The sequence below is a fragment of the Vallitalea okinawensis genome, assembly GCF_002964605.1.
In the GTDB taxonomy this organism is placed as follows: domain Bacteria; phylum Bacillota; class Clostridia; order Lachnospirales; family PQDH01; genus Vallitalea_A; species Vallitalea_A okinawensis.
Window position 1 is genome coordinate 57,672 of the sequence record NZ_PQDH01000009.1, and the last position, 57,671, is coordinate 115,342.

The 57,671-nt window shown below is 34.9% G+C and carries 48 protein-coding genes (2 of these 48 cut by a window edge); 5 read left to right on the plus strand and 43 right to left on the minus strand.

Translation table 11 applies throughout. The features are described from left to right. The 20 genes from C1Y58_RS20405 to C1Y58_RS20500 all read right to left on the minus strand — a co-directional run. Positions 1-1,705: the 5' portion of a homocysteine S-methyltransferase family protein gene (locus tag C1Y58_RS20405; RefSeq protein WP_105618269.1), read on the minus strand. It extends 668 nt beyond the left edge of the window; the window shows 1,705 of its 2,373 coding nt (coding positions 1-1,705); the start codon lies at positions 1,703-1,705; the stop codon falls past the left edge of the window. Then, positions 1,699-3,492, minus strand: a complete 1,794-nt coding sequence (locus C1Y58_RS20410) for a bifunctional homocysteine S-methyltransferase/methylenetetrahydrofolate reductase (RefSeq protein WP_105618271.1) — start codon at positions 3,490-3,492, stop codon at positions 1,699-1,701. The genes C1Y58_RS20405 and C1Y58_RS20410 overlap by 7 nt, the downstream gene beginning before the upstream one ends. A gap of 153 nt (positions 3,493-3,645) precedes the next feature. Continuing rightward, on the minus strand, positions 3,646-4,092 hold the full coding sequence (locus C1Y58_RS20415; RefSeq protein WP_105618273.1) for a DUF134 domain-containing protein: 447 nt from the start codon (positions 4,090-4,092) through the stop codon (positions 3,646-3,648). Positions 4,093-4,097: 5 nt separating this feature from the next. Beyond that, positions 4,098-4,478 carry a NifB/NifX family molybdenum-iron cluster-binding protein gene (locus C1Y58_RS20420; RefSeq protein ID WP_105618275.1) on the minus strand — a complete coding sequence of 127 codons (381 nt, stop codon included), beginning with the start codon at positions 4,476-4,478 and terminating at the stop codon, positions 4,098-4,100. 699 nt (positions 4,479-5,177) lie between these two features. Continuing rightward, on the minus strand, positions 5,178-6,584 hold the full coding sequence (gene amrA, locus C1Y58_RS20425) for an AmmeMemoRadiSam system protein A (RefSeq protein ID WP_105618277.1): 1,407 nt from the start codon (positions 6,582-6,584) through the stop codon (positions 5,178-5,180). A 15-nt stretch (positions 6,585-6,599) separates the two neighbouring features. Beyond that, positions 6,600-7,445, minus strand: a complete 846-nt coding sequence (amrS, locus tag C1Y58_RS20430; RefSeq protein ID WP_105618279.1) for an AmmeMemoRadiSam system radical SAM enzyme — start codon at positions 7,443-7,445, stop codon at positions 6,600-6,602. A gap of 22 nt (positions 7,446-7,467) precedes the next feature. Next, the gene (locus C1Y58_RS20435) at positions 7,468-8,046 is read right to left on the minus strand and encodes a chromate transporter (protein WP_105618280.1); all 579 of its coding nucleotides are present in this window, start codon (positions 8,044-8,046) and stop codon (positions 7,468-7,470) included. Next, positions 8,030-8,596: a chromate transporter gene (locus tag C1Y58_RS20440; protein WP_105618282.1), complete on the minus strand. Its 567-nt coding sequence runs from the start codon at positions 8,594-8,596 to the stop codon at positions 8,030-8,032. Before C1Y58_RS20440 ends, C1Y58_RS20435 begins: the two co-directional genes overlap by 17 nt. 194 nt (positions 8,597-8,790) lie before the next feature. Further along, the gene (rpsR, locus tag C1Y58_RS20445) at positions 8,791-9,024 is read right to left on the minus strand and encodes a 30S ribosomal protein S18 (protein WP_105618284.1); all 234 of its coding nucleotides are present in this window, start codon (positions 9,022-9,024) and stop codon (positions 8,791-8,793) included. 40 nt (positions 9,025-9,064) lie between these two features. Beyond that, on the minus strand, positions 9,065-9,562 hold the full coding sequence (locus C1Y58_RS20450) for a single-stranded DNA-binding protein (protein WP_105618285.1): 498 nt from the start codon (positions 9,560-9,562) through the stop codon (positions 9,065-9,067). Between the two features lie 27 nt (positions 9,563-9,589). Beyond that, positions 9,590-9,877, minus strand: coding sequence for a 30S ribosomal protein S6 (gene rpsF, locus C1Y58_RS20455; RefSeq protein ID WP_105618287.1), 288 nt, complete (start codon positions 9,875-9,877; stop codon positions 9,590-9,592). 155 nt (positions 9,878-10,032) lie between these two features. Further along, positions 10,033-12,258 carry a helix-turn-helix transcriptional regulator gene (locus tag C1Y58_RS20460; protein ID WP_105618289.1) on the minus strand — a complete coding sequence of 742 codons (2,226 nt, stop codon included), beginning with the start codon at positions 12,256-12,258 and terminating at the stop codon, positions 10,033-10,035. Between the two features lie 184 nt (positions 12,259-12,442). Further along, positions 12,443-14,062 carry an extracellular solute-binding protein gene (locus tag C1Y58_RS20465; RefSeq protein ID WP_157950218.1) on the minus strand — a complete coding sequence of 540 codons (1,620 nt, stop codon included), beginning with the start codon at positions 14,060-14,062 and terminating at the stop codon, positions 12,443-12,445. An 89-nt stretch (positions 14,063-14,151) separates the two neighbouring features. Then, a complete protein-coding gene (locus C1Y58_RS20470; protein ID WP_105618292.1) occupies positions 14,152-15,027 on the minus strand; it encodes a carbohydrate ABC transporter permease in 876 nt (291 codons plus the stop codon). Positions 15,028-15,040: 13 nt separating this feature from the next. Then, positions 15,041-15,994, minus strand: coding sequence for an ABC transporter permease (locus tag C1Y58_RS20475; RefSeq protein WP_242985447.1), 954 nt, complete (start codon positions 15,992-15,994; stop codon positions 15,041-15,043). Between the two features lie 287 nt (positions 15,995-16,281). Beyond that, positions 16,282-18,159, minus strand: a complete 1,878-nt coding sequence (locus C1Y58_RS20480) for a heparinase II/III domain-containing protein (protein WP_170311651.1) — start codon at positions 18,157-18,159, stop codon at positions 16,282-16,284. A 291-nt stretch (positions 18,160-18,450) separates the two neighbouring features. Continuing rightward, positions 18,451-19,245, minus strand: a complete 795-nt coding sequence (gene larE, locus C1Y58_RS20485) for an ATP-dependent sacrificial sulfur transferase LarE (protein WP_105618297.1) — start codon at positions 19,243-19,245, stop codon at positions 18,451-18,453. Next, entirely contained in the window at positions 19,238-20,440 is a 1,203-nt protein-coding gene (gene larC / locus C1Y58_RS20490) for a nickel pincer cofactor biosynthesis protein LarC (protein ID WP_105618299.1), read from the minus strand. Before larC ends, larE begins: the two co-directional genes overlap by 8 nt. A 163-nt stretch (positions 20,441-20,603) precedes the next feature. Further along, on the minus strand, positions 20,604-20,876 hold the full coding sequence (locus C1Y58_RS20495; protein ID WP_105618301.1) for a LiaF transmembrane domain-containing protein: 273 nt from the start codon (positions 20,874-20,876) through the stop codon (positions 20,604-20,606). Continuing rightward, positions 20,869-21,288, minus strand: a complete 420-nt coding sequence (locus C1Y58_RS20500; RefSeq protein ID WP_157950219.1) for a PspC domain-containing protein — start codon at positions 21,286-21,288, stop codon at positions 20,869-20,871. The genes C1Y58_RS20495 and C1Y58_RS20500 overlap by 8 nt, the downstream gene beginning before the upstream one ends. Before the next feature lie 372 nt (positions 21,289-21,660). Between C1Y58_RS20500 and C1Y58_RS20505 the strand changes: the two genes are divergently transcribed. From C1Y58_RS20505 to feoB, 3 genes are all read left to right on the plus strand, one after another. Next, entirely contained in the window at positions 21,661-22,848 is a 1,188-nt protein-coding gene (locus C1Y58_RS20505; RefSeq protein WP_105618305.1) for an FprA family A-type flavoprotein, read from the plus strand. A 340-nt stretch (positions 22,849-23,188) separates the two neighbouring features. Beyond that, entirely contained in the window at positions 23,189-23,467 is a 279-nt protein-coding gene (locus C1Y58_RS20510; protein ID WP_105618307.1) for a FeoA family protein, read from the plus strand. A gap of 9 nt (positions 23,468-23,476) precedes the next feature. Then, positions 23,477-25,294 (plus strand): ferrous iron transport protein B, encoded by a 1,818-nt coding sequence (gene feoB / locus C1Y58_RS20515; RefSeq protein ID WP_105618310.1) that lies wholly within the window; start codon positions 23,477-23,479, stop codon positions 25,292-25,294. Between the two features lie 81 nt (positions 25,295-25,375). Here feoB and larB read toward each other — a convergent pair whose 3' ends face one another. The 14 genes from larB to C1Y58_RS20585 all read right to left on the minus strand — a co-directional run bounded on the left by larB (position 25,376) and on the right by C1Y58_RS20585 (position 43,234). After that, positions 25,376-26,146, minus strand: coding sequence for a nickel pincer cofactor biosynthesis protein LarB (larB, locus tag C1Y58_RS20520; protein WP_105618312.1), 771 nt, complete (start codon positions 26,144-26,146; stop codon positions 25,376-25,378). A gap of 162 nt (positions 26,147-26,308) precedes the next feature. Next, on the minus strand, positions 26,309-28,204 hold the full coding sequence (locus C1Y58_RS20525; RefSeq protein WP_105618314.1) for a DUF3604 domain-containing protein: 1,896 nt from the start codon (positions 28,202-28,204) through the stop codon (positions 26,309-26,311). A gap of 238 nt (positions 28,205-28,442) precedes the next feature. Next, a complete protein-coding gene (locus tag C1Y58_RS20530; RefSeq protein ID WP_105618316.1) occupies positions 28,443-29,615 on the minus strand; it encodes an ROK family transcriptional regulator in 1,173 nt (390 codons plus the stop codon). Positions 29,616-29,767: 152 nt separating this feature from the next. After that, the gene (locus C1Y58_RS20535; protein WP_105618318.1) at positions 29,768-29,929 is read right to left on the minus strand and encodes a rubredoxin; all 162 of its coding nucleotides are present in this window, start codon (positions 29,927-29,929) and stop codon (positions 29,768-29,770) included. Between the two features lie 210 nt (positions 29,930-30,139). After that, positions 30,140-31,120 carry a 6-phosphofructokinase gene (gene pfkA, locus C1Y58_RS20540; protein WP_105618320.1) on the minus strand — a complete coding sequence of 327 codons (981 nt, stop codon included), beginning with the start codon at positions 31,118-31,120 and terminating at the stop codon, positions 30,140-30,142. 97 nt (positions 31,121-31,217) lie between these two features. Beyond that, a complete protein-coding gene (locus C1Y58_RS20545) occupies positions 31,218-34,682 on the minus strand; it encodes a DNA polymerase III subunit alpha (RefSeq protein WP_105618321.1) in 3,465 nt (1,154 codons plus the stop codon). A gap of 284 nt (positions 34,683-34,966) precedes the next feature. After that, on the minus strand, positions 34,967-35,437 hold the full coding sequence (locus C1Y58_RS20550) for a hypothetical protein (RefSeq protein WP_105618323.1): 471 nt from the start codon (positions 35,435-35,437) through the stop codon (positions 34,967-34,969). Positions 35,438-35,596: 159 nt separating this feature from the next. Continuing rightward, positions 35,597-36,886 carry an MFS transporter gene (locus C1Y58_RS20555; RefSeq protein ID WP_105618325.1) on the minus strand — a complete coding sequence of 430 codons (1,290 nt, stop codon included), beginning with the start codon at positions 36,884-36,886 and terminating at the stop codon, positions 35,597-35,599. Positions 36,887-36,974: 88 nt separating this feature from the next. Next, complete coding sequence (locus C1Y58_RS20560) at positions 36,975-38,048, minus strand: ABC transporter ATP-binding protein (RefSeq protein ID WP_105618327.1); 1,074 nt, start codon at positions 38,046-38,048, stop codon at positions 36,975-36,977. A gap of 20 nt (positions 38,049-38,068) precedes the next feature. Then, entirely contained in the window at positions 38,069-38,875 is an 807-nt protein-coding gene (locus C1Y58_RS20565; RefSeq protein WP_105618329.1) for an ABC transporter permease, read from the minus strand. Beyond that, positions 38,872-39,699, minus strand: coding sequence for an ABC transporter permease (locus C1Y58_RS20570; protein WP_105618331.1), 828 nt, complete (start codon positions 39,697-39,699; stop codon positions 38,872-38,874). The genes C1Y58_RS20565 and C1Y58_RS20570 overlap by 4 nt, the downstream gene beginning before the upstream one ends. Next, positions 39,689-40,825: an extracellular solute-binding protein gene (locus C1Y58_RS20575; protein ID WP_105618333.1), complete on the minus strand. Its 1,137-nt coding sequence runs from the start codon at positions 40,823-40,825 to the stop codon at positions 39,689-39,691. Before C1Y58_RS20575 ends, C1Y58_RS20570 begins: the two co-directional genes overlap by 11 nt. A gap of 12 nt (positions 40,826-40,837) precedes the next feature. Further along, a complete protein-coding gene (locus tag C1Y58_RS20580; protein ID WP_157950220.1) occupies positions 40,838-41,782 on the minus strand; it encodes a sugar phosphate isomerase/epimerase family protein in 945 nt (314 codons plus the stop codon). A 114-nt stretch (positions 41,783-41,896) separates the two neighbouring features. Then, entirely contained in the window at positions 41,897-43,234 is a 1,338-nt protein-coding gene (locus C1Y58_RS20585) for a sugar ABC transporter substrate-binding protein (protein ID WP_157950221.1), read from the minus strand. A gap of 358 nt (positions 43,235-43,592) precedes the next feature. On the opposite strand from C1Y58_RS20585, the gene C1Y58_RS20590 reads away from it, so the two are divergent. Both C1Y58_RS20590 and C1Y58_RS20595 read left to right on the plus strand, forming a co-directional pair. After that, a complete protein-coding gene (locus C1Y58_RS20590) occupies positions 43,593-45,242 on the plus strand; it encodes a sensor histidine kinase (protein WP_105618340.1) in 1,650 nt (549 codons plus the stop codon). An 11-nt stretch (positions 45,243-45,253) separates the two neighbouring features. Next, positions 45,254-46,813: a response regulator transcription factor gene (locus tag C1Y58_RS20595; protein WP_105618341.1), complete on the plus strand. Its 1,560-nt coding sequence runs from the start codon at positions 45,254-45,256 to the stop codon at positions 46,811-46,813. A 9-nt stretch (positions 46,814-46,822) separates the two neighbouring features. Here C1Y58_RS20595 and C1Y58_RS20600 read toward each other — a convergent pair whose 3' ends face one another. The 9 genes from C1Y58_RS20600 to C1Y58_RS20640 form a co-directional block, all read right to left on the minus strand. Continuing rightward, a complete protein-coding gene (locus C1Y58_RS20600) occupies positions 46,823-47,710 on the minus strand; it encodes a glycine betaine ABC transporter substrate-binding protein (RefSeq protein WP_170311653.1) in 888 nt (295 codons plus the stop codon). 70 nt (positions 47,711-47,780) lie between these two features. Further along, positions 47,781-48,038, minus strand: coding sequence for an HPr family phosphocarrier protein (locus tag C1Y58_RS20605; RefSeq protein ID WP_105618345.1), 258 nt, complete (start codon positions 48,036-48,038; stop codon positions 47,781-47,783). Further along, positions 48,035-48,994, minus strand: coding sequence for a DNA-binding protein WhiA (whiA, locus tag C1Y58_RS20610; RefSeq protein ID WP_105618347.1), 960 nt, complete (start codon positions 48,992-48,994; stop codon positions 48,035-48,037). Before whiA ends, C1Y58_RS20605 begins: the two co-directional genes overlap by 4 nt. Before the next feature lie 44 nt (positions 48,995-49,038). Further along, on the minus strand, positions 49,039-50,025 hold the full coding sequence (locus C1Y58_RS20615) for a gluconeogenesis factor YvcK family protein (RefSeq protein WP_105618349.1): 987 nt from the start codon (positions 50,023-50,025) through the stop codon (positions 49,039-49,041). Between the two features lie 23 nt (positions 50,026-50,048). Further along, on the minus strand, positions 50,049-50,921 hold the full coding sequence (gene rapZ, locus C1Y58_RS20620) for an RNase adapter RapZ (RefSeq protein WP_105618351.1): 873 nt from the start codon (positions 50,919-50,921) through the stop codon (positions 50,049-50,051). 44 nt (positions 50,922-50,965) lie between these two features. Then, complete coding sequence (gene murB, locus C1Y58_RS20625) at positions 50,966-51,910, minus strand: UDP-N-acetylmuramate dehydrogenase (RefSeq protein ID WP_105618353.1); 945 nt, start codon at positions 51,908-51,910, stop codon at positions 50,966-50,968. A 204-nt stretch (positions 51,911-52,114) separates the two neighbouring features. Next, positions 52,115-54,226, minus strand: coding sequence for a methyl-accepting chemotaxis protein (locus C1Y58_RS20630; RefSeq protein WP_170311654.1), 2,112 nt, complete (start codon positions 54,224-54,226; stop codon positions 52,115-52,117). 284 nt (positions 54,227-54,510) lie between these two features. After that, the gene (locus C1Y58_RS20635) at positions 54,511-56,598 is read right to left on the minus strand and encodes a methyl-accepting chemotaxis protein (protein ID WP_105618357.1); all 2,088 of its coding nucleotides are present in this window, start codon (positions 56,596-56,598) and stop codon (positions 54,511-54,513) included. 249 nt (positions 56,599-56,847) lie between these two features. Then, positions 56,848-57,671 carry the 3' portion of an ROK family protein gene (locus C1Y58_RS20640; protein ID WP_105618359.1) on the minus strand. Its footprint extends 130 nt past the window's final position, so 824 of the gene's 954 nt are visible here — the last part of the coding sequence; its start codon lies beyond the right edge, outside the window; the stop codon is at positions 56,848-56,850.

Below are 57,671 nucleotides of genomic sequence, written 5' to 3' on the forward strand. Positions count from 1 at the left end.
GACTATATCTTTCAACATACTTTTTACAATTGATATCCTTAGCAGTTAGTACATCCGATGCCATTTTTACAGACATTAATAATTCGCTGGATGGATTGGCTATCGCCATACTTAACCCCTTTACAGCTGCCATAGCTAAGAAACTAGCATTTACCCACTTACGCTCTGGTAACCCAAAGGAAACATTAGACAAGCCAACAATGGTATTGACACCAAATTCTTTGCTACACCACTCAATAGTAGTGAGAGTACTTGCTACTGCTTGCTGTGCAGATGAAACCGTCATAACTAAACCATCAACAACCACGTCTTCCTTAGTAAAACCGTATGCTGTTGCTGCTTGATATACTTCATTTATGATTTGATGTTTTTCGTCTAAGTTTTTTGGAAGTCCATTATCACTTATAGGTAATATTAAAATCATGGCTCCATATTTAGCTGCAACCTTTAATAGGCGATCTCTTTTTTTACTTTCATTAGAAATCGAATTAACAAGTGCTCGGCCCGGATAAACTCTTAAAGCAGCCTCAATAACTTCAGGATTTGACGAATCAATACAAAGGGGTAAATCCACTCCTACACTAAGGGCATCAACAGCTTTTACCATTGTCTCCTTCTCATCAATACCATTCATACCAACGTTAACATCTAAGACATGAGCTCCTTTTTCCTTCTGCTCTAGAGCAAACTTCTTAACGATAGTCATTTCCCCATCTCGTAAACTCTTCTGAAGCTCCTTTTTCCCTGTAGGGTTAATTCTCTCTCCAACAATGGTAATCGGTTGATCCAATCCTATCTCTATGGTCTTACGACTGGAACATAGATAACTTCCAGTTTTTCTAGTTTCATCAATCTGTTCCACTTGCTCAAGTTTTCTTTTTAGCATTTTTATATAGGAAGGATTTGTACCACAACACCCTCCAACATAAGTGGCTCCCGCTTCTACCAAACCTCGGGTATAGTCTGCAAATTCTTCTTCTTTCATGCTAAAGACAGTATTTCCATCAATAAGCTGAGGTAGACCAGCATTAGGTTTTACTAAAAGAGGTACTTTAGCATAGGGTTTCATTTCATTGATAATAGCAAGCATAGCATCTGGTCCTGTGGAACAATTACAACCAACAACATCAACACCCATACTCTGAAGTGTTATAACTGCAGATACTGGATCAGTTCCTGTTAAAGTTCTACCATTCTCTTCAAAGGTCATGGACACCATAATTGGAAGGTCACAACTTTCTTTAACAGCAAGAACTGCTGCTCTGGCTTCCTGTAAATCCATCATGGTTTCTATAACAAAGAGATCAACACCACCGTCTAATAATCCACGAACTTGTGCTTTATAAGCATCAACAACCTCTTCAAAGCTTAGCTTCCCTACTGGACGTATATATTGACCTGTTGGTGCTAAATCACCAGCTACAAGAGCTTCGCTTCCTGCTGCCTTTTTAGCTAAGATAGCTAGTTCTTTATTTATTTCATAGACTTCACTTTCAAGATTATAGTCCGCCAACTTTATGGAATTCCCTCCAAAAGTAAAGGTATATATGATTTGGCTTCCTGCATTAATGTAAGCTCGCTGCATATCTATTAATACCTCTGGATTTTCTACAGCCCATTTTTCAGGACAAACACCCTTAGGCAACCCGCGCATTTGCATCTGGGTTCCAGATGCTCCATCTAGTAAAACTAATTGTTCTAACATAACCCGCCCTCCTTTAATTCCTTGATAATATCACTAATCATGGTAGCACGATTAAACGGTGCAATAAAGTATAAACCATCTGCATAAGGTATAACTTCTTTCGCTAAATCTATGGCTATTTGCCGACCTGTAGCAATTGCCTCCTCTTTCGTTATATCCCGGTTAAATAAATCTATATACCTTTCTGGTATGTCAATTCCAGGCACCTCATTACTTAAGTATAGAGCATTTCTTAAACTAACAAGAGGCATGATCCCAGCTAATATCTTAAAATCAGTCTTCTCTTTCAAATATTTCAAATTAGCTATTGCTTCTTCACTATAGATAGGTTGTGTTAAGTAATAGGATGCACCTGCGTCCTCTTTTTTATGAAGTCGATTCATTTGTTTTTGTATATTCTCTGTATTTAAATTAAGTGCACCACCGTAATAAAGGGGATCTGCATTAAAGATCTCTTCGTTTAATTCAGTAATAAGTTGCATCAACTTTACTGCATTAATGTTAAATACTCCTTTAATTTCACCACGATCAACACTAGGTACAGGATCGCCTGTTACAGCTAATATTTGACGTACTCCTTCTATATGGCACCCTAGCAACTTAGATTTAAGCCCGATGATATTAGTATCCCGACAACAGACATGAGGCATAACGTCAATACCTATCTGCCTGTTGATGATGGATGCCACTGTTATAGAATCTACTCTAGCACGACCTAAAGGAGAATCTGCAATGGTAATCAAATGAACTCCCGCATCTTTCAATACCTTTGCCCCTTTAAGAACTTTTGACAAATCACAACTATAAGGCGGATCCAATTCCACTAATAACGTTTTTTTTCCCTGCTTGAGACGATTCATAAACATATTTTCATTTGGAGCAAACTGCTGTGAAGTTATATGCGTTTCAATATCATGAACAACTTTTTCATGCTTAATAGACATTAATTCCTTAGTTATAATACGTATATGCTCAGGAGTAGTACCGCAGCAACCACCTAAAAAAACTGGTCCTAAGGTGCTTATTTCTTTCATCATGCCTGCAAAATATAAGGGGTTACCAGGATAAACCATACGACCATTCTCTAAGCGTGGATACCCAGCATTGGGTAATACTGTTGATATAGAGAACCCTTTTTTTACAAGACCTTTTACAAGCTTATGCATGTGCGTAGGACCAACACCACAATTAAGACCGTAATAGTCAATAGTATCTATTTTAACTACCTCTCTAAAGAGCTTTTCAGCTGCAATCCCTTGTTGGGTATGACCTGTTGAATCTATTGCAAATTGGGTAATGATCACCGCATCATTAACTTTATTTTTTATATATTCAGTAATCTCTTTCAAGTATTTTGCTGAACTAAAGGTTTCAAAGAGGAAGAGCTTTGCACCTGTGTTGATAAAAGTATCTACGATAAATTGATATTGATCATAAAGTTCCTGAAAGCTTTCTTCTTCCTCTAATATGGGTCCAATATCTGCTGCAATCAATACTTCTTCGTTCATAGCAGCTTTTTCTGCTATGCGGTACCCTTCTTTAATGATTGATTCTAGTTGAGCATCATCAACCTTTAAAGCTTTTCTATTAGCAGAGAAGGTATTTGTACGAATAAGTTTCGCACCAGCTTTAATATATTGATTATGAATCTTCTCAATAACATCAGCTTGATATATGTTAGCCCATTCAGCCATTGTATCTTTACCATTTGTTAACTCATAAAAATAGGTTCCCATGGCGCCATCTGTTACCACTAAACCTTTCTGTTCTATGTAATCCTTAATCATTCCCTCACCCTTTTAGGCCTACTTCGTTTAATTCGCCATTAATTTTACCTATTATACTACTATAAAGACATAAAAAATTCAATAAGATAACTCTTAAACAACAAAAAAAGTACAGATTTTTCTGCACTTTCGAATCTTTGCTCGTTTTTTACTTTATTTTGAATCTTCATTTTCATCCTTACATACTTTATCACAAAATGTATCTTCTTCTAAGCACTTTGTGTGTTTAGAGCCGCAATGAGAACAAGTTTTATTAACTTTTTCATAGGCTTGTTTATAACGTTTCCCACAACCATTGCATTTAAACTCACAAATGTTAAGCGTATAGTTTCCACCTTCTACCCTAATAGCTTTACCATTCACTAATGCCTCAGTAACTTTCTTTCGCGCTTCATCTAAAATGAGTTGTAACGTCTGTCTAGAAACATTCATTTTTTCCGCACATTCTTCTTGGTTTAGATTCTCCATATCTTTTAAACGCAAAGCTTCCAATTCTTCTAATTTTAAAATCATCTCTTCTTGACCTTGCCAATTCTCAGGTATGAATAATCGATGATGAGGCATCTGCTGTATTCTTCTTAGCTTTCTTGGTCTAGGCACCTAAATCACTCCTCTTTGCTACTGTCACACATACATGTATGGCTTTTATCGTAGAGATGCATTTTGCATACCTCTCCTGTGGATCTTAGTTTACCATTTAAGTAATCTTGCATCACTTGGTCCACATGTCCTTCAGCTCCTACAATGAACTCCATCTCAAGAGCTGTAAGCTTCTTTTGAGCACATTCTCCCATTCCACCTGCAATAATGAGATTAACACCTCTATCTGCTAAGTATTGAATGAGCTGCCCTGGCTCATGTTTTTTACGAATAACTTCTTTTCCTTGCACTTTATTATCATGGGTATACATAATTTGAAAACGCTCACTACGTCCAAAATGTCCCGCAATACCATTTCCATCTAAAGCTATAGCTATCTTTCTCATTCAACAAACCTCCTGCATCTGTTCCGAATTCAGCATAGCCAACCTTATAAAATTCAACAAAACCCTATATGGCATATGCTACTTAATCCTATTTTAATATAATCAATAACATTTGTCAATTGAGAAAGATTCTAAATTTCAAATAAAATTATTTCCAACCAAGGTAATAGAACTCTACACTCTTATTATCACGTAGTATAAACTAAAATAATCTATAACCATCTGTCTATCAATACAGAAAGCGTGTAATGGGTTCTATGGAGTAGCAAACCATGGACAGCTAGCCCAGCTGTCTAAGACACGGACGTCTTTCCAGCTGGCGTAACAGAACTCCCTGCACATTTCCCACACGAATGTATAAAATAAACAGCTATAACCGCCAGCCAAGCAACATCGAAAGCATATAAGGCGTTCTATGGAGCAGTGAGCCACGGAGGGTGAACCTGGCTGTCTAAGACATGGACGTCTTTCCAGCCAGCGCAATAGAACTCCTTACACTCTTCTTCTCACGTAGTATAAACTAAAATAATCTATAACCATCTGTCTATCAATACAGAAAGCGTGTAATGGGTTCTATGGAGTAGCGAACCATGGACGGTGAGCCCAGCTGTCTAAGACACGGACGTCTTTCCAGCTGGCGTAATAGAATCCATTATACGCTTGACTCTACATTGATACCCACTATAATAAATTTTAGTTTTATACTTCGTGCCTCTCCACTTCAAAACGGTACATCTTATAAAACTCATCTGGCTCTATTCCTGCCTTTTGCAGCGCAATACTTACCTGCTTTTCCACAGTATCCACACCCTCTAACCTAGGCAGTAGCAAACCTCTTCTTAATCCACTTTGAACAACCACACCATACTTATCTACATCTAATTCATCAATATCCTTAATAAGTTCTAATTCATGAAGAACATCGACTTTAATATCTAAATCTTCTAATTCTTTATCCGATACCGGCATGAACCTAGGGTCAGAAGTCGCTGCTTGAATGGCGTTATTAATAATTTCCTTCCCGACATTACTTTCAGAAGCTTGAACTGTACCTATACAACCTCTTAATTCCCCATCTTTATGAAGAGATACAAAAGTTCCTGCTCGCTTATTACCTAAAAGATTTATCTCTTCTTCAGTAAGAGTAACTTTTTTACTGTTTTTGACCCATTCACAAATAGCTCTTCTGGCTAATTTAATAAAATCATCTTCCTTAAATCGATTCTTTTCACGTATCATATATTGCTGTTTTACCAACCCTTCATATAGACTGTATTCATCTGTTGATTCTGGTCTAATAAATGCAGTCATATAACCTACGCCAAAAGGTCCTTCATAACTGTATACCTTTGAAGAGAGTTCATAATGGTCTAAACTACCCAAGCCCATTATAAAGGATCGTAACCCACACTCTTTTGCTTCACCAATAAACTTTTCATCCATCTTAAACAGGTCTTTAAAGTGGCATTCCTTAACACTCTTTAATAATAGCTCATCAAACAATTGCCCGCTGGGGTGATATTCATAAGGTCCTTTATCCATTAAACAGTGTGATAAATCACCACTGGCTAATACCAATACCTTCTTCTCTATGGATTCAGCTGCTTTTTGGAGGGCCATTCCTACTTCATAAAGGGTGATATAATCCATAAGACCATAAGTCATATGCAATATTTCATAATCCTTGTATTCCTGATCAATATAATATAAGGGTACAATACAACCGTGGTCTAACTCACCTTTAATATCAAAAGCTTCTTCTACATCATTACTTAAATTGATATAGGGTAATTCCTTATCATCAAGCTCTTCAACTAATTTATGATAAAGTTCTAAATGTGTTGCTTTCTCCATTTTCACCTGAGGTTTACCAAAACTAGAAAGATCACCTTTTATTTTTTCATGACCGATAATACTAATGCCATCTCTGAATACATTCCCATGGGGTGTTATACAAACAATCGTATCAGGTTTTATATCGTTCACTTGTTTGGCTATCTTTTTCATACCTTCAATTGTTGATGAAGCACCTCTTTCACGTCCTTCTCCCACTTCCGGTAAAATGACAGGTGGGTGGGGGCAGACCATTAACCCTTTAATGCTCATAAAATTCCTCCTTACTCACTTTACATTGCCTAAATACACATGATTCAAGTATGCCTTAGCTTCATAATAGATTTTACGCATAAATTCCAAATCCGTAGCAGTTTCATGATAGTTATATCTAGGAAAGTATCGGCTCAAATGAAGAGGAATATCTGGATTTACAGAGGCTAACCAACTAAATTCCTCTATCAACTCTTCCTCTTGATCATTCATATTAGTGACAAGAAGTGTGGTCACTTCAACATGACAACATTTCGATGCTTGCAAAATAGTACGCTTTACAGGCTCTAATGAGCCCTGACAGATCTTTTTATAGTGGAAATCATTATAGCTCTTTAGATCAATATTCATAGCATCTATATAGGGTAACAAACTGTTTAAGGGTTCTTCTTCAATATACCCGTTGGTTACCATAATATTTTTTAACCCTTTACTCTTAGCTAGGACAGCTATATCGTACATGTACTCATAGTAAATAGTAGGCTCATTATACGTGTAGCTGATGGAAGGATATTGGTATTCTAATGCTAAATTAACTATTTCTTCAGGTTTCATTGCTATCACTTTAGGTATTTCCTTGGCAATAGTGTAGTTCTGACAAAACTCACAAGATAAATTACAACCAAAACTTCCTATCGACAATGTAGTAGAACCCTCCATGAAATGATAGAGAGGCTTCTTTTCTATAGGATCACCATTAATGGAACTAACCTGACCATAGTTGATGCTATAAAGCTTTTCATTCATACTTTTTCTCACACCACATAATCCCTTTTGTCCATTAGAAATCTTACAATGGTGAGGGCATAAATAACAATGTACTTTTTCACCTTCAATCTTATAGAACTTAGCTTCTTTCATACCTACAACTCCTATATCCGCTCTAATTCATAAACAATGCTCCAAATATACCTGCCACTAGAATACATTTTATGGGATGAATTCTCCATTTATACATGGCAATAAAACTAGCAATAGTAATAAAAACGCCTAAATAATTAATACTCTGAACTACTGAGGATGTCTGGTTGTAAATTTCTTTATTATATAATGCAATAGTGGCTACATTCAAAACCGCTACTGCAATTAACCCAACAACTGCAGGACGTAAGCCTATAAAAACAGCTTTGACATAGAAGCTATTATTAAATTTCTCCAAGATAAATCGCATGATGATAAGAATCAAGATAAAAGCTGGACAGCTAACTGCTAATGTTGCAACAACTGAACCAATTGGTCCAGCAACGTTAAATCCCACATACGTAGCCATGTTAATAGCTATAGGGCCAGGAGTAATTTGAGATATGGCAATCATATCAGCAAATTGACCGCTAGTCATCCAACCATTGGATCTAACCACATCCTCTATAAAAGGAATCATGGCATTCCCGCCTCCAAAACTAAAGGCTCCTATATAAAAGAAATTAGTAAATAAAATAACGAGATCAATTATTGTGCTCATGCTCTCTTCTCCTTTCTATAGCAGCATAGATAATTCCCATTATTCCTGCTCCTATTACAATATAAAAAGGAGAGATTCTTAAAAAGAAAAAGCAAATGAAAGAAGCAGTAGCTAATAGAATGCCAAACATATTCACAATGGATTTCTTAGCCATATTAATAACTGCCATAGCAATCGTGGCAACAACCGCCGCTCTTATACCTTTAAAAGCTCTCTGAATGACTGGATTTTCTTGTATATGGGTGAAAAATGCGGCTATAAACATGATAATGACCAAGGATGGCATAATCATTCCTGCAGTAGCGGCTATAGCACCAGGTAAACCTTTCATTTGGTATCCAATAAGTGTTGCAGTATTAACCGATATCATTCCAGGTAAAGATTGACCTAGAGTATAGAAATCGTACACTTCATCCTCTGAACACCATTTTTTAATTTCTACAACTTCTCTCTGTATCATGGGTAACATGACATAGCCACCACCAATTGCCATGCTTCCAATTTTAAAAAAAGAAGTGAATAACTCTAAATAGATGGAATCTTTCTTCATTATATCTCCTCTTGTTATGTATTTTGTCAACAATGCAGACCGTAGTAATTCATACAAAATATCTTATATTGGTTATTATAATGCATACCTCTTCATTTAATTCAAGTATACTCTTATATACGTATTTGTCAATCTTCACACAAAGAGATAATTAGGTGTTAAAAAAGGACCCCATAATGGAGTCCCGTTTAACCTTAGTCTAGTGTATAAGGCATTAAAGCGATATGTCTAGCTCTCTTAACAGCAATTGTGATCGCACGTTGATGCTTAGAACAATTACCATTAATTCTTCGAGGTAAAATTTTACCTCTTTCAGAAACATATCTTCTTAATTTATTCATATCTTTATAATCGATTACTTTTACATTATCTGCGCAGAAGCTGCATACGCGTTTTCTTCTACCGCGACGTTTTCTTTGATATGCCATTTTGTTGACCTCCTCTTACAAATATCTTTTTTGACATTCATTAGAATGGTAAATCATCATCAAGGTCTTCATTAATTGGATAAAAACCTTCTGCTGGTGCTGGAGTAGCTGGTTGGTTTTGAGCTGGTGCTGCTGGTTGTGGTGCAGGTGCTCCCATTGCTGGACTACCTTGTGGCATCATGCCACCACCCATGTTACCAGTACGAGATTCGAAAGAAGCTCGACTTTCAGCAAAATGTTGCTCATCAACAACAACATCTGTGCTCCATTTTTTTTGTCCGTTTTGGTCTTCATAACTATTGATACGAAGTTGACCAACTACGGCTACCATTTGCCCCTTTTTGAAATACTTAGAAGCAAATTCACCTCTTTTTCCAAATGCTACAACATTAATAAAGTCTGCATCTGGTTCACCATCACGTTTGAATTGTCTGTTTACTGCCAATGAATATCGAGTAATTGCTAGTGGTTCAGCTGATTGCGAATAGCGAATCTCAGGGTCACGAGTTAGTCTACCCATTAAAATAACTTTATTCATACTGATACCCCACTTTCTTTAAACTGCTTAAGCTTCTTCTCTAATTACTAAGAAACGCATAACTGGCTCCATGATACGTAGTCTTCTTTCGATTTCAGCTGGAGCGTCAGCTGGAGCGTCAACTTTAAAGAAGTAATAGAAACCTTCGTTCATTTTATCGATTTCGTAAGCAAGTCTTCTTTTACCCCATTCATCGATATTTGTAATAGTACCGCCGAAACGATCAATATAGCCTTTAACTTTTTCAAGAGTAGCTGCTCTTTCTTCGTCGTCGATTTTAGCGTTTAATACTAATGCGATTTCGTATTTGTTCATAGTCTTTGCACCTCCTTTTGGACTTTGGCCCTTAACAATCATAAGAGCAAGGATTGTGTTATTACACAGCTTAAGATTATATCATACATTCACTAATAACACAAGTACTTTATTATAAAATGACATGAACTACCAAGTCATACTGACTTAATAGCTTAATCTTCATCATCTTGCGTGTTTAATAACTTCAATTGTTGGTATTTTTTCGGTGTCATATCATACTTTTCTTTGAAAAGTTGAATAAAATATTGAGTAGAATTATAGCCTAACATATTGGATATTTCTTTAATGGTATATTTATTATCTTGTAAAAGTTCAATGGATTTATTTAACTTCTCTTCTCTAATGTACTGTGAAAAAGAACACCCTATAATACTCTTAAAATTCTTACTTAATGTATCATAACGTATTTCCAATAAGTCCGCTATTAATTGAAGAGATACATTATTGCATAAGTTGTTATCAATAATATGAATGATATCTTGTTTTAACTGATTATCTGGAGTTTTTACTTTATTTTCAACTGTTCTCAAGCCTTCTTCAATAATCGCCTTTAGAATTTCTTCTAATTCATAGATATCACTACTTTTCTTGACACAATTTCTTATATCATATCCTAACAACTCATCCAGCTCACATCCTAGTATCTTAAAGGCCCTTCTAATAGTAGAACAAACTTCGCGGCATGTATTCAAACAATAGTTATGGTGATATCTCCCATAACGAATGGCTTGAATAATATGTGTTAGCTCCTTTTGTACAGCTATTTTGTCCTTTAATAAGATGGATTTCTCTATGTTACCTATAATAAATTCTCGACTCCCCGTCAATTTAAAATTCTGGAATCCTTCCATCTCATAATCAAGAAATACGAGATCTGGCATGATATAAGCATACTCCAACCCTTCCAAAGCTTGATAATAGGAAGCAGCTATATCATCTTTATCACTTGTTGCCTCTTGTCCTATACTCAGAGATTCATGGTTTTGTAAATGAATAGTAATTTTCTTTATAATTGTGGACTTCTTCATCTTTTCCTTATTAAAATTAACGATACACTTAATTGTTTTATTTTCAATTAAAGTAAAGACTTTATAATATTTATCCTCTAATATAAGTTGATCTCTAATACGATTTAAATGATGATTGATCCTATTGTTCTCAGTTTCCATTTTTAGTTTGATGACCATTACAAAATATTGGGAATATTCCATGTATATAGGATCAAACCCCTTCTCATTGATGTCCTCAACAAGCATATTCCCCTCCATTATATTTCTTATATAGTTATTGAAGATAATTTGCTTATTTTGCTCCATCTCTTTTTCCAACTTTTCAAATCTTTCTAGAGTATAGGAAAGCTTATCTTTCACATAACCCGCCTCACTTCTCATTGTCTGATACTCATTATCAGTAGGTAATCTCTTTATAATAGAAAAAATTTGATTAATTGGACCATAGATGAATAAATTAATCGCTATAGACACCCCTATGCTCAATAAAATAAATACTATTGCTACTCCTATGTTTTCTAGTATAAACTTTTGGCTATTATAAACATTTTTCAAAGGTATATCATAGACATAAATCCAATCATTCATAAGACTTTCATCAAAAAAGATTATACGATCTATATCATCTTTATAAATAAAGTAGTTGACATCTTCTTTATTTTTACTTAGTAATTGTTCAATTACATTACTATTAATATTTCCTTCAATTTTTACACCGTCTTTGTTCACTATGGATAGGTGACTTTCCTCTTTTACAATCAATTCATTAGCATATGCCACAATATACTCTGTGTTGAGATGTATAGCTATTTTCCCTCGATTAATTGATGGTATGAAGGGTAAAGTCGCTACAAAAGTAGCCACCTCTCTGTCCAAGGGTTCATAATATCTCGTAGCTATCCAATATTCTGCCTTGTCGTAATTTTCTATATCATAAATCCAATCAACATAAGGCTTTGCTGCACTTGTATGATCGGATAATTTCTTATAAGATCCTGACAGAAAAATCATATTCTGTTGATTATAATAAATATCTAAACCTGAAATATGTTCATATGTATCAATAAGATTAATCATCCGTTCCTTCATTCGATATATTTTCACATTGCTCCATAGATAATCAGGATTATAAATACTGCCTTTAATCTCCTCATCATTAAGAATACGAGTGGATAACCCTTCAACTTGAGTAAGGATTTGCTGATCTATATTGGCACGTACTTGGTATATCTCTCCAACATACTCTTTTATGTTTAATTCTTTATAGCGCTGAAAAGCCTTATTATTCTGTACAATAGTAAAAATAAGCAAAATAAAAAATATAATATTCACATTGTATATAATCAATTTAAGCTTATATTTTTTCATACCTTCATCCCCTTAATATGACATTATTTGTCATATTATTCATTCCCACAACCCCATTATAGCAGATGGTTATCAATAAAAGCCATATTAAAATTTTGTATTTTTATGATCTTTAATCTATTAATGAGCACTTAATTTATATGAAAAAAGGGACGATTCATAACCGCCCCTAATCTTATTCCAATTATTCCATACCCATAGCAGATTTATATGCTGTTTGCATTTCATCTAATGTTTCTTGACCACCATTAGCTAAATAGGTTTCAACAAACTCATCAAAATAATCAATTGGTTTTTCTCCTGTTACAATAGAAATAAATGCTTCAGCTGCTATTCTTCTTAAGTCAGGCGCATACTTGGAGTAAGCATCTGTTGAAGGTACTTTAGGCTGAATATAACCTTCTGTACGACCTGCAGTTAATTGGACTGCTTCTTCTACTTGCTTAGGTTTAACTTTTGCATAGAAATCTGGATTAGTAACTGGTACAAATACACCCAAACCAAATGTATTTCCTTCTATACCTTCTGGTATTAAACCAACAAAAGTATCATAACCATTGATGTTTTCAATCTTATAGTGTTCGTTCTCAATACCTTTAAATGTCATTAAATAGTGTTCATAGTCCTTCATAGGCTCATTTGCAATCTCTAAAATCTTTTGTACTTTTGCTGGGTCTGAAGTTGCCTTTGTTGTAAACATATGTGTAGCTCCTACTTGGCCATCAGCATTTGTTCCCGAGTGACCATTTGGACCTACTGGTGGTAATCCAAATAATACTTCTGCATCCGGGTTATTAGCTTGGAGATTTTTAAATCTTTCTACTTCTCCTTTATCATTAGAATACCAATGACCTGGATTAGCACGGCCACTTAACCCAATTCTTCCGTTATAAAATGCTTGAGATTCAGACCAATGACCAGAAGTATGTTCACTGGTTACAAATTCAGGATCAATAATACCTTTTGCATACCAATCAGCTAAAGTAGCTAACGCTTCCTTTGTCTCTGGTTGTATACAAGCGAAGGTAGGTACACCGTCTTTTAATAATCTATTTGTACCGAACCATTCCATGGAACTTAAATGTCCAACACCATATGCACCAAAAACCATATTCATTGCAAAGTCAGACATACCGTAAGTATCTTTCTTACCATTACCATCTGGATCTTCATCTGCAAATTTTTGAAGCACCTCTTCAAATTCATCTATTGTGACTGGCGCTTTATCATATCCAAGGTTTTCTAACCAATCTTTTCTCCACATAACAAGACTTGGAAAATTACCTGTACTGGAAATTTCATGGTACCCATAATTTTTTCCTTCATACATGGTACGAATCCAGTTTGATCCATCCGGGAAAAGTTCTTCATATGTAGCATATAATTCTGGAGCATATTCTTTAATCGTTTCTTTAGGTACTTCTCCAGCCACCCCTTGCTTAACGTAGTTACCTAAACTACCACTTTTAGGTTTAAAGATATCTGGCATATCACCACCAGCAATTCTTACATTAATGGCTTGATCAAAACCTTCTCGAGGTAGGAACCAGACTTGCATATCCACGTTAAACTTTTCTTCTATATACTCTACTATAGGTGCACCCTCTTCAGGCTCTGCTTCTGGGTTGTAAGAAAGCCACTCAATAACCATCGGTTCTTCTTTTGCTTCTTTATTCTCTACTGTTTTATCAGCGTTACTGGTTTGGGTACCTGTTTGACTATTTGTATCTTCTTTTTCTGCACACCCTGCAAATAAAGATATACTTAATGTAATAACCAGTATAATGGATATCAATTTTTTCATCATAAAACCTCCCTATTTTCTATCATAATATTAATTACTTCAAATTGTAAATTCTTAATGCATCACCCCCACCAAAATTGATGTTTATATTACCCCTTAAGGGAACCTACCATAACACCTTTTACAAAATACTTTTGGATAAATGGGTAAACACAAAGAATGGGTACTGTGGCAACAAGTAATGCAGCCATTTTCATGGTTTCTGTATTAACGATAACTTGATCAATTTCAACTGCTCCCTCATCCACCTTGGTTCCTTCAAATAGAATCATTCGTAAAACATATTGAAGTAAATGCTTAGACCGGTCTGTCATGTATAGCATGCTTGAGAACCAACTGTTCCAATGACCGACACCATACCATAAAGCTATGGTAGCAATAATAGGTTTTGATAAGGGTAAAATAATGACTAAGAAAATACGAAATAATCCTGCACCGTCTACTCTAGCTGATTCTTCTAAACTACTTGGTAAACTCATAAAAAAGTTTCGTGTAATAATCATATTATAAGATCCAACTAACCCTGGCAAGATAAACACCCACATGGAGTTGATTAATCCCAAAGATTTATTCAGCATATAGGTTGGAATTAAACCACCACCAAAATACATGGTGAATACAATAAATGCTGTTATCATATTTCTACCAGGTAAGTTCTTTTTTGATAATGGATAAGCACCTAAGCAAGTAAAAAATACATTAATAGCTGTTCCTAAAATGGTAACCATAATGGTATTTTTATATCCTGTCCATAATAATGAATTATTAGCTATTTTACGATATCCCTCAAATGTAATTTCCTTTGGAAATAACTTCAAACCATAGCTTGTTACTTGAGCAGGTGGACTTAATGATATGGTTATGATCTGCATAAAAGGCAATATAATAGATATACATAAAATGATTAAAACGGAATAACTTATAAAATCAACGATATAATCGTCATAGGTCTTTTTAATTCTCATAATCCTCACCCCTCTACCAAATGGCATATTCTGAAACTCTTTTAGCTATACTGTTTGCAGTAATAACCAAAGCAAAAGAAATAATATTCTTAAATAAACCTACAGCTGTAGAATAACTGTACTGTAAGTTGACTAATCCCTGCTCATACGTATAGGTAGAGATAACGTCCCCTACAGAATAGACTTTCAGATTGAGAAGGTTATAGATTTGTTCAAAATTATCTTTAATGATACCTCCACAGGCAAAGATCAGCATAATCACCACTACTGGTTTCAATGATGGTAAAGTAATATATGTAATCTTTTGAATTCTCCTTGCACCATCAATAGATGCTGCTTCATAAAGTTGTGGATCAATACCACTGATAGCCGCCAAATAAATAATTGATCCCCAACCAACACCTTGCCAAATACCAGAAGCTACCAAAACAGTTCTGAACCAATTAGGGTCAGCAACAAAGTAGATTGGCTCTTGACCTAATAAGGTAAGGAAATAGTTAATAGGTCCTCTTGTTGGAGAAAGCATTTCAATAACAATCCCTGACACAATAACCCATGATAGGAAATGTGGCATATAACTAACTGTTTGAGCTACCTTTTTAAACTTAGCTGCTTTGATTTCATTAATAATTATAGCTAACAAAATTGGTGCTGGGAAACCCCATATCAACTTATAAAAACTGATAATAATCGTATTCCTAAATACAGGCCAAAAATATAACCCAGTAAACATGGTCTTAAAATGTTCAAGCCCAACCCATTCGCTACCCATGATACCTTTCAAAGGATAAAATTCTTTAAAAGTAATAATGATACCGTACATAGGTCCATATTTGAAAATTATAAAATAAATAAGAATAGGTAATAACATTAAATAATAGCCACCATATTTTTGCATAAGACTCTTTATGGATTGCTTCTTTGTCTTTTTTAGTTCACATTTTTGCTTGATTACTTTACTTTCCAAGCCAATCCCCCTTCATAAGCATTCGTTAATTTGTGTCAAAATCATCTTATCAACTTTCCATCCATAATAGAATCTATAAGAATAATCTACATTCAAAAAAACTGTAAAAATTGCCTATTTGCAAGGGGTGTCATAACTTTTATTTAAAATTTTTGATATGGTTTCAAAAAAGTGATATCAGTTATTTTAAAAGAACTTGCTGCATTTGACTACTAGCAAGTTCTTCATTTTAATAAGTCTTTTGGATCAATTGATTATACTTTTGACTTGACGGTGAATATCATTAATTAATTGTTCATATGAAATCTGTAACATACGATTTCTTCTTTAAAAGACCTTTTACTTATTAACTGTAACCGATAAAGAGTATTCCCCCAACTGTTGATTAGTTTGTTATCCGTTAAATCCATTTTTTCATAGATCATATCAAATAGGTGGGCGTCATATTCTAGGGTCACTAAATCTCCACCATCCACCTCTAATAAAAGGGTTCTTCCTTCATTTTGCACTGGTTTATTTTTCAACATGAATGTAAGACTAATTTCTTCTTCCTTCTTCAGCTTAAAATCTTCTACAACACTTACTGAAGAAGTCTTTCTATCCAACTGAACTTGCCTTATCCACTTTTCTACACCAGCTTCATCCGGATAAGCTCCGGCTATGTCTAAAGTCATACCGCTTGTATCCTCATAATCATAATAGCTAACATCCTTAGCTCTATATTCTATACCATTTATTTGTTCTACTCCTCCTATTATAGGTAGGTTATGATAAGCAGATTGTGTGTTCCATATGGTATAGCGATCAGGTCCAAAAGTTTTCTTTGTATAGCTTTTTGCACCTACATCTATTACTAAGGGTTCTCCGTTATAAGATACAATGAAATGCCCCACATCATTATGATTGTGACTCTCCTCATTGTACCCACCTTTCATACCTACAAAGAACCCCTTACCTTTCTCCTCCATTTCTCTTGTAACAAGGACTTGGATATCCTTAAAGATAGAAGTCTTACCGTTCAGTGATGGTTGTGGCTCATAGGTAATCATTTCATCAATATTGAATAGATAAGGCAGCCCTCTTAGTACGCCAAAATTTGCAGCACAACGCATACCAATCTTATCGTATAAAGAACGTCCTAAATTCATCATCTCTATACTGTTCACATCTTTACCATAGCGGAAAATCAATTCATATTCAGGATTAAGATAAGGTCCACTATCCGCAAAATTAAAGAAATAGTTGGACACAATGTTCACTTTAGCAGGGAATTCTCCAACCCTTTTCACTTTTTGATTTGAATAAAAATTTAACTTACCCTTCGTCGCTCTATTAATAATATCTATACAATCATGTAATGATCCAGCTGCCCTTCCCCAATAAGTAGGACCTTCATCACATCCTCCATCTTCACCATAGATATTAAGGAAGTTATCCATAATCTGGAGGGTTTTATACATAGCTTCAGCTTTTAAGTGAATATCTTCTTCCACAAGCAGTATGGTCATCATACAATTAGATGCGCACCAAGGAGCCCAGTTATTCACTTTTTTACTTCCAAAACCCATCCACCACCATTGACGATTATAGATATAAGGCGTAATAATTCTTCTCTTTAATTCACTATAAATTCTTTGACAGATGACTGGTGATATATCATCCAACTTTTCTTTTAATAAATGGTATGTAAATCCTAGCAAGACAGCAATTTCACCAGCCGCTAAATCAATGGCTTCTTGATCATGTCTCGGAAGAAGAGGTCCATCTTTTTCTGGTCTTCTATATAAATAGTAATGCTCAGGAGGAACCCATGATGTCTGCTCACATAAAAGCCAGACTGCGTTGATAATATCATTTAAGTATGTACCTTGGTTTTCAATACATTCTGCTAATAATAGATGAGTTAATGCTGTCCTTCTTAAACCTTCCGGTTCATTATAATGACTTCTTTTACCCGTCACTCTATAATTGAGTATGTCCGTAGCTTGAATAGCTGGCAGCATAAATCCTACATATTGCTGAGCATTCTCTATAACAAAATCCTTTGCTTTCTGGTTTACTCCCTCCCACTCTTTCCTTTCTTTAATGGATGGATAAGGCTGAAACTTACCTGCTTCTTGTAAAATAATAATAAGCTCTTCATATGTTACATCTTTTGAAAACATGTCTTTATGCCTTCCTTTCATTTATGTCTTAGTTAGATTCTATCACCCCTATAATTTAGAAACTATCTACAAAAATTTGCGCCTCTTACTTCTAACGAGACTGATGTAGAAATCCTGCTTCAAACAGCTACCTAGCTAAAAAGTAACATGCTATCAAATAATTGATAGAGCTAAAGTCGTCTTCCTTTGGAAATTTGTATCCTTAGGAAAGTTTCCTTGATATTAACTATTTGATTTTGATTAATCGATTGAATTATATGATTTTCCTGTAAGACAAAAAAAACAGCACCTCTAAAGATGCTGTTCACCATTAAAACTTCCCATTTTATAACCTTCCATATCCAATGTTACATATTTAAAACCAGTAGCTTTTATATCTTGTGAAATTTTCTTCATTAATTCTTGATCAAATAATTGACTCATCCTATTGCTATCTACTTCTATTCTTGCTAAGTCACCATGTTTTCTTACTCTTACAGCCTTAAAGTCATAACTAAACAATACCTTTTCAGCTTCTTCAATCATTTTAATAGCTTCTATTTCCAGCTTTGTTCCAAAGGGTAAACGTGTTAATAGACAAGCATAGGCAGGTTTATTCCATGTGGGTAAGCCCAAGGATTGGGACATGGACCTAATATCATTCTTTGTCCATTTACATTCTAATAAAGGACTTCTTATACCTAACTCTTGAAGAGCCTTCATTCCCGGACGGTAGTCTTTTGTGTCATCAAAATTACTTCCGTCTATGACATAATTATATCCTTCTTTCATGGCTTTCTCTTTGATCTTAGTGAAAATATAGGTTTTACACAGATAACAGCGTTCTTTTGGATTATCCTTGATAGCATCCATGATACCCACTTCAATAAAATCATGAGTGACACCCATAATCTCAGACATATTTTTCGATTCCTCTAATTCCCAACCTGGTATATAGGGTGATTTCACTGTCACTGCTTTTACCTGATCACCTAGAGCATCCTTTGCAGCTCTTAGTAAAAAAGTACTATCTACACCTCCAGAAAAAGCAACGAGAACACTGCCTAGCTCTTGTAAGTGGTCAATTAATTGACTATACTTATTCATCTTTTCCTCCATTATTTACGGCTTCATAAACCTTTCTTATGGGAATATTGTACTTGATGGCTAGCTTCTTACATTCATCATATTCTGGTTTTTGCTTGATGACTTCTCCATTGAAAATAGCTTGTTTAACGGAAATTGGACCAAATTTTGTTTCTACCTTTTGTAACTGTCGCTTAAGCATGATCTTTTTCACGTCAAACTGACGTACACCTAAGGTTGTTGTTTCTAATAGTAAGATCTTCTTAATTAATTCTACTTGTTTCTTTGAGGTTAATACACTTAACTTGACAGCTGGACGACCTTTTTTCATTAAAATATTGGTCTTGGTGACATCCAATGCTCCTCCCTCAAATAACTTTTCTTCTATATAACCGTACCATTCTGGGTTCATATCATCGATGTTGGCTTCGAGAATGATTTGATGGTCTTCAACATAATCAGCAACACATTTTTTTTCATCTTCAGCTAAATAAACCCTCAGTACATTAGGAATTGCAAAGTCTTTGGTTCCTACTCCATAGCCAATCTTCATGATTTGAAATTGTTTCTTATCAGAATACTCATGAACGTTAGCTTTCAAAATGGCTGCACCTGTAGGAGTTGTGGCTTCGCCGTCTATACCACCTATGTTGATAGGAATCCCCTTTAAGATTTCTACTGTTGCTGGAGCCGGCACTGGTATTGTACCATGGGCACACTTCACAAAACCTGAACCTACCTCTATTGAAGAGGCTAGGACACGGTCAACTTGTAGATATTCTAAACATATAGCCGCACCTACCATATCAACAATTGCATCGACGGCACCAACTTCATGAAAATGAATTTCATCCATGGTCTTTCCATGTACTTTAGCCTCAGCTTTTGCCACTTCCACAAACATAGCCATACTTCTTTGCTTAACAGCATTACTCAACTTGCTTCCATTAATAATTTCACGTATGTCCTTTAAATGGCGATGATGGTGATGGTGGTGTTCTCCTTGGTGATGGTGTTCTTTAAGGATAACATCAACTTTTGTTCCTTCAATGCCCATCTTATTTCTTTTGGAAACGGATAATTCAAATTCATCTCTAATTGAAAGCTGACTTAGTGCCTCTCTTAGATGTCCTTCATCTACACCTAAATCTAGTAAAGCTCCTAAGTTCATATCTCCACTAATACCAGCAAAACAATCATAATAAAGTACACGCATTAAAGACACTCCTCCTCAATAACTTCTTTACTTAGCAATCTATTGATTATTCTCAAACAAGCTTCTTGATAAGATTAAAAAGGTACATGAACCTGAATCATGTACCCTATAATTCTTTATTTTATTTACTTGATATGGTTAGTAGATGTAAGACATTTAATAACTAGCATATGGACATTATCTGTGATACTGATCCAAAAAGATCTGGGTACATTGTATAACCAACTAATACTAAAGCAGCATAAGCAACTATACTGGCCCATTTAACCCATTCATTCTTGAAAATTACATTGATACCAATGAGAATTAAGATGACTGGCCACATATCAATAGCATAACTAATCACATGAGAGTCGATAAGATCTAAACTCATCAATAAAAAGACTACCCCTACTATTATTAATAAAAGACCATTAGTCACTTTTTGTTTATTCATTTGAATTCCCCCTCTTACCAGTAATAATAACATAGCATCCAAGTAAAATTAATGCCACCGAAATAACAATATCAAAACCTAAAAATTGCGGGAAAATAATCTCAAGTAAGAAGTAAGCTCCTGCTACAATAAAAACTAAACCAGCTAACATATTACGATTTTTAGGATCTATTCCACGTTTCTCACCATTATGGCCATTATTGATTTCAACATCAATAATATATTCCCCATTATTAGAAGGGATGATTAAAGCCATAACTAAATAGATTAAAATACCTATACCATCTAAAAAACTAGCTAAAACAAAAATAATTCGAATAATACTTGGATCTACACCTAAGTACTCTCCAAGCCCACCACAAACACCAAACATGATTTTATTATTTCTAGACTTATATAATTTCTCTCTCATAAACCAACCTCCCATTCAATGACCTTAATCACTATCCTTATTTTATCAAACTTTTCCAATTTGAGAAACCCCTAATCTTAACGATTCTCCTATTTTACTACAATTAGATATCAGATAATATACTTTTTATCGATCGAAAAAATCTTATTTAATAAAACCTCTCCCTGCGGGTAAAAATAAAAATATATGGCTTAAACAAGTAATAGGACAAAGTTCTTAAAAACAGTTGACGACAATTAAATTTTGTGTTAAATTATTGTTAGGGAATAATGATTATCGACTAATAATTGTCTTAAATTTATCAATCTTCTTTTAGTGACCATTGATAACTTTACTGTGCAATTCTTATAAATATGGAAGGGACGTGGATTTATGAAAGCATTAGAGGTTAAAAAAGGAACTTATTGGGTAGGTGCTCAAGACCCTGATTTAAGAGTTTTTGATATAATTATGTATACAGAATACGGTACATCTTATAACTCTTACATTGTTAAAGGATCAGATAAAACAGCTTTATTTGAAACAGCCAAAAATAAATTTAAAGATGATTGGTTTGCTCGCATTGAGGATGTTACAAGCTATGAGGATATTGACTATATCATATTGGACCATACAGAGCCAGATCACGCTGGTTCCCTTGAATTTATTGTAGATAAATGTCCTAATGCTACTGTTATTGGTAGTACATCAGCAGTAAACTATCTTAAAGATATCACCAATAAACCTTTTAAGTTTCAGGCTGTAAAAGATGGTGATGAAATCAGTTTAGGCGACAAAACAATTCGTTTTTACTTAGTTCCATTCCTTCACTGGCCAGACAGCATGTACTCCTATGTGGTGGAAGATAAGACCCTAATCACATGCGATTCCTTTGGTTGTCATTATAGTGATGATCGTGTATTCAATGATTTAATCGAAGGCGACTTCCTTGATGCTTACAAATACTATTTCGATATGATTATGGGACCTTTTAAACCTTATGTATTGAAAGCCCTTAATAAAATTAAAGATTTAGAAGTCGATACTGTTTGTCCAGGTCATGGTCCAGTTCTAAGAGAAGATATTAAAAAGTATATGGATCTCTATAGAGAATGGGCAACAACTATTGAACGAGAAAAAGGCAGCATCGTTATTGCTTATGTATCTGCCTATGGCTATACAGAGAAGTTAGCAAAAAGGATAGCAGAAGGTATTGAATCTGTCTCCGATTACGATGTTCTCACCTATGATATGGTAACATCAGATCAAGATGATGTCCTAAAAGAAATTAATATGGCAAAAGGTTTACTCCTTGGTTCACCTACTATTGTAGCTGATGCGTTACCTCCAATCTGGGGAATTCTCACATCACTGAATCCAGTTATTAATAAAGGTTTAATCTCCGGAGCATTTGGATCCTATGGTTGGAGTGGTGAAGCAGTGCCTAATATTGAAGGTCGTTTAAAACAATTAAAATTTAAGATTCCTGTAGAAGGACTTCGTATTAAATTCAACCCAAGTAAAAGCGACTTAGAAAAAGCCTTTGAGTTTGGTGTACAATTTGGAAATGAAGTAAAATAAGGATGGCGATAGCCATTCTTTTTTTCTTTTTTTCTTTTTTTTCTTTTTTTACTTTCTAGCCTTCTCCATGCAATTCAAACTATGTGGTATTATACACATATTAAACATATAATATTACAAAACGGTATTGACACATGTTATCACTTGTAATATAATTTCACTAGCAATATTATCATGCCATTATTATGTCTTAAAGTTCATACATACAAGAAAAGTGATTAACCTCACGTTTCAAGTATGTACAGGGAAGTATGGTTATACTTTGTCTTATAATATTACATATTTGTTTCCAACACTATAAAATAGATGATTTTAAAATAGAATCTTTGAGGTGAGTCACATGAGATTGTCCGAAGTAAAAGCAGGGGATACAATTGAAATAACTTCATTACCTAACCCTATTATTCGAGCTCAGGCCATTCGTTTAGGCATCTATGAAGGTGCTGTTATACGCTGTAGTGAAAAAATTAACAAGGGTCCAGTAATATTACAGAACCGTTTACAAGAAATAGCTATAGGTCATAAGCTAGCTTCTCAAATCATTGTTGAGATAATAACGGATCACCGTTCTGCAAAAAACGAAAAGAAAGGACCTAGCTTAAGCTATGGGTATAAATAGGTGAACAATATGGCAGCTAAGAAACTTGTTCTAGCAGGTAATCCTAATGTAGGTAAATCTGTATTTTTTAATGCCTTAACTGGTATCTATGTAGATGTATCCAACTATCCTGGTACAACTGTTGACATAAGTAAAGGTAAATATAATGACTACGAAGTTATCGATACACCAGGTGTATACGGCGTCTCTTCCTTTAATGATGAAGAAAGAGTCGCAAGAGATGTTATCTTACAAGCAGACTTAATACTTAATGTTGTAGATGCTGTCCATTTAGATCGTGATTTATTCTTAACACAACAATTAATTGATATGGGCAAACCTGTTATTGTTGCATTAAATATGATGGATGAGGTTGAACATAACGGTTTAACTATTGATATTCCCTTAATGGAAGAGCTTTTAGGTGTACCTATTATACCAACAGTTGCTCCTAAAAAGAAAGGCTTCGAGGCACTAAAGAAAAATCTTGGTCAAGCTTCTACTGGGAATAAAATTGTAGGAATAAAAGATTATCTCGCTAAATATGAGAATACAGTTGATCATGCATCAGAAGCATTAATGATTCTTGAGGAAGACGAAGAAATTATTGCAAAGTATAACGTTAACGGCGGCACTTTACGTGATAAAATCTATTCTCAAAGGCGTACCCGTATTAATAACGTTATTGATCTCACCCTAAAAGAGATGGCTCTAAATATCAGTTTTAAGCAAAAGCTAAGCAAATGGATGCTTAGACCTGTTACAGGTGTTCCTATCCTTCTTGCAACTTTAATTTTCATGTATTTCTTTCTAGGTGATTTCATCGCTCAAGATATCGTTGGCGTTACTGAAGAGCTTATTATGGGAACTTGGTACTATGAATTTATTATGTCTATCATTGGACCTTTCTTCACTGAAGGCAGCTTCTTTTTTGAGCTACTCATCGGTGAATCTGGTCTCTTAACCATGGTACCTACATACGTACTAGGGTTATTACTACCTTTAGTAGTTGGTTTCTATTTCTTATTAGCACTATTAGAAGACTCCGGCTACTTACCTAGAATTGCGGCTTTATTAGATAAAACATTAACCAAGATAGGTCTTAATGGAAAAGCAGTCATTCCTATGATATTAGGCTTTGGTTGCGTTACAATGGCTACTATTACCACAAGAATTCTAGGTAGCAAAAGAGAACGTTTCATTGCAACCATGTTATTAACGTTAGCTATTCCATGCTCAGCACAATTAGGAGTTATTGTCGTAATGGCTTCTAGCCTTGCACCACAATTAACCTTGGCTTATGTATTGACTATCATAGCTGTTTTTGTCGTTGTTGGTTTAGCTCTCAATAAATTAATGCCCGGCGAATCAACAGACTTATTAATCGATATTCCACCACTTCGATTGCCTCGAATCGGAAATGTATTATCAAAGACTTGGACAAAATCATGGCACTTTTTAACAGAAGCTACACCTTTATTCATGATCGGAGCCGTATTGATTACATTACTTCAGTTCTTTAATATTTTAGCAAGTATTCAAAACGCATTAGCACCAATTGTCGTTAGCTTATTGAGATTACCTAAAGAAGTAACGACGCCTTTTATCATGGGAATTATCCGTAGAGACTTCGGCGCTGCTGGTCTATTCACATTAACTGAGCAAGGTTTATTAAGCCCTGAACAAACTGTTGTAGCCTTAGTTGTTATTACATTGTTCGTACCTTGTATTGCAGCAGCTCTTGTACTCTTTAAGGAAAGAGGCTGGAAACATGCTGTTGCCATTTGGGTTGGTAGTTTTGCCATCGCTTTTGCAACAGGTGGTCTTCTAGCAGCTTTGTTAGTTTAATTACATTAATATAACGATTAAGGTATTACCTTCATTGCATCATTCAATGGAAGTAATACCTTTTTTATTTCTATAGATTTTTTAATCCACTTTTCCAGCTAACTCAATTTGCCTATTAATAGTACTGGCTAGATAACCACCACCAAATCCATTATCAATATTAACGACCCCTATGCCACTTGCACAACTGTTGAGCATGGTAAGTAACGCAGATATGCCGCCTAAGTTAGCTCCATAACCAACACTAGTGGGAACAGCGATAACAGGTTTATCCACTAATCCACCCACTACGCTGGCCAAAGCGCCTTCCATACCAGCAACAGTAACAATGACACTTGCTTCATTTAGTTTATCTATATTGGAGAGTAGGCGATGTATTCCTGCTACCCCAACATCGTACAATCTTTCCACAGTATTGCCTAGCATTTCAGCAGTAATTGCCGCCTCCTCTGATACAGGAATATCAGAAGTTCCAGCTGTCATAACTAGTATTTTATGCCGACTAGCAACAATTTCTTGCTGTTTAATCGTGATCATTCTTGCAAGCTCATGATATTCAGCATGATCAGCTATTTTCTTTACAGCCTCAAAGACCTCTCTTGTTGCTCGAGTTGCTAATACATTAGAGCCTCTATTTATCATTTTTTCAACAATACCTACTACATGCTCTGTGGCTTTACCTTCACAGTATATAACTTCTGGGTAGCCATTTCTTAAACCTCTATGATGATCAATTTTAGCATACCCTAAATCTTCAAAAGGTAGGTTTTTTAATGATTTCATGGCATCTTCTACTTCAACCTTACCTTCTTTAACTTGATTCAGAATTACCTCAATATTCTTATCAGTCATCCTTTGCCTCCTCCTAAACATTCTACACTTTAATTAACTGAGCAGCCTTTTCCCGTTTACGTCATTCATATTACAAATATAGATCTTCTTGACCCCTATAAGACCAGTATACCAAAGTCCTTCCTTAACTACCACTAGTTACAAAAGCTATGAACCTTATACTTATACAAACCATATAGGACTGGTCCAAGCAATATGCCCATCTATCTGGGTTAAGCGAACATAATAATAGGTATCTTCTTCTATTACCTCGCTATCCCTGAGTTCAAGTTTAGCCCATTGTTTATCGATAGCTTCCTTTATATGAACTTCACCATTTTTTATAATTTCAATTTGCTTAATATCTTTCGGTGCCACAGCTTTTATGTTAATAATCTTCGTCTTTCTCCTCTCACCTGATACTACTTCTCCTATAGAATACTCATTAATACTGTAGTCTATAACTATCCTGGGATGTGTAGAAGCTATTGTTTTCCTACTGCACAACCCTCTGTATATCTCTTCACGGTTGAGACCTTTAGCATATACTGCTGTAACTCCACCATATCCAGGATTACCATCGTGTCCATCACTGCTAGCTGTTATACCCCACCTTTTACCTCTGTTCAAAAAATCAACCAAAGTATTTCCTTTAACATTAGATTTTGCTTTTAAAATCATAGGATGACCACCGTATTCGAATCTTCCCCACTGACTAGAAAATACCTCTGCTAATCTTTCATTCTCACTGCTTAATTCCCAATGACTAATATCAAAACCAGCATATTTTTTTTCTTGCTGATCTTTAGATATCCGTCCACCACAGTAGCGATGAAAATGAGGAATTGTTAAGTGCTCTTTATCTCTATAATAATTCCAGACATCAGGAATATCTTTTACATCAGCAGCAGGGTATGGATATTCTGCTAAAGATTCTTTGAATAATACGACGGTATCGCCCCTCTGACTATGAAATTCAAATCCCGGAAATGTTACTAGTTTGTCTTTTTCATAATATTTATCTGCTTCCTCACCAATCTTGCTCCACGTTGCTTTATTAATATTCACACTTCTATCTTCGTTGAATTCAAATGTTTGTTCTGACATACAAATAAAGTCTAAATGAGATACTTCTTTAGCATACTGATAACCTACTTTGGGAGATGCTCCTCCATCATTATCTCTTATATTTGCTGTAAGGTTGGAATGAATATGAATGTCTCCCCAAAATAATTTCTCATCACTTTTTTTACACATCATAACAGCTTTGTCTACCCTTAAGTCTTGATGATTTTTCACAGTGATCTCATAAAAACCTTCTTCTTTAATTACAGCTTTATAGACCTTATCTTTATATTCAACTAAGCCCTTCTTCTCACCTTCCAATTCTTCTATTTCTAATTGCCATTGACCGATATTATCATCCTCAAAGATAGGGTTATTAAATCGATCTACTACATTAATATCTATTTCAAAAGCTTTCCCTGGCTGAATTACAGAAGGTGCTTTCAACAAGATACTTTTAGGCTGATCTGGTATAAGTTTAATTTTTGGAAATGCTTGAACCTCTTCATAATTACCATTGCCTAACTGATCTATCCAAACTCTATTATGCAAATAAGTCCCCTCTTTTTTAAAAGCTAATTGTCCTACTCTTGTAGGAGGACAATCCCCCTCTAACCATGGTCGATGAATCCCCCCAAAAACAATATGGATTTTTTCTCCTTCATTTAAGCCATTTAATAAAGTAATGATCGCAATTCTATTACTATCAGGCCATCTTTTAATATGATTAAAAGCTGAAGATACCTTTTCGATTCGAGTTTCAACTTGTATGCCATCATCTTCCCCTATAGCGTAAAGATAATTGGGCTTCCAATAATCATAGGCTTGCAAATATTCTTCTGTACGTTGATGTTGATAAGGCGGCACTAATATTTTCAGAGAGCCTCCCTGGTTGATTCCACCCTTAATGGCTGTGTAAGTTATTTTCCATTCTAGCTCGCTATCAACAATTAATTCAGTCTGTACTTCTACATCAAAAAATCCAGAATCATTTTTATATGTATATCTATTCATTATATCACTCCCTTCATCTCTTCACAGTTGTCACATATCTACGCTTTATCAATTCATACATTCTTTACTCCATTGAAACCCTATTCACTTCTGCATGCTCAATAACACTTTAATATTCGTCTATCTTTATTATTACACTATCACATATTTGATTTATTTTCAATATGAAATTAATATATCAATATAAAAACCACCTTAACTAAAATAGCCAAGATGGTACTGCCTAATTGCTTTATAACTATACATTAAATACTTTGTTCATAACCAAGGCCGTTGCGCTGTAATCAATCATCACCTTTTCTTTTGATCGAACAATCCATTCTATATCATTTAATTTGGGATCAAATACAAGATTTCCAACGTGATCTTTTAGAATACTTAAGGCTTCCTCATAATAGTCAAATATTTCTCCTGATAGAACAATAATATCCGGATTAATAATCACTAATAAATTATTTATGGCATTGGCAAGTTTAATAAGCACATTATGAATAACCTCAATGCCAACACTGTCATTATTATTTGCTAGTTGACTTATAGCCCTTACATCAACATTCTTTCCATCACCCGACTTGTCCCTAAAAGCTTTTTCAATTGCTGATTTGGAGCAATAAGCCTCTAGATGACCTTTTCTTCCACAATAACATTCATCACCATCTGGTTCTACCAGCATATGGCCAATTTTAGCTGCAAGATTGGATTTACCCCTTACTACATGCCCATTACAGATAATACTGCCCCCAACGCCCTCTCCAAAATAGATATATAGAAGATTTTTCTTTCGGGCATTAGATGGGTCCATAGCTATATATTCGTTAATCAATTCTGTATTGATACTGTATTCCATAATAATCTCACAAGAGTACCTCTCTTTTAAGTAACTTATAATAGGTACTTGTTTGATGCCTTTTTTGATATTAAAAATTTGCCCTGACTTAAAATCTAAGGCTCCTCTTGATGCAATACCTATCCCCAGAAGTTTCTCTTGGTCAATCTTTGACTGTTTTATTGAAAATGAGATCATATTGTCTAATTCATCTAGAAATTGACTTTCTTCATCAATATGTGTAATGCTTCTGCTTTCCTTATAAATGATTTCTGAACCAAGATTCGTTATACAAAGCTTCAGATTGCTTTTAGCTATATGAATCCCAATAATGAATCTTGCATTTTTATTGGCTATAAGATGAATAGGCTTCCTTCCAACATATGTTTCTTCTTTCCCTATTTCCCTTACTAAGTTTTCTTTCCTTAAACTTTCCACAATCCTTGTTACGGAGGGTGCTGATAGTTTAAGCTTCTTTTCTATATCTGTTCTTGAAATAGGTCCATCTCTTAATATCAACCGAAAAACCTTTATCTTGTTCCGTGACTTCATCTGAGATTTACCCTTTTTCTCTACTTTAAACAAAGTAATCTCCTCCACACTTGGGGTTCAAAGTTAAAACTGAATGTATATTAATCTTATACAAAAAATAGAAATTAATCAATAGCCAATGCATTTTTAATAAATGCTTAAAAAACCTTCATAACTGAAGTTATGAAGGTTTTTGTATTGGCTAACTATTCAACTTTTTCAAATTGATCTTTTCCTACAAAGCATAGTGGACAAACCCACTCTTCAGGAACTTTTTCCCATGGTGTTCCAACTTCTACTCCGTTATCAGGATCTCCAATCTCTGGGTCATAAACCCATCCGCACACAACGCATACCCACTTATCCATAATCATTTCTCCTTCCAACTTTTAATTTATCTATTGATTATTATTTAGTAATAATTATTATCTAATAATAATATATCATAGAATGTAATTTTTGTCAAAGGTAAAATGAAATAATCTTACACCATCATATGACATTGTCCAAACTATGTATGTTAAAATCGGAATAGGAAAGTACAAAAAAAGCTAAGGAAATTTTCCTTAGCTTTTTATTTAATATCTTGATACAACCTTATTGATTTCGTATAGGCTCATATCAACAGATTTGTCCATTGCTAAACCTTCGTTAATATCGAAGTCCACGTATTCATTATTTTTATAAGCTACAACGCGGTTAGATTTACCGTCAATTAAGAGTTCAACAGCTTTAACACCCATAGCAGATGCATGCTTAATTTCTAGGGCAGTTGGTGTACCACCTCTTTGAATATGACCTAAGATTGTAGCTCTCGTTTCAATACCTGTTACATTTTCAATCTCTTTTGCTAGATCTTGAGATCCACCAACACCTTCAGCTACAATAACGATGTTGTGACTCTTACCTTGGTGACGATTATCAATAATTCTTCTAATAACTTTTTCTTTAGAATAATCATCTTTTTTCTCAGGAATTAATACAACGTCCGCTCCTGAAGCTAATCCACACCATACAGCAATATGACCTGAGTCACGGCCCATTACCTCTACTACAGAACATCTTTCATGAGATGAAGATGTGTCTCTTAATTTGTTAAGAGCGTCTACAGCTACGTTAACTGCTGTGTCAAAACCGATGGTATAGTCTGTACAAGCAATGTCTAAGTCGATAGTACCAGGAATACCGATTGTGTTGATGCCTAGATTGGCTAATTTCTGAGCTCCTTGGAAGGAACCATCACCACCAATGACAACTAAACCTTCGATACCAAACACTTTACACATTTCAGCACCACGTTTTTGTACTTCAAGTTTTTTAAATTCTGGGCATCTTGCAGAATAAAGAATCGTTCCACCTCTATGAATGATATCAGAAACATTCTTTGGTCCCATTTCAAAGATATCACCATTGATTAAACCTTCGTATCCTCTACGAATACCCATAACACGTAGTCCCTTATTTAATGCGGCACGAACAACTGCACGAATTGTAGCGTTCATACCAGGTGCATCACCACCACTGGTTAATACACCAATTGTTTTAATTTCCTTGCTCATTTTATTTACCTCCATACTTTACCCATTATCCATACTAATTTTAATCTATTTTTAGATTTTATTCAAGGTTTTTCCCCTATGAATGGCAATAATCAGCTTATTTGACAACAACATTGAATTTTCCAACCAAACCATTTAACACCTCTACTAAACCTTCGGTGACTTTTACCCACATTTCTTCTCCAGCAGCAAAGCGAATATTCTCTTCTTCGATATATATTTTGACAGGTATTCTACCTGGACTGCTCATTAATGCCCCAGAAATTCGATTACTGAGCTCATTCCATGTGCGCTTATTAGGAATCTTAAGCCATAATACATTGGCATTATTGAAGCCTTCTAATTCCTCAAAGGTTGTCATCTTTTCACAAATCAGCTTAGCATTCTCATCTTCTTGTTTAGCTATACGACCTCTAATATATACTTTATTATCTTCAATTAAGTAATCCTTATACCTTTCATAGACATTAGGAAAGATAATAACTTCAACGATACCATAAAGGTCTTCTATTGTAATAAAGGCCATCATTTTATTATTCCGTGTTGTCTTAACGGTTTTGTCCACAATCAATCCACCAATGACACTATTTTGACCATCATAGACTGTACTTTCCATGTCTTCTCCTGCTTCAACATCGTTCTCGCGATGATAAAAGTCAATGGTTCGATGAGAAATTCGTTTCCGCCATTCATCTTCGTACTTGGATAAAGGATGTCCACTAAGATAAATACCAATGGTTTCTTTTTCATAGGTCAATAATGCTTCTATAGGATATTCTCCTACATCCGGCAATTCCTCTCCTGCTGGCTCTTCCTCAGCCATGGCAAAGAGATTAAGCTGACCATCTATATTATTCTTTTTCGTATAAGCTACTCCATCTAAGATAGCTTTATAGACATGCATGTATTGTTTTCTCGTACCACCTAAAGAATCAAAGGCTCCTGCTTTAATCATACCTTCGATACCTCGTTTGTTAATGTCTTTATTTAGGCGTTCACAGAAGTCTAACAAACTGGTGAATGGACCATTTTCCTCTCGCTCTTTCACTAAAGATCGAATAGCTCCTCTACCAACATTCTTAATCGCTGCTAGACCATAACGAATTTTGCCATCATCTGTAACTGAGAAAGCTCCATAACCGTCATTTACATCAGGTGGCAATAACTCAATGCCCATGTCCTTACAATTCATGATATATTCTGTTACCTTATCTGTTGAATCCATAATGGATGTCAAAAGGGCTGCCATAAATTCTACAGGATAATGAACTTTCAGCCAGCCTGTTTGATAAGCAATAACGGCATAGGCAGCCGCATGGGATTTATTAAAAGCGTATTTAGCAAAGTCCGTCATCTCATCAAAAATTTGATTGGCTTGCTCCTCAGAGATCCCCTTACTCATACAACCTGGTACATTCTCTTCTTCATTACCATAAATAAAGTTTTGGCGCTCTCTTGCCATAACGTCAGCTTTTTTCTTAGACATGGCACGACGAACTAAATCACTACGCCCCAATGTATAACCTGCTAAATCACGAACAATCTGCATAACCTGTTCTTGATAAACAATACACCCATAAGTAGTTTGCAGGATAGGCTCTAGCTCAGGTGCAGTATAGGTTATATTCTCAGGTTCTTTTTTGCCTTTGATATACTTTGGAATAAAATCCATAGGTCCTGGACGGTATAGAGATACGCCTGCAATGATATCTTCAAGATTTTCAGGTTTTAGATCCCTCATGAAAGACTTCATCCCAGCACTCTCTAACTGGAAAACACCGTCAGTATGACCTTGTCCGATCATGTCATAAACCTTGGGATCATCAAAAGGTATCTGCTCTATATCAATTTCAATTCTTTTTGTTCTCTTAATATTATTCACAGCATTTTGAATAACTGTTAAGGTTCTTAAACCAAGGAAATCCATCTTAAGTAGTCCCAATTCTTCTAAAGTTGTCATTGGGAATTGGGTTGTAATAGAATCATCATTAGCATTAAGAGGTACATACTCGACAATAGGATTCTGAGCAATAACCACCCCTGCCGCATGGGTTGATGAATGTCGTGGTAATCCTTCTAGTCTTCTAGACATATCGATAAGGTATTTAACTTCCTCTTCTTCATCATAAACTTCCTTCAGTTCAGGATTAATTTTTAAAGCCTTATCAATAGTAATTCCTAGAGCTGTTGGAATCATCTTAGCTATTTTATCCACATCTGCATACATCATATTCAAGGCTCGTCCTACATCACGAATACACGCTCTTGCTGCCATGGTTCCAAAGGTGATAATCTGAGCAACATGGTCTTCACCATATTTCTCAACTACATAATCGATAACTTCGCTTCGACGCTCGTAACAGAAGTCGATATCAATATCGGGCATGCTGACACGTTCGGGATTAAGGAATCGCTCAAAAATCAAACTGTAACGTAAGGGATCGATATTCGTAATCTGTAAACAATAGGATACTATACTACCTGCAGCAGATCCTCGACCAGGTCCTACCATGATATCATGTTCTCTACCGAAACGGATGAAATCCCATACGATTAAGAAATAGTCCACATATCCCATCTGTTCAATAACAGATAACTCATATTCTAGGCGCAATTTTTGCTCTTCTGTAACAGGATCATAGCGCATTTCTAAACCTTTAAAGCATAACTCTCTTAAATAAGCTGAAGCAGTATACCCCTCAGGCACCTCAAATTTAGGAAGCTTTAACTCGTGAAAGGTAAAACTAACGTTACAACGTTCAGCAATCTTAGCTGTGTTTTCTATGGCTTCAGGAGCATAAGGGAATAGTTCGCGCATTTCTTCAGGTGATTTCAAGTAAAATTGTCCGCCTTCATAGCGCAGACGGTCATCGTCATCCACCTTCTTATTGGTTTGTATACAGAGAAGTATGTCATGAGCTCGTTGGTCATCTTCATAGGTATAATGAATATCATTGGAAGCAATCAAGGGGATTCCCGTTTCCTTGCTCATACGTACCAGCTCTTGATTGACTCTCTTTTGTTGATCCATGCCATGATCTTGAAGCTCTAAATAGAAATTATCTTGACCAAATATTTCATTTAACTTTAGAGCTGCTTCTTTAGCCTCTTCATAGCTATTTCTTAAAATCCTTCTAGCCACTGGACCTGCTAAACATGCACTGGTAGCAATGATACCTTCGTTGTACTTCTCTAATAATTCCATATCGATACGAGGTTTATAATAAAAACCTTCCGTGAAACCAGCTGATACCATGCGCATTAAATTCTGATAGCCTGTCTGGTTCTCTGCCAATAAAACCAGATGATAATAGATACCGTCCGCTGAATTCTTATCAAACCTTGAACCAGGTGCTACATAAACTTCACATCCAATAATGGGTTTTACCCCCTCATTCAAGCAGGTTTTATAGAAATCTATGACACCAAACATAACACCATGGTCTGTAATAGCAATGGCATCCATCCCCATCTTTTTTGTTTCTTTGACTAATTCTTTAATTTTACTTGAACCGTCTAATAAACTGTACTCCGTATGCACATGTAAATGAGTAAAGGGCATCTTAACTCCCCCTTTCTATTCTTTCTTCTATCTATATCTGACCATTATATACTAATTGATATCATTCGATAATAAACTTAATCTTTACGCAGCAATTTTACGTATATAATATAATTATACGTTGCCTAGACTTTTGTATCAAGCTAAAATAATACCAAAAGGTGTGAAGAAAAGACATGAACTTAAAAAAGTCCATGCCTTATAGGTTAGTTATCAAATAAATACGCTAAGTGGCTTATGATCTTCATATAAAAGATTCATGTCTTACCATATTTAACATCACTCTATTTTTCTATTTTATCTACCACTAAATTAACATGTTTTTGTATATAGATAATTGCAGTAAAATATACAAAGAAAAGCGCTGTAGCTAATAGATTATCTATAGGCTTCTCTACATTCATTTCAAGTTCTATTTCTCTTATTGCACTCGCTATATCCCATAGATTTTTGGCGATGATGATAAACCAAATAACTGACAAAATTAATCCAATCATCATCATTAATAAAAATGCTATTCCACTCCTATCCTGATTGAACATTAAATCTAATGCTGATAGAAAATAAGGGGAGTACACTGCCATTAACGCTGTTAATATTAGTATAAGCAACCCTACTCTTCTTTTTATATTAAAAATTTTTTCTTTTCTATAATGATTGATTCCCTTCATCGTACTAAACATCCATATAAAAATATAAATGCCTATAGATAACCAGATAAAAATATAAGACAATGCTACTGATCTTTTCTTCACTTGATGTCCCCCTCATAAATGTCTGCTTGATGCCTATTTTATCACTATTATGATATCATTTCAATTCAAAACATTGGAAATTAGCATGCTTTACTCCGTTTAATAATTACAAGAAAAGGACATCTCTGCCCTTTTCTTAATTGAATAAAATCTTTATTTTTATGCTGCTTGTTTCGCTTCGTCTGTTAAGCCTTTTCTTCTTTCAATAATTTTACCTAAACCAAATGTCAAGATGAAACCTACTACTGCAAATGTTAATTGGATAGAGAATATTCTTGTATAAGCACTTACTGGATCATAATTATCCATCATGTATCCATAAGTTGCATAAGCCCAAAACATTGGTGAATAACCTATGAATGCAGCTACAGACATTGCTGCTCCACTGATTTCTTTTGGCATCTTTAATTCACCAATAGGTGCATAATAAACGCCTCTTAACATATAACAAAGTATTGTGATACACATGAGGACTCCTAATACCGGAATCATAAATGAACTATTCTTTGGTAATAGAATAATAGCCGTTAAGAAACAAATAACCAAAGCAAAGGCTAAACGCATGAAATGGGTAGATGACTTAAACTTGTGATCACCAATCACACCTGCTAATGGGCTGGATATCATACGTGTTAAGGATGTATTAACCAAACCAAAGATGGCTACCATACCTACAGGAATACCATAAACGTTTTGTAAGAAAGGTAAGAAGTACATCAAACCAATATATACTGTATAAACTCCACTAGCTGCTAAACCTACCATCCAGACTTCTTTCATAAGTAAAACTTTTAATAAACCTTTAAGGGCTAATTTGTTCTTTTCTTTAGCTGTATCAGCTTTAATATAAATCTCTTCTGGTAAAACAAACCAAGTAATAATAGCCATAAGGATAATTAAAGCTGAATCAATTCCTAAAGCAACTTTAACACCAAAGACGCTTTGACCAACAATAGTGAAGATAATCATAGCTAAGGCATTAGTTGCAAATTCAGTAGAACCACGGACAAATTCTAAAGCTCCAAAAGCTGTACCTTGACGATCATCTTTAGCAAGGATACGAACTGTCTTTAAAACTGAAGCCCAGTAAAAAGCCTCTTGAGTAATACCAAACAGAGCGAATACAACAAGTAAACCATTATAGGATGGTGCAAACGCTAAGTAGAAACCACATAAACCTGTAATCAATAAGTTAATTGATAATAATTTTCTATTAGAGAAACGATCTTGGAACCATCCACCAGGAACGTACATGATCATAGAGATAATACCAATTAAACTTAATAAGAAACCTAACTGAGCATTACTTACACCTAATGCCTCTCTAAATGGTTCATAAAGTACACTACGTACAGCGTTAATGGAATAAATAATCTGACTACCAATAGCAACAACTAGAAAATTAATAAGAGTCCTTTTATCAAATTTAAGATTTTTAATAGGATTCATTTGATACAACACCTCCGGTTTTTTCTTAATATTATAAATATTCTTTATTCTCTCTTTGCTAACCCCTCACTATCATGAATCACTCCCTTCATTTATTAGCAACAAGCCACCCTTCAAGTGGCGGAAACTCTAATAGTACACTTTTACCCTGCTCCATGTTTCTATTGGATTGAACCCTCAAAACACAATTTTCATTTATCTGAATTCGATAATCGATTAAATCACCTAAGTAAGTTTTTGACTTAATGGTACCTATAACTTGATTATCAGCAGATTTCTGGGTAGTAGGTAATAAATTGATTTGAGATGGCCTCACCATGAGTTGCCATTCACCACTCGTATGAGATAATTCTTCCTGACATCTTGCTTCGACAATAAGATCCTTTAATTTAAAGAGAGCCCGTCCATCCTTCATTGACACCATTTCACCACTCATGAAATTGGATAATCCAATGAACCTAGCAACAAAAGCGGTTTTAGGTCGGCTAAAAATCTCTTTTGGCGTACCATATTGCTCGATGACGCCTTCATTCATGATGGCTATTCTATCAGATAGTGCCAAAGCCTCTTCCTGATCATGAGTTACATAAATAGATGTTATCTGCATTCTCTTCTGTAGATCTTTAATCTCAAATCGCATTTCTTCTCTTAGTCTTGCATCTAAGTTAGATAAAGGTTCATCAAACAAAATCACGTTAGGTTGATAGACCATTGCTCTAGCTAAACTAACCCTTTGTTGTTGCCCCCCTGATAATTGCTTGGGGTATTTATAATCATGTTCCACTAATTGGACTAATTTTAATGCTTCTAATACACGTTGATGCCTTTCCCTTTTAGGGAATTTTCTTATTTTCAGAGGAAACTCAACATTTTCATAAATTGTCTTATGTGGAAAAAGAGCAAAATTTTGAAATACCATTCCTATGTTTCTTTTATAAGTTGGTAAAGTTGTTACATCTTTACCTCCAATATAAATCTGACCTTCATCAGGATAATGTTGCCCTGTTATACATTTAAGTGTCGTGGTTTTACCACAACCACTTGCTCCTAGTAACGTAATTAATTCGCCCTTGTTAATTGTCAACGATAAGTCCTTGACAGCCTCTATGTCACCATACCGTTTTACAACCCCATTCAGTTCAATCATCGGCTTCTCTCTCAATTCAAGCACTCCTAACTTTTCTAAATCCCTTTAAATCCACCCATTAACTTCTCAGGCTTTAACTTACCTTGTATGATAAATAGTATAATCAATGAAGGTACTAACAAGATGATGGATATAGCACTTGCAACTTCCCAAAATCCATCACCGATAGCTAAGTAAGTCTTAATAGGTAATGTCATTGTCTTAGGACCATAAGTCATAATGGTTAAAGTAAATTCATTATAGGATGTTGTAAATGCAAAAATCATAGCTGATAAAATACCTGGCATGGTTAAAGGTAATGTTATTTTAAAAAAGGTTTGCAACGGAGTAGCCCCGCAAACTGAAGCAGCATCCATAATACGATGATCTAATCCTTCAAATGTACTGGTCAGTATTAATATACAATAGGGTGCACAGACAGTCACATGCGCTAATGCAACACCCATATAGGTATCAATTAAATCCACCGTATAGAATACTTTGGCAATACCTAAAGCAAAAGCTAGAGGTGGGATCATTCTTGGTAGCAAGAATAATGACAGCCATATCTCTTTATGCTTAATATGACGTCTTGCTAAAGTCCATGACGTTGGTATGGCAATAATTAAGCTTATAAAAACGGCCATAAAGGAAATGGACAGACTATTAAACATCACCATGGGTACTTCAGCTATCTTCCAGGCCCAACTATACCATTCCAAACTGAATTCTTCAGGTAGCCAGGCGGTACCAAACCATCTCTTAGCAAAGGATGTAACGAAGATAACGATAAAAGGTGCTAATAGGAAAAGGGCAAAGGATAACAACAATACTTGGCTAATGACTATATATACTCTTTTCATTTGACCACCCTTTTTCTACTGATCTTGAGGTAGATCATCATGAGCAATACTTGAATAACTGCCATGATAATCGCTAATGCACTCCCTTTAGACCAATCATTGAATACTGCTGTTTGCGTATAAACCTGAACAGCAATGGGACGATATTCGCCGCCTGCTATCAGGGGTACACTAAATGTTCCAAAACATAATAAGAATGTCATAATTGATCCTGATAGGATGCCTGGCATAACTAGTGGTAAGGTAATATGGCGAAATACTTGTAATGGAGATGCACCACAAACCGATGCTGCTGATTCTGCTTGCCGATCCATGCCCTCTACAGCAACCAATGTTGATATGGCTGTATATGGAAAATGCAACCAAGCATAATAAATGATAAGCCCCTTCATTGTATAATTAACACTCAGTGGTTCAGATACCTTCAACACATCTAATAGAAATAAGTTAAACCATCCATTGGTATTGAAAAGTAACATTAATCCTAATGTACTGATAAGACTTGGCACCATCATGGGTAATATCATGAGTAATCGGTAAAACCGGTGGCCTTTCAATTTCTTTCTTATTAACAGACTGAAAGGAATGCTCACCAGTATAATTAGAATGGTTGGGAATAAGGCTAAACTGAAGGATAGAGATAGAATTCGCCACCCCTCCGCACTGGTCAAGTAATTGGTGTAATGCTCAAAGGTAAACTCCCAGGGTATTTCGGATTTTTGTATACTTAACATAAATGTATATCCCATTGGATATAAAAATAATAAGGTGAAGCATAACACGCCTGGCAGCATGAATAACAATGTTATCAACTTATTCTTCATCTAAATTCATTCCATTAACTTTGATATAGTCCATTGCTTCACTGTTGGATATTTTCAATTGAGCAGCCTCTGCTTCTTCCCACTTAGGTATATTGTCCCAGACCTCTTCTGGCAATTGATCTTCAATCATTGTACCTGGATATTGCCACATCTGAGTGACTAAATCCGTTTGGATTTCATCAGAAATAAAATAGTCTAAAGCTAGGTAGCTTAACGCCTTCTTATCATCGGATATCTTATCAGGAATAACCATGATAAAACCACCGCCTTCTGTATTTCCCTCTTCTAGAAAAGTTGCTTTAATGGTATCAGGCAGTAATCCTTTATCCCTACTCCATAATGTATAATCAATAGCATACTCTGTAATCCATACTTCCTCAGATTTAAATTGTTGAAAGAGTACTGGTGGCTCAGATGCCATAGGGTCATAAAAGTACTGGTTGAAGTCTTCATAAGTATCAACGGCTTTCTTCCATCCCTCAGACTTAATAAGCTCATCTACAGGTAATGAAAAATCCGCTCCGTTAACATTAAGGAATGTATAGATGAATTCTCTACCCCCAGCTGATTTTGCATCAGGTCTTATTACACCAATATGCCCTTTAAATTCTTCTCTTCTGTCATAAAACTCTTGCCACGATTTTGGTGGATTAGGTATCCTATCCGAGTTATAGAGAAGTCCTGATGCAGTATGCCAAAAAGTAGCTGCTTCTCCTTCTAGCTCAATACCCTGAGTCTTTTCACGATATTTAGGGTCTATCTTAGCCATATTAGGTACATTTTCTTCTGTTAGCTTTGCGAACTGGATATCCGATTGTTTCATGCCGTAAAACCCTTGAGGTTTTAAGAAAACTAAATGAATATCACCGTCTTTATTTTCACCCCATGCTTTTATCCGTTCTCTCATTTCTGGTTCCGATGAAACCACATAATCAATCTCTATACCAAGCTCTTTCTCAGCTTTAGGTATGACCGTTTCCTTAAAAAATAACTGAAAATTAGCTCCTGAAGCCGTATCAACAAAGGTTATTTTTTGACTAACTTCTTTTGAACTTTCTTCGCCACAGGCTACTAAAAAAATGATGAGAAAACAACCTATACAAAGTTTGATCAACCGATTCAACATTGTATTTCACCCCTAATCTTCTCTTAATTCTTTTATCTTGTTATTAACCTTCACGCCATTGTCATAAGCCCTTTTTAAGAATTCATCTTCTTTTCCATCTCGGCAAACAATCTCCATTGTTATGGGTAACTCATAAGGTGAAACAGCTACAAGACTAGCTAGCTCATCCCAATTCAAAATACCTTCATAAGGTATGCGGTGTAAGTCATGGGATGCTACTTTAACGTCATCTTTTAGATCCTCTTTGTTCCTGATGCCAACATTATCATTGAGATGCATAGCTATTAAACGATCTTTATACTTTCTCAATAACTCAAGAGGATCATCATCCATGGTTAAAATACCATGACCTGAGTCGTAGCAGAATCCAATAAAATCTTTATCATAGCGCTCAAATAAGAGATCAAACTGGTTGATTTGATGTTGATTAGGTGTTCCTAAAAGATTTTCAACAGCTATCTTTATCCTCCTAGATTTGCAATACCATTCAAGTTCATCAAATGATTTAAATACTTGGGTCCAGTAGCCCTTAGTAAACTCTTCTGACTCCTCCATGGCTACATAAGGTAATTGCATATGTAAGACTATTTCCTTGGCGCCAATCCGTTGTGCTAAATCTACTCTATTTTTGATTAACTCTACTCCTGCTAAACGGTTGTATTCATTTTCTGACGTATAGTCTTTTCTATTGTCATATGTATTTCTATATTTGTACTTACCATCTTCATTAGGTCTCTTTCCACCTTCTGTAGCGTGAACAGCTTTTACCTTTAAGTTATACTTTTCTAACCATTCTTGTATCTGATCCATTTCATGTATGGAATAAATATGATTTCCGTCCCAATCATGGCACCAATGAATATGGCTAAAAGAAGCTTCCGATATCTTTTTTAATATTTTCTCTATTTCATAGGTACTAGGTATCTCATTCATATAATCTGTACTAAGTGCTATCATAGCCATCCCCCTTACGAAACTGATTTTCTTTCTTTCATATTAATACAGAGGAGAAAAAGATGAAATAGAAAAACTAAAGACCTAAGGGGTAAAAAATAAAGAAGTGAATTAAATTCACTCCTTGATATAACATTTATATTCAAAATGTTTCTTAATGGATTTTTGAAATTGTAAAGCAGCCTCTTCCGGTTCTTTTAAACCTAACTCCACATCCTGAATAGCATCAAAATAAGCTTGATATATGATATTGAACTCATCGTCATTGGGCAAGAATGAAGTATAATCTAAAGTGTACATCAAATCATTAAGGAACTGATTCTCTTTGAACTTCTCCGATTCTCTTCCACTCTTTGTAACAGGTAGGTGATATGTTTCCACCGCATGTAATGCTTGCGCTTCAGGGTTATTGCCATATTCCAGAAGCTTATAAGCTATATCTTTATTTTCACTGATACTTGTTACAGTATAAACTAACGGATGGGAAATGGTTATTGGTTTACCAGAATCTTTAGCCGCAGGTATTAACATAGGTACATAGTTATCGAGTATTTTATTAAGATCTGCACCACTTTCCGTAACCAAATCATACATAGTATAGGTTGCTCCATAATAAAATAATACATCACCTCGAATCACTATCTCATTGATCTGCTCCCAGTTTTTTAATGTATTATCCGTAGGTAATACTCCCTTTTCCCTAGCTATATCATAATAATATTCTAAAGATTTTAATAATCCTGACTGTGAGATGGTTACCTCACCATTATCTTCATCGTAATAAAATGCTCCGAAGTTTTTAGCCATCATATAAAAAGCTTGGCCATTAACCGGACGATGTAATATACCATTGGTAACGATCCCTTTCTTAACGGCATCCTCAGCTATTTCTGTCATATCGTTTAATGTAAATTGCCCTTTTTTAATCTGATTAGGTAATTCAGTAATTGCTTCTTCATCCCAACCTAACTCAAGTAATTTCTCCTTATTAGCTAAAATCAGTTGTACTTCAAAGTCTTGAAGTATACCCCATTTGTTACCTTGCCACTCTACTGATTGCCATAAGGTACTGTAAACATCCTGAAATGTATCTTTCTCAGTCAACTCATCTAGTGGAACGATATAGCCATCAGATGCAAGCCACCCGATATCTTCATGACCTATTATGAAAATATCTAACCCCTCATTCTCATATCTTTCTTTGAAGATTTCATCATAATCATCCCATAACTGACCGGTATACTTTTCAACTTCAACCTCAACGATCTTATTCATACCTTCATTTTTGAATTCTTCATTGATTTTGGATGCTGCATCAATGAGATTATTAACCCTTGTTTCTTCAAACCCAAAAGATAATACTTTAATGGTTATCACTTCTGGATCTTTGCTACCCTTTCCAATACACCCAACTTGCAAAGATATTATAAGTAATACGAATAATATCTTTCTCATACCTTCTACCCCCATAAAATCTCATATTTTGCTATCATTATACCACAAAATCTCATGCTCACAACATTGAAATCTAGAATTTGCTATGTTAAAATATTCATAAAATCACTAAGAAATAAATTAATCTCGTAGAGTCAAGCACACAATGGGTTCTATTACGCCGGCTGGGAAGACCTCCATGTCTTTGACAGCCGGGCTCACCGTCCATGGTTCGCTACTCCATAGAACCCATTATGTGCTTTCTGTATGAAATTGACCGAGTTATTAAAAGTCGCTACGTCTTTTTAAGGAAGTTTGAATGTTAAGAAAGATAAAAGCGACTAATATCATATAAATCAGAGATAGTGAGGGGTTGGCTATGAGAAGGAAGAGCATTCATAAACAGATTTTAAGAAATCAATTGCTTTTATCCGTTATTACGATCATTATGATTTATTTGTCAGCTTACTTGATTCTTTATTTTACAATGATGCATAATGCCAATCAACGCTTAGAGAGTAATATTCAATTTATCGATAACTATGTGGATAGTTTTTTTAAGGGTTATGAAGAAAAATGGTCCATCATTAATGCTAATCAGGATTTAAGAAATTACATTGTTCATAGTAATGAAATTAGCAGTTATGAGGAAACTCATCTGTTCTATACATCCATCGAGTACATGTTTAATTTTAGCGATGAGACTTCTCTCAATATCAATAATTTAACGCAGCAAGTTTTCCCACCAACCAACACAACGATACCTAATAACCTGGCTGAGCATTTGAAAAATGATACAACCCAGAACATCTTCCTGTCAGAGGATTCATCTACTCTTAATTACGCTCTAGGTTTATATAATTTTACTGAAACAGATTTAATAGGCTCTGTTAACTTTGCAATACCTATTGAAAATTTTATTTCTTACTTTGATAATAAAGTTCCTACCGGAATGACCATTGCTATTTATGATCATGCAGAGCGTATTATTTATACAACACTGACTAATGATTTACATGGATATAAAGAATATTTTTTAACAAAAGAAAAATCATCTGAAAAAACGGGACTAAAAATTTATGCTGTTTTGAATACACAAAGCGAACTGGATAACCTCTATCGTTTTGGTATGCTACTTTTACCAATTATCATCATTATATTATTAATCAATATCTTTTTATCCTATAATATTTCTGCCAAGATTGTCTTTCCCATAAAATCTCTCATTGCTTCTATCAAAAGGGCTGAACAAGGAGATATTACCTATTCACACCCCTTTTATGATCTAGAGGAGATTGAAGATTTATCTCAATCTTATGATCAGATGATTAACAAAATCAACCATCTTATGGAAAAGAACCACAAAATTAATCTTCTAAAAGTAGAATCTCAACTTAGTGCACTACAGCAAAAAATTGATCCACATTTTTTATTCAACACATTGGAACTGATTAGCAGTCAAGCCGTTTTAGAAGATGCGAAATCAACAAGTGTCATGACCCAGAAACTAGGTAATCTCTTTAGATATAATCTAAGAGCTCCAGACACCATCTCCTTGGGTCGAGAGCTTAAATATATTAAAGATTATCTCTATTTACAGAAAATAAGATTTGATCATGAACTCATGTTTGAATTTAATATTTGTGAAGATATTTCACATTATAAAGTACCTCAACTCACATTACAGCCTTTGATTGAAAACTGTATTAAACATGGCTTTAATGATTTAGGTTCTGAAGAATATCGCATATCAATAAAAACAACTAAGTCCAAAAATAATATCTATATTATTGTCCACGATAATGGAAAAGGAATAAAGCCTGATTCACTCAAGGAAATCAATAATTCCATCCATATGGATGTTAATAATTTTCAATATTTTATTTCAAGGAAAGAGCATATTGGGCTTAGAAATGTTAATGCAAGGCTATGCCTTCAGTACCGTATCAAAACTGCATTGAAGGTGTATAGTAAGGTGAATAAAGGAACAACAATCGTTATCAAACTTCCAGAAATGAAAGACCAATAGGGGGTGTCTAAATGTTAAAGGTATTAATTGTTGATGATAATAGTCTAATCAGAAAAAGTATTATAGCTCGTATGAATTGGGATGAATTAGATATGAAGGTAATCGGTGAAGCTGAAAACGGCAAAGAGGCTTTGGACCGCATCATGACTTTTCATCCAGATATTATTGTAACAGACATTAAGATGCCTATTGCTGATGGTTTCTCCATTATCGAAAAGACAAAGGAGATCCTACCCAATCTACAATATATCATCATTAGTGGATACGATGACTTCCAGTATGCCAAAAAAGCCATTACCTATAATGTGATTAATTATATTTTAAAGCCTATTAATGATGAGGAATTAACGGAAGCCCTTATGACTGCTAGTAAAAATATTAGGCATTTTGATCACCTCGCCAAGAAAGAAACCACTTTAGATATGATGCTCAATGAAAACTCAAGAAGAAATATCGAAGAAGCTTTTAAATCCTATTTCAACAACGAAATGAGCTTTATACAATTAAATCAAACCATCCAGTTTAATGAATGGGTATTTGATCAACCCTTTGTCTTCTGTTTTACACTGAACTTAGTCAAACCCTATAGTAGAAAAGCTTTTGAAATGAGTGTTAAGGAGATTGAAGCGATCGAATCTTTAACAGAAGATTTATTGACTCACTCTAAATGTAGATTCATACCTATCAATAAGAACATCTTCTTAGGTATTATTAACATGCCAACAGATTATGTTTTGACACATCATACAATGACTCATTTGGCTAATGAAATTAATGCTATTATCCATGTAGAAGATCAATCTGCAAAACTCTTCTATGGCTTTTCTAGAACTTTGTTAACCGAAGATTTGAATCAAGCATTTAAAGAGACCATGGATGTTATGTATCAACGATACGCTCAAGTAAATGAATTGAATGTTTATTACTCAACAGATTATAATATAAAGACGAATACCTTTATACCTAAAGAAGAATTAATAGTAGCACTTAAACTACAACTTTATGCAGAAGCAAAGACTATCATAAAAAGTACACTTGTCAATTTAGAGAACAATCCTACTGTTATCAAAAACACCATAAGTGAACTCTTTGATATGATTGATGAGCACATCAAGCAATTCACCAGTTTGGATCTTGTAAATCAGTTCAACAAAGAATTTTTTATTTTACAGTTTTATAATTTGCAGCAGATTCTTGATACCATTAATAACTTACTAGATCAGCTATCCCATGAGAAGCTGGATATTAATCTGAGAGCTTTAGTTGTTGATTATATTAACACTCACTTTACTAATAATTTGACTCTACGAAGTTTAGGTACTCTGTTTCATGTTAATCATATTTATTTAGGTCAGCTCATCAAAAAAGAAACAGGAACTTCCTTTAACAAATACTTAAATAACTTAAGAATTAACTATGCTAAGGATTTAATCCATAAAAATAGATCCATTGTATTAAAGGATCTAGCCTACAATTTAGGCTACACCGATGCTCATTACTTTACCAAAGTATTTAAAAACCACACTTCCATGACACCTACGGAATATAAGAACTCCTTTTTAAAACCCTAAGACAAGATCTTAGGGTTCTAAACTTCTACTAGCTATTTCAGGATGGTCCATTAACCATCTTTCTACAACTTTTTCTGTATGGATTTCCTCTTCATTCTCAAGCTTGTTGAGCAAATTATTAAGTTCCCAATCGTAAAGATAGAATGCATCGATGATAGATGCGACTTCTGGATTAGATTGGTGAAAGGTTGTATTAACCACTGTATGAATTTCTTCTGGTTTACCGTAGCTTCTCTTATAATCCTCAAGAAAACGCATGTCATACTCATCCAGCATATAATGAGGAGAATAACCTGCTATAACAAGCCACTCTTCATCCTCATAAGAAGTAGATAATATATTTTCTAGTTGTACTTCAGTGACCATTTGTATGGTATAATCCAGTTCATATTTTTTCAGGGTTTTTAGTGTCAATTCATACAAGTAATCAAAACCGATGACACAATAGATGACGCCATTGGTTTTATGTTGATAGAAGTCCAACTCTCCTATATCTCCAATGGTTGTATAGCCAGGTACTAAAAGCCCTTTACTGTAATGTTCACTGTTAGGACCTAAGTCAATAACTTTATCACCTAAACTCTTGAATGCATTGTAGTCCGTTATATATAACCAAAGGGAATTACTTACATTCACACTGTTAGTACCTAGGGATTCAAATAGATTTTCATCTTTGTTCTCTACTTTTACGCGATAGTTCTGATCTTCTAAGATTTCTTTTAAAACGTAGGATGAGGCTACAGAAGATGGGTAACTACGGCATCCAATGACAATATCCCATTGTTCTTTAACTTCCTCCTCTGGTTGCTGTTGTTCACAACCATATAAAGAAAAACAACATACAGTAATTAATGCAAAAAAAATAATAACTATAAAGACTTGTTTTGATTTCATCATCTTCCACTCCAAGTTCATTAGAAATTAGATGGTTATCTTTATAGCTATTATTTGTAATTTTTCATTAAAATTATTCTTTGTCACCTAAAAATTTAACGATCTCTTCCATTGCTTGTTCTTCATCTTCACCATTAGTTGTCACGATAATCGTTTCACCTTCAATAACACCAAGAGACATCATACCCATTATACTCTTTGCATTTACCTTTTTATCTTGCATATGCACATACACTTGACAATTAAACTTACTTGCTACTTGTACAAAAAGTGCAGCTGGTCTTGCCTCAAGTCCTTCTGGTATTTTTACTTTGATTTGTCTTTCTATCATATTACGCCCTCCCTTTCTTTTCTGAGCTTTTCAGCAATATTACTAATTTTTCTGAGCCTGTGATTGACACCTGACTTCCCTACCACAGGGTCTAACATCGCCCCCAGCTCTTTTAAGCTAGCATCAGTATAGATTTGACGAATACGTGCTACCTCTTCTAAATTAGATGGTAACTTATCAAGTCCAATAATTGACTCTATATAATTTATATCTTCCAACTGTTTTACAGCTGCTGACACAGTCTTGTTCAAATTAGCTGTTTCACAGTTTACGATACGATTAACATTGTTACGCATTTCTTTAACAATACGAACATTTTCTAAATCCATCAGAGCTACATGAGCACCCATAATATTAAACATGTCCACAATCTGCGTACCGTCTTTCATATAGAGTACAAAATACTTCTTCCTTCGGACTATTTTAGCATCCAACTCAAAGGAATGAATGATCTTTTGCAAAGCTTTACAATGCTCCTCAGAAGTATTGACAAACTCCAAATGATAGTTCTTCTCTGGGTCACTTACTGAGCCACCGCCTAAGAATGCTCCTCGAATATAAGCTCTCTTACAACATGTACTTTGAACAATTAATGAGTTTATACCATCAATTGTCTTTATTTGTCCGTTATCGCTTATATCTAGCATCTTAGTAGCTTGTAATACACGGCTTGCCTCGCTAGGATTATTTAAGTGAAGGATATAATTTCTACTCTTACCTAGATGAACATTTTTTCTTATGGCTATTTCAGGATTTATTTTAAAAGTTTCTTTAAGAAGCAAATAGAACTTCTTAGCAACAGAAGGATTCTCTGTATGCACTACGATTGATACAGCAGGTGTAACTTCTACATGTCCACACATTTTAATAATGGCGGCGATTTCTGCTATGCTACAATGTCTTGCTTTGCCAACATGACGTGCTAATTCGTTTTTCACTTTCGATGAAAAAGACATCTTCATCACCACCTAAAAATATAAGTTCAATATGTTGATTTTATTCAACTTATAGCATGCCTTTGTACATTATTGTACAAGTCAAATATGGCTTTAGCAAGCTTATCTGAATCGTGCCTAACTAATTTTTTTTCACTATATAATTTTATTATATCCCTTTCAACAATTTTAACAGAGGTATTTTTAAAATTATCAAGTAAATAAGGTACTGGTGAAGCACGATCACCTTTATAATTGTCCACATATTCCTCAGGAATAAAGGCACTATTTACAATTATATATTCTATTATATCTTTTCCTAAATATTTTTCAATAGCTACTACGTGTTGTTTTAAATTATAACCATCAGTTTCACCTGGTTGGGTCATGACATTACCTATATAAACTTTATGAGCTTTACTTTTCTTGATTGCACTCGCAATTTGACTGACTAAGAAATTGGGAATAATAGATGTATATAAACTTCCCGGTCCCAATACAATCAAATCCGCATCCAAAATGGCTGCTACAGCGTCATCTAATGGTTTTGGTTGGTTGGGTAAAAGAAATACCTCATCTATTTTCAAAACATTTGCTTTGCATTTATCAACGATTTCACTTTCACCACATATGATGCTCCCATCTTGTAGACGAGCGCATAACTGTACGTCTTCACTGGTTACAGGTAATACCTTACCAGTAATATTTAAAACCTCGCTGGTATGTTGAACAGCCTCTTCAAAGTTACCTAATACATCTGTCATTGCTGCTAAGAAGAGATTGCCAAAACTCTGTCCCTCTAGACTCCCTTTTTTGAATCGGTATTTAAATAACTTTTCCATAATGGGCTCTGTATTGGATAGAGCCATTATACAGTTTCTTATGTCACCTGGTGGGAGAATATTCATCTCTTTGCGTAATACCCCTGATCCTCCACCATTATCAGAAACGGTGACTATAGCTGTTATCTCAGGAGTGTATTTTTTAATACCCCTAAGCATTGTGGAAAGGCCAGTTCCGCCGCCTACTACGGCAACTTTAATATCTTGCATGTTAGCCTCCTTCCACACCCCTATTATTTTCTTCTACTGTCATTTTCTATATCTCGGTGTGATAAAAATACACGATAATCACTATCTTTTAAACGTTCATATAATGCATTAGCTAATGTTACAGAACGATGTTTACCTCCAGTACAACCAATACTGATAACTAGTTGATTCTTCCCTTCCTTAATATAGAAAGGAATTAAGAAATCCACCATATCATCCAACTTTTGAAGAAATTCTTTTGACTCATCCCACTGCATAACATATTCTCTAACAGCAGGGTTATTGCCTGTTTGCTCTTTTAATTCTGGCAAATAAAAAGGATTAGGTATAAAGCGGACATCGAATACTAAATCAGAGTCACTAGGTATGCCATATTTAAAACCAAAAGAAGTAATACTCACCATGAGGGATTCAAATTGTTTCCCCTCCAAGAAAATAGCTCCTATTTCTTCTTTTAATTGTCTTGGCAAGATCTTACTTGTATCTATAATAAAATTAGCTCTTTTTTTAGCCTCACTTAAGTAGTTTCTTTCTGATGTGATAGTTTCTAAAATAGGCTCTCCCTTAGATAAAGGATGCTTTCTTCTAGTTTCTTTAAAACGCTTTACCAATGTTTCATCAGAAGCATCCAGAAAGAGTACTTTATAATCGTATTCATGTTCTTTGATACTTTCTAATAACTCAAAAAGTTGATTAAACTGTTCTTTACCTCCACGTATATCAACACCTAAAGCAACCTTGTTAAATTCACTGGTTGAGTTGAAACAGATTTCTGCAAATTTAGGTATGAGTTCAGGCGGCATATTATCTACACAAAAAAAACCGAGATCTTCTAAAATCTTAATAACTGTACTTTTCCCTGCACCAGACATTCCTGTTACAATTAAAAAGGTCACGTCTTTTTCCCCTTTCAGTTCATGGCAGTCTATTTAATATCGTATTATTCAAGTTCCTCTAGTTGCACATTTTCGAGACAAGTCTCACCTAAAATACGTACTTCAGGTTGCATGGCAACACCGAAATGATGATACACTGTTTTGCGTATATGATTAATAAGGTTAGTTACATCTTGAGCTGTAGCTGATCCTTTATTAATGATAAAACCACAATGCTTTTCAGACACCTGAGCATCACCAATACTAAAACCTCTAAGGTGAGCATCCATAATTAACTTACCTGCATAATAACCTTCAGGTCTCTTAAAGGTACTTCCTGCACTTGGCTGATCCAAAGGTTGCTTATCTTTACGCTTTGAAGTTAACTCCTTCGTAATTGCTTTTATTTCTTCCGGATCACCTTTTTCAAAGGTCATTTCCACTTCTAAAATAAAATAGTTGTTCTGTTGAAAAATACTCTCGCGATAACCAAGTTCACACTCATCTAGAGACAAGATATGTAGTTCACCATCATGGTCAATAGCAGTCACTGTGCTGACATGATTCTTCATCTCACCACCATAAGCCCCTGCATTCATGTAAATGGCACCACCCAGAGTACCAGGAATACCTGAAGCAAATTCAAATCCCTTTAATGACGATGCTGCAATTCGTTTTGCTAATGTAGATAATAAAATACCTGCTTGTGCAATCACTTTGTTACCTTCTATTTTAGCTTCATTCATGTTCTTATATAATTGAATAATAACACCACGAAAACCCTTATCGTTAACAAGTAAATTGCTTCCATTACCTAATATAAAATAAGGTACATCATAGTCTCTTATAATCTTTACTATATCTCTGATCTGTTCTATTGAAGTAGGTCGAACTAATAGATCTGCTGGTCCACCAATTTTAAAACTTGTATGCTCCTTTAAAGGCTCATCAAATAAAATTTCCATAGTGGCGTATTTATTTAAAAGCTTTTCACTTATTTCTTTATACATAGACTTCCTCTTTCTCTATTTCCTAAATATATACTATGCAAATGAATAAAAATTTATGAAACCCTTACTTCTATCATTATAAAGTATACCATTACAAATAACAAGTCAAGCTTAGAAACTGACATTAATAAGTAACACACACCAAAGGCACATGGTCCCTTAGGTCATGTGCCTTAAAATACTAGTTGTTTAAATTTCTTATTACTACTTAGCTTTGAAAAAACCTAATTTTTCATCTAAGCTGGCAACCTCTTTCTTTAAGTTATTCGCTTCTGCTACCAACTCATTAATAGCTGCTAACTGCTCTTCCATGGAGGCATTTATCTCTTCTGATGCAGCTGCTGTCTCTTCTGATACAGCGGAGACTTCTTCCATAGTTGCAATGATACTATCTTTATCTGTATTCAATTCGTTAGCGATCTTGTTTGTACTATTGAATTGAATAGAAATCTGCTCAATAACTTTATTGATTTCTTCAAAGGCGTTTGCAACTAACTCAACAGCTTTCGTTTGCAAGCTAGCAGTATCCTTCACATCTGTCATATCTGTTACAATTTCTTTGGTATCCCCTTGAATATTGGTCAACATACCACCAATTTCTTTTGCCGCATTTGTAGTACCTTCTGCTAAGCCTCTTATCTCGTCTGCCACTACTGCAAATCCTCTGCCATACTCCCCAGCTCTTGCTGCTTCGATAGACGCATTTAATGCAAGTAAGTTGGTTTGGTCAGCAATTGCTGTAATGGTATTAAGGATATCAGAGATAGCTCTTGTTTGATTATCTAGACCATTGACAGACTTCTCGATGGTTTCAATAGCGTTGTTATTATAATCAGTAGCTTTATGCAGCTCACCAAGAGCCTTTGCACCACCGTCACTGGTTTCTACCATGTTATCCATATGTCCAATGGACGCATTACTGTTTTCATAGAGATTATTAATCTTAACACCTAAAGCATTAACAATCTGTACACATTGGTCTACAGAATCCGCTTGATCATTCATACCTGCTGCAATTTGTTCTACGGTCTTCGTGATTTCTTCACTACTCAAACTTACTTCATTAGTAGTTGCTGATAATACTTCAGATGTACCATATACAGTTCTATTTGTACTCTTTACTTCCTTGACAAAGGTAGATAGTGAAGCGCTCATATCATTAAGGTTCACGGCTATCTGGCCAATTTCGTCCTTGGACTTAACATCAATCACATTAGTCAAATCTCCCTGCGCCGTTTGCTGAATGACATTATTAACGGCTGGTAAGTCTTTTAATATACGCTTTAATACAATGTAAATTAAAAGATTCGAAAGGACAATGAAGATAACCAAGGTAATGGCTAAAGTAATCCCCATGTTGATTATTTCAGAAGTAACTAAATCAACATAATAATTGACAATTATTGTCCATCCCGTTAGAGTACTGATTTCAACTAGAATCGTTCGACCATCAACAGTAACGATATTAGCCTTATCCTCATCTCCTGAATCTTGCATATTAATATTGGTCATTAGATTCCTATAATCATTATTCTGCTGGATATACTCCAAATCATCTAAGGCAACTTCTGTAGCATAAACTACTTCTTCACCATTCAAAATCATGACATCATTTAGATCTGATTCATAGCTTGCATACTTTTTAGCTAAAATTTCAGTGCTTATATCAACGGCTATAATACCCACTAATTGGCGACGGTTATAAACCGGCTTTGATATGGTAATGACAGTATCATTAAATTTCTCACTAAAGTGAGGTCCATAGATGGTAATGTCCTCATTATTCACAGTCATTTCATACCATTCTTCATTAACAGTTTCCGATCCTTTATAATCCAGACCATTATCATAAATCATCGCCTTATTAGAATCCACCACAAGGTAAATACCTTCAGCCTGTTTTAAATCTTCTTTAATATTTCTTAAGTTAGAAACTGTTTTGTTATATTCTGAAAACTCAAGTATCTGTAAGGTTTTATTCACTCCATTAGCTTGCTTCATCAGACTTGCGACTGTTTCATCATTACCTACAACCTTCAAGTACAGACCAAATTCTCCTAGAAAAGCATCTACTTCAGTGGTAATACCTTTGATCTTTTGTTCCGCTTCATTGGTCATCATTGCCGATAACTTACCAATGGACTGTACCGATGTAATCACACCATATAGCATGAAACCAACAATTAGGATTAGCATAACAGCAAGATTAACTTTCTTAATAAGAGTAGTGGTTTTATTACCTTTTCTACTAGATTTAATTTTAGGTTTTCTCTCTTTTTTCTTTGGCATTTTTTTCTTCGTGGCCTTCTTCAACATCACCATATCTCCTTTTAAGTCCAATATGTTTTCCTTGATCCTATAAGTTTAATGTAAATATACCTAATTCCACTAATATTTCTTACGATCTAATACTGCCTTTTCTAATCAGATTTATATCATTTTTAATAAAAACCTACTTTTATTATTTCGACATATTACAACCTTTATTTAACATCTTATTAAGAGATTTTCAAAACTTCTTGTTGAGATTACGAAAAATAACACATGGTAGTATACAAACTAATTACGCTTGCATCTACCCATGTGTTATTTTATAGCTATTAAATTTTAAATTTATTTAACTGTTCATTGAGTTGCTCAGTAGCGCCACTTAAGTTATCTGCTTCAGATGCTACTTGATTGATACCAGCCAATTGTTCTTCCATTGAAGCATTAATCTCTTCTGAAGCTGCTGCAGTTTCTTCAGATACTGCAGAAATATTTTGGATAGAACCAATAATATGGTCCTTATCTTCATTAAGAGCTGCTGTATACTCTGCATTCTTAGCAAATTGTTCATTAAGACCTGAGATAATAGTATTTAACTGCTCGAAAGCACCGCCTACCATAGTTACTGCTTCAGTCTGCTCTGTAGCAGATTGTTTCACTTTAGACATGCTGTCAACAGTAGATTTACTTTCTCTTTGAATATTGAGTAATATCTCCCCAATTTCTTTAGCTGCATTAGCTGACCCTTCAGCTAACTTACGAATTTCATCAGCTACAACTGCAAATCCTCTACCATGTTCTCCAGCTCTAGCGGCTTCAATTGATGCATTAAGTGCTAATAAGTTAGTTTGATCAGCAATTGCTGTAATGGTATCTAATATACTGCCAATGGCTAAAGAATTATTTTCTAATCCATTAATGGATACTTCAATATCATCAATGGCATGATTATTATATTCTGTACGTTGCTTAAGAGTTGTAACGGCTTGAACACCTTGTTCACTTGCTTCTGTCATCGTTGAAACCCTTTTTGATGCTTCTATACTTGATTCATATAAAACTTCAACCTTATTGCCTAATCCGTCAGTAAGTCTTGCACACTCGTCTACAGTAGACGCTTGCTCATTCATACCCTTTGCTATTTCTTCCACGGTCTTGGTTATCTCCTGACTTGCTAGACTTGTCTCAGAAGTTGTTGCCGCTAATAAACCCGACGTTTCACTTACTGAATCACTTGCCTTCTGTACTTTACCAATGAAATCCTTCAAATCATCAGACATACTATTTAATGCTTTGGCAATTTGACCTATCTCATCAGATGTTCGTACTTGTATCTCATTGGAGAAGTCCCCCCCAGCTACCTTCTTAATCTGTTCATTGATACGCGGTATATCCCTTAACATGAAACGGATAATTAGGGTAAGCACAAAAGAAATACCTAATATGAGTACTGCAAAAACAAGTAGAATAATACCAATAACATTCATTACTGTTTTTAAAACCATATCTTGATCATATAAGAAGATGGTCTTCCACCCTGTGCTTTCTTCTCTATAAGATAAAACGACATTACCATTCACATCTTGCAACGATAAATGTTCATTCATAATCTCTTGATAAACCTGGTCTGAGAAGGTACTGTTATATAAGGTCAAATTAAGCCCCTTAAGACCTTCATTATCACAGTACACTATATTACCTGCCTCATCAACGACTAAGATTTTTCGCTGCTCATTTTCAAAATCTTTAATGACATCATAAACACCATCAGCAGGTAAATCGATACCGATAACGCCACGTATCGAATTGCCCATGTAAATGGGCGAAGCTAGAGTAATCACGTATTTATTGGTTTCAAAATCTTTATATGGCTTAGATACTGTTGGCTTTCCATTTTCCAGAGTCTGCTTATACCAATCACGACTATATAGATCAAAATCAGTTTTATCTTTAAAAATGGAACCTCCATCTGTAATGACAGCATTATTACTGTCGATAGCTACATATATGTTTGTAAGCCCTTCATAAGCTGTTTTTAGGTTACCTAAAGTTGTTACCACTTCTATGTAATGTTCATCCCTATCAATATCTTTTGGATGCTCTGCTAAATAAGCCTCCTTAATAAAATTTAAGGTCGTAGCATCATTACTTAAAATATCTACAATGGTTAGGTATTCAGCAAAATGTAACTTAACATTATCCGAAATATTGGCTATTTCATTTTCCATAGTGGCTTCCATGTTATCGTTCATATATTTTGATGCTAAATAAGATGTTGCAGCACCTATTGCCATGAAAGTAAAGACTAAAATAAAAATAGTTATAACAACAATTTTTCTTGACAAATGAGAAGCTATCCACTTCATATTCGGCTTCTTAAAATTTCTCGGTCTTTTAGATTGCTTCATCTTTCTCTTCATCTAGAGCCCTCTCCCCCTCCAAGTGTACATCTGTATATTCATTACTGTACACTCTTATAAATTACAATTTTACTTCTAGTTATGAAGTTACATATGCTTACTTGATCATATACCACATATTATATATCGGCATATTTTATAACAACGCTTAATATTTTATGGTAATTTTAGCTAATAAAAATTATAAATAACAGAAAAAAAAGACCCTATTGGGTCAAATTGTATAAAATAGATAGGTTTATCTAGTTATTAATTTCCTATTTTTCCTAAGAAAGCGGCACCTATCAAACCTGCGTCATTCCCTAATTCCGCTATCTTAATCTTGGTTTTTGGTTCTCCACCATAAACTTCACCTTTTACATATTCCATTAGAGGATTTAAAAGATTGTCTTTCTGAGCTGATACACCTCCACCGATAACAAGAACTTCTGGCTCTAATAAGTTGATGGTATTAACGATACCAATAGCTAAGTACTTAATGTATCTCTCAACAACTTCTTTAGCATATTCATCACCTTCATGATAAGCATCAAATACAACCTTAGCGTTGACTTTACTTAAATCACCATCAACATACTCATTAATGAGGCATTTTGGATATCTTGCAGCAGCAATACGTCCATCGCGGATAATAGCAGTTGCTGAACTATAAGCTTCCCAGCAGCCTTTACGACCACAGCTACATTGTTCGCCACCAACTTCAATAACAGTATGGCCAAGCTCTGCCCCACCATGGAAACTACCAGCATAAACCTTACCATCAATAATAATACCACCACCGACACCAGTACCTAATGTCACAGCTACGCAGTTACCGTATTCGCGGCCAGCACCAACCATAGATTCGCCTAAAGCAGCAGCATTTGCATCATTCTCTAAGTAAACTGGTAAGTCTAAATATTTTTGAAGCTCAGCTCGTATTGGTGCATTATTAAAGTCTGCAAAGTTATTAGCGTAAAGTAAAACTCCGTTTTTTACATCTGGTGTCCCTGGGCTTCCAACACCAATGGATTGGATCTGATCTTCTGATAAACCTGCATCACTAATTAATCCTTTAATCAACATGGCCATGT

What these genes read in the sequence shown, in the direction of transcription:
- C1Y58_RS20570 (WP_105618331.1), bottom strand. Translation starts at nt 39,699, where the DNA reads ATGAAGAATAAGTTGATAACATTGTTATTCATGCTGCCAGGCGTGTTA.
- C1Y58_RS20470 (WP_105618292.1), bottom strand. Translation starts at nt 15,027, where the DNA reads ATGAGAATTAAAAAGACCTATGACGATTATATCGTTGATTTTATAAGT.
- C1Y58_RS20510 (WP_105618307.1), top strand. Translation starts at nt 23,189, where the DNA reads ATGAGATTGTCCGAAGTAAAAGCAGGGGATACAATTGAAATAACTTCA.
- pfkA (WP_105618320.1), bottom strand. Translation starts at nt 31,120, where the DNA reads ATGAGCAAGGAAATTAAAACAATTGGTGTATTAACCAGTGGTGGTGAT.
- C1Y58_RS20595 (WP_105618341.1), top strand. Translation starts at nt 45,254, where the DNA reads ATGTTAAAGGTATTAATTGTTGATGATAATAGTCTAATCAGAAAAAGT.
- C1Y58_RS20630 (WP_170311654.1), bottom strand. Translation starts at nt 54,226, where the DNA reads ATGTTGAAGAAGGCCACGAAGAAAAAAATGCCAAAGAAAAAAGAGAGA.
- C1Y58_RS20440 (WP_105618282.1), bottom strand. Translation starts at nt 8,596, where the DNA reads ATGAAGAAAGATTCCATCTATTTAGAGTTATTCACTTCTTTTTTTAAA.
- C1Y58_RS20575 (WP_105618333.1), bottom strand. Translation starts at nt 40,825, where the DNA reads ATGTTGAATCGGTTGATCAAACTTTGTATAGGTTGTTTTCTCATCATT.
- C1Y58_RS20605 (WP_105618345.1), bottom strand. Translation starts at nt 48,038, where the DNA reads ATGATAGAAAGACAAATCAAAGTAAAAATACCAGAAGGACTTGAGGCA.
- larE (WP_105618297.1), bottom strand. Translation starts at nt 19,245, where the DNA reads ATGAATAAGTATAGTCAATTAATTGACCACTTACAAGAGCTAGGCAGT.
- rpsR (WP_105618284.1), bottom strand. Translation starts at nt 9,024, where the DNA reads ATGGCATATCAAAGAAAACGTCGCGGTAGAAGAAAACGCGTATGCAGC.
- amrS (WP_105618279.1), bottom strand. Translation starts at nt 7,445, where the DNA reads ATGAAAGAAGCTAAGTTCTATAAGATTGAAGGTGAAAAAGTACATTGT.
- rpsF (WP_105618287.1), bottom strand. Translation starts at nt 9,877, where the DNA reads ATGAACAAATACGAAATCGCATTAGTATTAAACGCTAAAATCGACGAC.
- larB (WP_105618312.1), bottom strand. Translation starts at nt 26,146, where the DNA reads ATGACTGATAAGAATATTGAGGTAATTCTGAATCAAGTTAAAGAAGGT.
- C1Y58_RS20495 (WP_105618301.1), bottom strand. Translation starts at nt 20,876, where the DNA reads ATGAATAAACAAAAAGTGACTAATGGTCTTTTATTAATAATAGTAGGG.
- C1Y58_RS20600 (WP_170311653.1), bottom strand. Translation starts at nt 47,710, where the DNA reads ATGATGAAATCAAAACAAGTCTTTATAGTTATTATTTTTTTTGCATTA.
- C1Y58_RS20535 (WP_105618318.1), bottom strand. Translation starts at nt 29,929, where the DNA reads ATGGATAAGTGGGTATGCGTTGTGTGCGGATGGGTTTATGACCCAGAG.
- larC (WP_105618299.1), bottom strand. Translation starts at nt 20,440, where the DNA reads ATGCGTGTACTTTATTATGATTGTTTTGCTGGTATTAGTGGAGATATG.
- feoB (WP_105618310.1), top strand. Translation starts at nt 23,477, where the DNA reads ATGGCAGCTAAGAAACTTGTTCTAGCAGGTAATCCTAATGTAGGTAAA.
- C1Y58_RS20525 (WP_105618314.1), bottom strand. Translation starts at nt 28,204, where the DNA reads ATGAATAGATATACATATAAAAATGATTCTGGATTTTTTGATGTAGAA.
- C1Y58_RS20585 (WP_157950221.1), bottom strand. Translation starts at nt 43,234, where the DNA reads ATGAGAAAGATATTATTCGTATTACTTATAATATCTTTGCAAGTTGGG.
- C1Y58_RS20615 (WP_105618349.1), bottom strand. Translation starts at nt 50,025, where the DNA reads ATGCAAGATATTAAAGTTGCCGTAGTAGGCGGCGGAACTGGCCTTTCC.
- C1Y58_RS20580 (WP_157950220.1), bottom strand. Translation starts at nt 41,782, where the DNA reads ATGATAGCACTTAGTACAGATTATATGAATGAGATACCTAGTACCTAT.
- C1Y58_RS20565 (WP_105618329.1), bottom strand. Translation starts at nt 38,875, where the DNA reads ATGAAAAGAGTATATATAGTCATTAGCCAAGTATTGTTGTTATCCTTT.
- C1Y58_RS20635 (WP_105618357.1), bottom strand. Translation starts at nt 56,598, where the DNA reads ATGAAGAGAAAGATGAAGCAATCTAAAAGACCGAGAAATTTTAAGAAG.
- C1Y58_RS20500 (WP_157950219.1), bottom strand. Translation starts at nt 21,288, where the DNA reads ATGAGAGAGAAATTATATAAGTCTAGAAATAATAAAATCATGTTTGGT.
- C1Y58_RS20420 (WP_105618275.1), bottom strand. Translation starts at nt 4,478, where the DNA reads ATGAGAAAGATAGCTATAGCTTTAGATGGAAATGGTATTGCGGGACAT.
- C1Y58_RS20465 (WP_157950218.1), bottom strand. Translation starts at nt 14,062, where the DNA reads ATGAAAAAATTGATATCCATTATACTGGTTATTACATTAAGTATATCT.
- C1Y58_RS20480 (WP_170311651.1), bottom strand. Translation starts at nt 18,159, where the DNA reads ATGTTTTCAAAAGATGTAACATATGAAGAGCTTATTATTATTTTACAA.
- murB (WP_105618353.1), bottom strand. Translation starts at nt 51,910, where the DNA reads ATGTATAAAGAAATAAGTGAAAAGCTTTTAAATAAATACGCCACTATG.
- C1Y58_RS20555 (WP_105618325.1), bottom strand. Translation starts at nt 36,886, where the DNA reads ATGAATCCTATTAAAAATCTTAAATTTGATAAAAGGACTCTTATTAAT.
- amrA (WP_105618277.1), bottom strand. Translation starts at nt 6,584, where the DNA reads ATGAGCATTAAAGGGTTAATGGTCTGCCCCCACCCACCTGTCATTTTA.
- C1Y58_RS20505 (WP_105618305.1), top strand. Translation starts at nt 21,661, where the DNA reads ATGAAAGCATTAGAGGTTAAAAAAGGAACTTATTGGGTAGGTGCTCAA.
- C1Y58_RS20450 (WP_105618285.1), bottom strand. Translation starts at nt 9,562, where the DNA reads ATGAATAAAGTTATTTTAATGGGTAGACTAACTCGTGACCCTGAGATT.
- C1Y58_RS20545 (WP_105618321.1), bottom strand. Translation starts at nt 34,682, where the DNA reads ATGCCCTTTACTCATTTACATGTGCATACGGAGTACAGTTTATTAGAC.
- C1Y58_RS20590 (WP_105618340.1), top strand. Translation starts at nt 43,593, where the DNA reads ATGAGAAGGAAGAGCATTCATAAACAGATTTTAAGAAATCAATTGCTT.
- whiA (WP_105618347.1), bottom strand. Translation starts at nt 48,994, where the DNA reads ATGTCTTTTTCATCGAAAGTGAAAAACGAATTAGCACGTCATGTTGGC.
- C1Y58_RS20435 (WP_105618280.1), bottom strand. Translation starts at nt 8,046, where the DNA reads ATGAGCACAATAATTGATCTCGTTATTTTATTTACTAATTTCTTTTAT.
- C1Y58_RS20410 (WP_105618271.1), bottom strand. Translation starts at nt 3,492, where the DNA reads ATGATTAAGGATTACATAGAACAGAAAGGTTTAGTGGTAACAGATGGC.
- C1Y58_RS20460 (WP_105618289.1), bottom strand. Translation starts at nt 12,258, where the DNA reads ATGAAAAAATATAAGCTTAAATTGATTATATACAATGTGAATATTATA.